We start from the raw sequence: 55193 nt of genomic DNA, 5'->3' as shown, positions 1-55193 counted from the left end.
AGCTGGCCCTGGGCGACAGTCGCAATGCGCCGGCCCGGCCGCATTTCGCCGAATACCTGGTGCAGGCCGGCTTCGTCGAAGACCGCGGCGATGCCTTTCGCAAGTGGCTGGGCGGCGGCAAGCTCGGCGACGTCAAGCAGCACTGGCCGACCCTGGCCGAGACCCTGGCGACCCTGAAGGGCGCCAAGGCATGGATCAGTCTGGCCCACCCGCTGGCCTATGGCTTCACCCGCACCAAGCTGCGCAAGCTGATCGGCGAATTCGTCACCGGCGGTGGCCACGCCATCGAGGTGGTCAATGGCGTGCAGCCGGCGGAGCAGGTCGGCACCCTGGCAATTCTGGCGCGGGAATTCGGTCTGATGGTCAGTGCGGGCAGCGATTTCCATGCGCCGGCCGACTGGTCGGAGCTGGGGATGTACCGCCCGTTGCCCGAAGATCTGCCGCCCCTCTGGGCGCGCTTCAGTCAACCGCTGTACCCTCAGAATCGGGAACCCCAATGAGCCAGTTCATCGAGATTCATCCGCAGAATCCCCAGTCGCGGCTGATTCGTCAGGCCGTGGAAATCATCCAGTCCGGCGGTGTCATCGCCTATCCCACCGATTCGTCCTATGCACTGGGCTGCCGTATCGGCGAGAAGAGCGCGGTGGAGCGTATCCGCCGCATCCGCCAGCTCGACGACAAGCACAACTTCACCCTGGTGTGCTGCGACCTCTCCGAGCTGGGCATCTATGCCAAGGTGGACACCAGCGCCTTCCGCCTGCTCAAGGCCTACACCCCCGGACCCTATACCTTCATTCTCAACGCCACTCGCGAGGTGCCGCGCATGCTGCTGCATCCCAAGCGGCGCACCATCGGCGTGCGGGTGCCCCACCATCCCATCACCCTGGCGCTGCTGGAGGCGCTGGGCGAGCCGCTGATGAGCGTGAGCCTGATTCTGCCGGGGGATGACGAGGCCCTGGGCGATGCCTGGGAGATCCGCGAGCGTCTCGAGCATTTCGTCGACCTGGTGATCGAGGGCGGTCCGGGTGGCCTGCAGCCCTCCACCGTGATCAGCCTGGCCGATGACGAGCCGGAAGTGATCCGCGTCGGTGCCGGCGATCCCACGCCCTTCATGATCGAAGCATGAGCGAAGCCCTGGACCCCCAGCTGCTCGAACCCGAGCAGCTGCGCCTGGCGCTGGTCTATGGCGAGGCCTTCACCGAACTGCCCCAGGACCTCTACATTCCGCCGGATGCGCTTGAGGTCTTTCTCGAAGCCTTCGAGGGGCCTCTCGACCTGCTGCTCTACCTGATCCGCAAACAGAACATTGACATCCTCGACATTCCGGTCGCCGAGATCACCCGGCAGTACATGAGCTACGTCGAGCTGATGAAGGCGGTGCAACTGGAGCTGGCCGCCGAATACCTGCTGATGGCCGCCATGCTGGCGGAGATCAAGTCGCGCATGCTGCTGCCGCGCGCCGAAGGCCTGGAGGCCGAAGAGGAAGACCCGCGCGCCGAACTGATCCGCCGGCTGCAGGAATACGAGCGCTTCAAGAAGGCCGCCGAGGACCTCGACGACCTGCCGCGGGACGGACGCAACTTCGTGGTGCCCAGCTTGCCGGCGCCCGAGGCGCGGGCGCGCAAGCTCCTGCCCGAGGTGGAGCTGGGCGAGTTGCTGCTGGCCATGGGCGAGGTCCTGCGCCGCGCCGACCTGTTCGAGAGTCACCAGGTGACCCGCGAGGTGCTGTCCACCCGCGAGCGCATGAGCCAGGTGCTGGAGCGCCTCAAGGATGGCGCCTTCGTGCCCTTCGTGGCGCTGTTCACCCTGGATGAAGGCCGGCTCGGGGTGGTGGTGACCTTCATGGCCATCCTCGAGCTGGTCAAGGAATCCCTGGTGGAGCTGGTGCAGAACGAGCCCTTCAGCCCCATCCATGTCCGCGCCCGGGTCAGAGACACTGATGCGGAAGAGGTCGCTCAGGCATAAGCCAGCGCTGCCGTCGCGGCCGCGCTCTTGCGCTTGCCGACCCGCAACCGGGCGCCTTCACCGGCCGCGGCCAGGGCCGCGGCTTCAGCCACGCTGGGACTGCCGGTGTGTTGCAAGGCGACCGCACTCGGCGCGGCGATGCCCTCCTGTTGCGCCAGCCGTTCGGCGGAGAAGCCCTGCAAGGGCAGTTGCCAGCGCTGGGCCAGGTGTTGCAGTGCGTTTTCCTCCACACGGCGGTCCACCGTCGCCAGCGCCGTGAGGGCGCTGGGGTCGCAGCCGGCCTCCTGCAGCACTGCCAGGGCCAGCGCGGTCAGCTCCTCCACCGAACAGCCCCGGCGGCAACCCAGGCCCAGGACCAGCGCCATCAGGCCTGAGGCGCCTGGCGATGGAACAGCCAGCTGCAGGCGAGTCCCAGGAGCAGCCAGAACGGCAGGTTGCTGGCCAGCACGGCGATCTGGAAGTGCCGTTGCAAGGCCTCCGGTGCCAGGCTCGCCTGAGCGACGGGTTGGGGCGCACCCAGCAGATGGGGAATGAGCAGCAGCCCGAGGGCGGCGATCTTGAAGCGGGGATGGCGAGTGAACGCCAGGAGCGCGAGCGCCGCGGCAGTGGCACCGGCAGTGCCCAGCCACCAGGCTTGACGCAGGGTGAGATCCGCCGCGGCCGTGCCGGGTAGCTCCGGCGGCAGGCCGAGGCTGGGCGCCAGGCAAAAGGTGGCATAGCCGGCCAGGCCCCACAGCAGGCCCTGGTGCAGGCGGGTCGGGCCCCTCAGGTTGAACAGGCCCGCCAGGATCAGGCCGAAGCCTACCGCCACTACCAGGTTGCCACCAAAGGTCGACAGGGTTCGCGGCCAGCCATCCGCCGGCCCCCAGGCTGCTTCTTCACCATGATCATGCTGTCCGGCCATGGCGGGCGCCTCGGTCTGGACCTCGTAGGTTTCCGCCTGGAGGATGAGCGGGGTCAGCCACAAGCTTTGCAGGACACTCAATAGCAGGGCAGCGAGCAGACCGGCCACGCCGGCACTGAAGGCAATACGCTGGAACATGGCGAACTCCTTTTAGTGGCAGGGGAAGCCTTCGCTATGGCGGGTATCGTGGGCGCCGTTGTGCAGCGCCTCGACATGGGAGAAACCGGCCAGAAGCACCAGGCCCAGGCCGAGCAGGCAGGCGAGCAGGGTGGCGGTCAGGCGCTGGGTGCGGGTACTGGTCTGGGGCAGGGCGGTGGTCGAGCGGGTAGCCGTCATGGCAGGGCCTCGGAGTCGAAGCGGCAGGGACGCGCCGAGGCAGCGAGCCGCAGGCGGCCGCCGTCCAGCACGACCGCCCACCGCGGGTTGCTTGAAAGCAGCAGGCCGGTCTCCGGACTCACGAGGGTTGCAGGCTGCAACTACCAGGATCGCCTTCCCCAGACTTGCCGGCCGGGTGGCATCGTGATCCTGCGCTCGTCTACCGTTGCGGGGGCAGTGCCGGACTCGGACCGGCTTCCCGTTTCACCGCGACCCATGGCGGAGTCGCGACACCTGAAGCAGCGGCGAGCAGACCACGCGCCTCGTCCGCCGGTCAAGTCTGGCCGATTGACACCCCGGCGGGGCACTCGTAGCCTGTCGCGTTCCGAGGTGCTCTTGTCGACAAGAGCTTGAAAGGGAACGCGGTGCGACACCGCGGCTGCCCCCGCAACTGTAAGCGGCGTTTTTAGCCTCTCCACTAGAGCCTGTTCATAATTTGCTGCGCGTCGGCCAAACTGCGTTGAAGCTGCTTTCGGAATGCTCATTTACCATTCGTAAACTCCGCTTCCTCAAGCATCTTCGCCTTGTTTGACTCTAGCTCGCGAAATTATGAACACGCTCTAAGGCCACTGCTCACGCGGGAAGGCCGGAGCCGGGCGCCGCGAGCCAGGAGACCTGCCTCGCCACGTTTCGAACACGCAACCGGGCGGGGTGATCCGGGCTGCCATTGGGGCCTCGCCGCGGCGCGAGCGCCTGGCATGCCTGCCCGTCTTCTTTCGCTTTCTCTCTAAGGGCAGCCCATGAAAACCCTGGCCAAGACCCCCGTCACCATCGTCACTGGCTTCCTCGGTTCCGGCAAGACCACCCTGCTGCGGCACATGCTCGACCACGCCGAAGGCCGCCGCATCGCGGTGATCGTCAACGAATTCGGCGAGCTGGGCATCGACGGAGAAATCCTGCGCCAGTGCAGCATCGGCTGTACCGAGGAAGAGGCCCAGGGCCGCGTCTTCGAACTGGCCAACGGCTGCCTGTGCTGCACCGTGCAGGAAGAATTCTTCCCGGTGATGAAGGAGTTGGTGGCCCGCCGCGGCGACATCGACCATATCCTCATCGAGACCAGTGGCCTGGCCCTGCCCAAGCCCCTGGTGCAGGCCTTCCAGTGGCCGGAGATCCGCAACGCCTGCACGGTGGATGCGGTGATCACCGTGGTCGACAGCCCCGCGGTGGCGGCCGGCACCTTCGCCGCCCATCCCGAGCAGGTGGACGTCCAGCGCCGCCAGGACCCCAACCTCGACCATGAATCGCCGCTCCACGAGTTGTTCGAAGACCAGCTCGCCAGCGCCGATCTGGTGATCCTCAACAAGGCCGACGGCCTGGATGCCGAGGCCCTGGCGCGGGTACGTGCCGAGGTCACCGAGGAGTTGCCGCCGGCGGTCAAGGTGGTGGAAGCCAGTCGCGGCGTGCTGCCGCTGTCGGTTCTGCTGGGGCTGCAGGCCGAATCCGAGGCCCATATCGACAGCCGTCCCACCCACCATGACCTCGAAGGTCATGAAGACCACGATCACGACGAATTCGACTCCTTCGGCGTCCAGCTGCCCGAGGTGGCCGAGGCGACCCTGCTGGCGGCCCTGGCCGAGGTGGTCAAGACCCATGGTGTGCTGCGGGTGAAGGGCTTCGCGGCCGTCGCCGGCAAGCCGCTGCGACTGCTGGTCCAGGGGGTCGGCACCCGCTTCGACAAGCACTTCGACCGCCCCTGGAAGACCGATGAGACTCGCAGCACCCAGCTGGTGCTGATCGGCCAGGAATTGGACCAGGCGGCCATCACCGCCCAGTTGCGCGCCGCGGTCGCCTGACGCCAGATGCATCTGCTGCGTACCCAGCCGGGCGGCTTTGTCCCCGACGACGGCATCGCTCACCTGGCGCAGACGCCCGGTGAGATCGTCGTACTTTGCAGTGGCGATTCGCACTTGGCGCTGCTGGCGGAGGCGACCCGTAGCCTGGACGAGGACTATCCGAGTCTGCGCCTGGCCAATCCCATGCAGTTGCAGAACCACGCCTCGGTGGACCTCTATGTCGAGGAGGTGCTGAGCCAGGCGCGAGTGGTGTTCATCTCCCTGCATGGCGGCCAGGGTTACTGGCGCTATGGCATGGAACGGCTGGCCGAGTTGGCCGCGCGGGGGCTGACCCTGATCACGGTACCCGGCTGCGATCGGCCCGATCCTGAGCTGATGGCCCTGGGTACGGTGGCCCCGGAGCTGGCCGAACGGCTGTGGCGCTATCTGCGCCAGGGAGGGCTGCGCAATGCCCAGGATTTCCTGCATTGCCTGGCGGCCGAATGCCTGGGTGCCCCGTACACCTACCAGCCGCCACGGGAATTGCCGCGGGTGGCGGTCTATCAGCCGGAAGGCCTGGGTCTGGACGGCTGGCGCCAGCACTGGCGACCGGATTGGCCGACCGCGGCGCTGCTGTTCTATCGCACCCATCTGCAGTCGGCCAACACCGCCTTCGTCGACGTCTTCTGCCAGCAGCTGGCCGCCGAAGGGCTGAATCCGTTGCCTATCGCCGTGGCCAGTCTCAAGGAGCCGGCCTGTCTGGAGGAGGTGGAGCGGCTGCTGGACGAGACCAACGCCGCGCTGATCCTCAATACCACCGGCTTCGCCCAGTCCAGTCCGGAGCGGCCGAATCTGACGCCGTTCCGTCGCCCGGTGCCGGTGCTCCAGGCCATCTGCGCCCAGGACAATCGCGAGCGCTGGCTGGAGAATCCCCAGGGTCTGGGGGCCCGCGACCTGGCCATGCATATCGCCCTGCCGGAATTGGACGGGCGCATCATTACCCGGCCGATCAGCTTCAAGGGCCTGGCCTGGCGCTGCGAGCGCAGCCAGAGCGACGTGGTCAACTACCAGGCCGATGGCGAACGCATGGCCTTCGTCGCCCGTCTGGCGCGTAATTGGATCGAACTGGCACGGCGTCCTGCGGCGGACAAGCGCATCGCCCTGATCCTGGCCAACTATCCGACCCGCGATGGCCGCATCGGCAATGGCGTGGGCCTGGATACCCCGGCGGCAGCGCTCGGGGTGCTGCAGGCCCTGCAGACGGCCGGCTATCCGGTGGCCAATCTGCCGGACAGCGGCACCGCCCTGATCGAGCGCCTGCTCGGTGGGGTGACCAACGACAGCGCCCTGCGCGATCTGCGCCCGGCGTTGCAGAGTCTGGCGCTGCAGGACTACCAGGCGTTGTTCGCCGGGTTGCCGCTCAGCCTGCAGCAGGCGGTGACCGAGCGCTGGGGCGGACCCGAGACCGATCCCATGCACCGTCGCGGTCGGCTCATGGTGGCCGGGGTGCGCTTCGGCCTGACCTTTGTCGGCATCCAGCCGGCACGTGGCTACGACGTCGATCCGGCGGCTGTCTACCACGATCCTGCGCTGGTGCCGCCCCATGGCTACCTGGCCTTCTATTTCTGGCTGCGCGAGGCCTATGGCGCCCAGGCCGTGGTGCATCTGGGCAAGCACGGCAATCTGGAGTGGCTGCCGGGCAAGGGCGTCGGGCTGTCGGCGGAGTGTTGGCCGGACGCCATTCTCGGACCGCTGCCCAACGTCTATCCCTTCATCGTCAACGACCCGGGCGAGGGCGCCCAGGCCAAGCGCCGCACCCAGGCGGTGATCATCGACCACCTGATGCCGCCGCTGACCCGAGCCGAGAGCTACGGGCCGCTGCGCGATCTGGAGCGCCTGGCCGACGAATACTATGACGCCAGCCTGCTGGATCTGCGGCGCGCCACCGAGTTGCGCGGCGAGATCCTGCAACTGGTGCGCGAGACCGCTCTGGATCGCGAGCTGGGGCTGGTGATCACCGACGATCCGGACAGCTGGCTGCCGCAACTGGACGCCTATCTCTGCGATCTCAAGGAATCCCAGATCCGCGACGGCCTGCATGTGTTCGGTGAATCCCCGACCGGGCAATTGCGTCGCGATACCCTGGTGGCGCTCTTGCGCATCCCCCGTGGCGATGCCCAGGGCGGCAATGCGAGTCTCTTGCGGGCGCTGGCCAAGGATCTGCAGCTGGAGTTCGATCCCCTGGCCGCCGACCTGGGCGAGCCCTGGCAAGGGGCGCGCCCGGCTTGCCTGGCGGCGCTGTCCGCCGAACCCTGGCGCACCCTGGGCGATACCCGGGAGCGCCTGGAATTGCTGGCCCTGGCGCTGGTCGCCGCGATGGTCGATGCCGAGCCCTTGCCGTTGGCGCTGGACGAATTGCCGGCGACCCGTCCGGTGCTGGAACACCTGGTCACCCAGGTGGCGCCGGCACTGGACGGCTGTGGCCCCGCTGAAATCGGCGGCCTCCTGGCGGCCCTGGACGGGCGCTTCGTGCCGGCCGGTCCCAGCGGCGCGCCCAGTCGCGGGCGGCTGGATGTCCTGCCCACCGGGCGCAACTTCTTTTCCGTGGACGTGCGCAACCTGCCGAGCATGACCGCCTGGCGGCTCGGTTGGCAGTCGGCCAATCTGCTGCTGGAGCGTCATCTGCAGGAGGAGGGCGACCACCTGCGCCAGCTGGGTCTTTCGGTCTGGGGCACGGCGACCATGAGGACCGGCGGCGACGACATTGCCCAGGCCATGGCGCTGTTGGGTGTGCGCCCGGTGTGGCAGACCGGCAGCGCCCGGGTCGAAGACTTCGAGATCCTGCCGCTGTCGCTGCTGGATCGTCCGCGGGTGGACGTCACCCTGCGCATCTCCGGTTTCTTTCGCGATGCCTTCGGCGGTCTGGTACGGCTGTTCGATGCCGCGGTCCAGGCGGTGGCCGCTCTGGACGAGCCGGACGATCTCAACCCCCTGGCCGCCCAGGTTCGCCGCGAGCGCGCTGCCCTGGAAGCGGCCGGTACCGCTGCTGACCTCGCCCGGCGTCAGGCCGGCTGGCGCATCTTCGGCGCTCAGCCCGGTGCCTACGGCGCCGGTGTTCAGGGCGCGGTGGAAGAACGCCAGTGGCAGGATCGCAGCGAACTGGCCACGGCCTACCTCAACTGGGGCGGCTACGCCTATGGCGCCGAGGATGAGGGTACCGTCGCCCGCGATGACTTCTCCCGCCGCCTCGGTCGGCTGCAGGCCGTACTGCAGAACCAGGACAACCGCGAGCACGACCTGCTCGATTCCAACGACTACTACCAGTTCCAGGGCGGCATGCTGGCCGCCGCCGAGACCCTGAGCGGCCAGCGGCGCGCCAGTTACTTCGGCGATCATGCCCAGGCCGATCTGCCGAAGATCCGCACCCTCAAGGAAGAGCTGGGCCGCGTGGTGCGCTCCCGGGCAGCCAATCCCAAGTGGATCGCCGGCATGAAGCGCCATGGCTACAAGGGGGCCTTCGAGATGGCCGCCACCGTGGACTACCTGTTCGGCTTCGGCGCCACCACCGAACTGGTGGAGGATCACCAGTACCGGCAACTGGCCGATGCCTATCTGCTCGACGCCGATACCCGTGACTTCGTCGAGCGCCACAACCCCGAGGCCCTGCGCGACATGACCGAGCGCATGCTGGAGGCCCAGCAGCGCGGTCTCTGGCAACAACCGGGCGACTACCGCGAAGCCCTCGAACAGCTGCTGATGGATATGGATGAAGCTTGAGATGACCGCCCCCGTCTTTCCCCTGGCCGCCGTGGTCGGCGCAGACAGCCTCAAGTTGGCGCTGTGCCTGAATGCCATCGATCCCCGTATCGGCGGTGTGCTGATCGAAGGTCCCCGGGGCATGGCCAAGTCGACCCTGGCCCGGGGCCTGGCCGATCTGCTCGGCGGCGGTCCCTTCGTCACCCTGCCTCTGGGCGCCAGCGAAGAGCGCATCGTCGGCACCCTGGATCTGGATGCGGCGCTGGGCGAAGGCCGGGCGCGCTTCGCGCCGGGCGTACTGGCGGCGGCCCATGGCGGCGTGCTCTATGTCGACGAGGTCAATCTGCTGCCGGATCACCTGGTCGACCTGCTGCTGGATGTGGCGGCCAGTGGGGTCAACCGGGTGGAGCGCGACGGCATCTCCCATGAGCACGCCGCGCGCTTTTTGCTGGTGGGCACCATGAATCCGGAGGAGGGCGAGTTGCGTCCGCAGTTGCTGGACAGGTTCGGCTTCGCCCTGGCGCTGGACAGCCGGCCGGCCCCCCGTGAGCGGGCGGAGATCCTGCGCCGACGCCTGGCCTTCGACAGCGATCCGCCAGCCTTCATTGCGCAGTGGGAAGCGGCGCAGGCGGAACTGCGTCAGCGCTGCGCCGTGGCCCGTACACGGCTGGCTGACATTCCTCTGGACGATGCCGCCCTAGAGGCCATCACGGCAGGCTGCCACCAGGCCGGTGTCGATGGCCTGCGCGCCGACCTGGTCTGGCTACGCGCGGCCCGCGCCCATGCGGCCTGGCGCGGCGCCACGGCGATCGAAAACGCCGATATCGCCGCCGTGGCCGAATTCGCCCTGCGCCATCGGCGCCGCGAACTGGCGGATGGTCCCTCATTAATACCACCCCTACAGGATGATTTGACTCCCACTACTCCGGAGCGAGAGCCTGGCGATCAACAGGAGCAGGGGGATGCCGAGACCGCGCAGGGCGAGGGCGATAGCTGGGGTGCCCTGGCGCCGGAGCCCACTGCAACGGGTCCCAGACGCCGATTGGGCGGGGCAAAAAAGCCCTAGGCATCCGATCATCCGGCACCCTGGATCGCGATGCCCGAAGCGGGACGGGCAAGGCCGCAGGCGGTCGCCAGGGCGCGCGTTCGCCGGGTACCGAGGGCCCTGTTGCCTGGGTGCCGACGCTGCTCCGCGGGCGTCCACGTTGCGCGGGTGATCTCCTGCGGCAACCGCGCCGGCAGCGTCCGGCCCAGCTCTGGCTGGTGATCCTCGATCACTCCGCGTCCACCCGCCGCCACGGTGCCCTGGCCCAGGCCAAGGGGCTGCTGGCCGACTGGTTCGAGCAGGCCTATCGCCAGCGGGTCAGGGTCGCGGTCCTGCAGACGGCGGGGGCGCGACCCGAATGGTCTTTCCAGGGCCAGCGTAGCGGTCAGGCCCTTCAGGCATGGCTGGAGCAGCTGGGCGCGGGAGGCGGAACGCCGTTGCTGGCGGGACTGGCCGAAGCTCAGGCCTGGTTGACGAGCCGTCGGCGGCAACACCCCGACGAGGAATGCCAGCTGCTGCTGGTTACCGATGGACGTCTGCGTGAGCTGGAGGGGGGGGGCCTACCGGACTGTCCCATCCGGGTGCTGGATATCGAATTGGGACCACTGCGCCTGGGACGGGCAGGGGAACTGGCTCGGCGCCTGGGTGCGGAATACCTTCACCTCGAGGAGGTACCGGTGGTCTAGCCACCGGTGCGGCGTAGGTCGGGTTGAGACGGTCCCATCGTCGAATCCTGACATCGAGGCACTCGAGCCTCGTTCTGTTGGGCTTCGCTGCGCTCAACCCAACCTACCAGAGAGCCTCAATGCCCGCCCTTCATCGCCTTGACCAGGGTATCCACGTTGTAGCGGAACATGGCGGCATAGGTGGGCGCCGGGCCGTCTGCCGGAGACAGGGCTTCGACGTACAGCTCGCCACCCGGCTGGGCACCGCTGGCCTTGGCGATCTGCTGTACCAGGCGCGGATCGTTGGAGTTCTCGAAGAAGTAGGTGGCGACATGCTCCTGCTTGATCTGGCGGATCAGCTTGGCGACGTCCTGGGCGGACGCCTCGGCTTCGGTCGATAGCCCCAGCGGCGAGATGAAGGTCAAGCCATAGGCGTCGGCGAAGTAGCCGAAGGCATCATGGGAGGTCAGTACCTTGCGTTTGGCCTTGGGTACCTGGCCGATCTGTTCGCGGGCATAGCGATCCAGGGCTTCCAGTTCGGCGATGTAGCGATCGCCGTTGGCCTTGAAGGTGGCCGCGTCCGCCGAATCCACCGCGGACAGCGCCTTCACCACGTTTCGGGTGTAGACGACCACGTTCAGCGGGTTGTTCCAGACATGGGGATCGATACCGCCATGGTCGTGATCATGGTCCGCGTGGCCGTGTTCATCCTCGTCTTCCGCCATCTCGCGGGTCTTGATCCCCTCACTGAGCACCACCGGCGGGCGCGCCTGGCCGGAGGCCTTGATCAGGCGGTCCATCCAGCCTTCCAGGTGCAGGCCGCTCATGAACACCACATCGGCCTGTTTCAGCGCCTGGGCATCGGTGGGCGTCGGTTCATAGGCATGGGGATCGCCATTGGGACCGACCAGGGAGGAGACCTGCACCTGATCGCCACCGACCTGTTTGACCACGTCGGCGATCACGGTAAAGGTGGCGACGGCCTTGACCGGTGCGGCCTGGGCCTGGCCGGCAGCGGCGAGCAGGAGGGCAGCGCCGAGGGAGAACAGGGATTTCATGGTGACTCCTTTCAGTGGGTGAGATGGGGGCGGGGGCGCAGTCGCCGGTAGAGACCCAGGCGACCGAACAGCAGGGACAGGAGGTAGCAGCCACCCGCAGTGAGGACGATGGCCGGACCCGAGGCGCAGCCAAGGTGGTAGGACAGCACCAGGCCGATCAGGCCGCTGAGGCTGGCGATCAGGCTGGCTACCGCCATCAGCCCGGGCAGGCTGTTGGCCCAGAAGCGCGCCGCGGTGGCCGGCAGCATCATCAGACCCACCGCCATGAGGGTGCCCAGCGCCTGGAAACCGGCGACCAGGTTGAGCACCACCAGCAGCAAAAACAGCAGGTGATAGAGCGAACCGCGACCACCCACGGCGCGCAGGAAGCCCGGATCGAAGCACTCCAGCGCCAGCGGCCGGTAGATCACCGCCAGCACCAGCAGCGACAGGGTGGCGATGCCGGCGACCAGGTAGAGCGCCGTGGCGTCGATGGCCAGTATGGTGCCGAACAGCACGTGCAGCAGGTCCACGCTGGAGCCGTGCAGTGACACGATCAGCACCCCGGCGGCCAGGGACATCAGATAGAAGCTGGCGAAGCTGGCATCCTCGCGCTGGCTGGTGAAGCGGCTGACCAGGCCGGCGAGACCGGCCACCAGCAGGCCGGCGAGCATCCCGCCGATGCCCATGGCCGGCAGCGACAGCCCGGCGACCATGAAGCCCAGGGCTGCGCCTGGCAGCACGGCATGACTCATGGCATCGCCCACCAGACTCATGCGCCTGAGCATCAGCAGGACACCCACCGGACCGGCGCCCAGTGCGAGGGCCAGGCAGGCCACCAGGGCGCGGCGCATGAAGCCGAATTCGACGAAGGGTTCGACGAGAAATTGATAGAGAGTCATGCGCGTTCACAGACCGCCGCGTTGGCGTCCCAGCGTTCGGCGAGATTGCGCGCGCGGGCCAGATGCTCGCTGACCAGCACCTGATCGGTGTCGCCCCAGGCGATGGCCTCCCGGGCCAGCAGCAGGGTCTCGGGAAAGTGCTGGCGAACCTGCTCCAGGTCGTGCAGCACGGCGATTACCGTGCGGCCCTGGCCATGCCAGCGGCGGACGACGGTCAGCAGGTCTGCGGTGGTGCGCGCATCGATGGCGGTGAAAGGCTCGTCCAGCAGCAGCACGGGAGCGTCCTGCAACAGCAGGCGGGCGAACAGTACCCGCTGGAATTGCCCAGACGAGAGAGCGCCGACCAGGCGGTCTTCCAGGCCTTCGAGACCCACCGCCTGCAGCGCCCTGGCCGCTTCCTCCCGGTGGGCGGCGGTCACCCCGCGCCAGAGGCCCAGGCCGCGCCAGGCGCCCAGCACCACGGTTTCCAGCACGCTGAGGGGAAAGCTGCGGTCGATCTCGGCGGCCTGGGGCAGGTAGCCCAGACGGCGTTGCGGCACCGCGCGGTTGACCCGGCCACTGACGGGTCTCAGGGTGCCGGCGATGGCCTTGAGCAGGGTGGACTTGCCGGCGCCGTTGGGGCCGACGATGGCGGTGAGGCTGCCGGTCCGGAAGCAGCCGCTGAGATGATGGATGGCCGGATGTCGCTGATAGGCCAGGGTCAGGTCCTGGAGTTCGATGGCCGCGCTCATGGCAGGGCGACCGCCCAGAACACGGCCAGCCACAGGGCGACCAGGGGAATGCTGGCGAGCAGCAGGCGGGCGGGTACGGAGAGCAGCAGCAGGGAAGCGCGCGGGGATGCCATGATCGAGCCTTGGATAACGTGCAAAAGTTATAACATAACAAATGCAGTAGCGTCATCAGGGCGCGCGGGATGAATCACGCCAGGCGAGCAGGGTCTGGTTTTGCCGCAAAGCGTTCCCTGCCCCATGCAAGAGGCAGGGAAGGGCACCACCCTGTCAGGCCGCCTGGGTCTCCGCCATCCGCTCTTCCAGCCGTTGCAGGAAGTTGAGCAGCAGAACCTCTTCCTCCTTCAGCCCCTTGCGCTTGCGCGGTTTGGGCAGGGTGCAGAGGTCACCGGCGAGGAAGGCATCCAGCACCCCGGGATGGATGTAGCACTTGCGGCAGACCGCCGGGGTATTGCCCAGGGTGCGGGAAACCGCCTTGACCATGTCCACCAGTTCCTTCTTGGCATCGGTCTGGGTCTCGCAGCGCAATTCGCGCAGGGCTTCCAGGGCAAGGGCGCTGCCCGCCCAGGTGCGATAGTCCTTGGCGGTGAAGTCGGCGCCGGTGAGTTCGTGCAGGTAGGCGTTGACGTCCGACGAGGTCACGGTATGGCGTTCGCCATCACCGTCCACATACTGGAAAAGGTGCTGGCCGGGCAGCTCCAGGCACTTCTTCACGGTGCGCGCCAGCCGCGGATCGCTGACCTTGATGTCGTGCTCCACCCCGCTCTTGCCGCGGAAGTGGAAGGCGATGGTGTTGCCATGCACCTCGGCGTGCCGGTTGCGCAGCGTGGTAAGGCCATAGGACTTGTTGCTCTTGGCATACTGGGCGTTGCCGACCCGGATCAGGGTCGCGTCGAGCAGGCTGATGACCGTGGCCATGACCTTTTCCCGACAGAGGCCGCGGCGGGCGAGATCCTCTTCTACCCGCTGCCGCAGCTTGGGCAGGGCCTGCCCAAAGGCCAGCATCCGCTCGTACTTGTCGGTATCGCGGATCTCGCGCCAGCGCGGGTGGTAGCGATACTGCTTGCGACCGCGGGCGTCGCGTCCGGTGGCCTGCAGATGGCCGTTGGCGTCCGGACAGATCCAGACGTCGGTATAGGCCGGCGGGATGGCCAGCTTGTTGATCCGCTCGACTTCCGCCTGGTCGCGGATGCGCTCGCCAGCGGGGGTGAAGTAGGCCCATTTGCCACGCAGCTTGCGCCGGCTCAGGCCCGGCTGGCTGTCGTCGACGTAGTTGAGGTCGGGCGGCAAGGGGGTGCAGAGGGCGGTACCGGTGTCGTCACGCTCATCGGCGGGGATGGGCAGGTCGGTCTGGGCGAGGCGTTGCATTACTTTCGAGGGTTTCGAGCGAGAGGTCATGACTGCACCGACGATTTCCTGGTCGAAACGGTGGACTCCAGGAAACAGGACCCGGTTCTCATGACAGCGCTCGAGCCGACCGACGCACAGTTGCGCGAAGCCTTGCTGGCCAAGGCACGGGCGCGCCGCCCAGGGACCACCTTCTGTCCTTCGGAAGTTGCGCGCGACCTTGCGGCGGACTGGCGACCACTGATGGAGCCCCTGCGCGAGGTGGCACGGGAGCTGGCTCGCGCAGGCCAACTACGGGTGACGCAGAAGGGCGAGGTCCTGGACACCGAAGCGCCCTGGCGCGGTCCGATCCGATTAAGCTTGGCTTAAGCGGCGTTTAAGTTTCGATTAATGGCCGATGGCTACTCTGGAACCCGTTCAGACAGCAACCAGAGGAATCACCATGAAAAAGCTTACCGCCCTCGCGACCGCCACCCTCTTGCTCACCGGTATGGGCGTTGCCCAGGCCCGCGATCTCGGCCCCGACGAAGCCCTCAAGCTGCGTGACAGCGGCAAGATCAAGAGCTTCGAGGTGCTCAACCAGTCCGCCATCGCCAAGCATCCGGGCTCGACCACCCACGAGACCGAACTGGAAGAAGAATACGGTCGCTACATCTATCAACTGGAACTGCGTGACCCCAAAGGTGTGAAATGGGATCTGGAACTCGACGCCACCACCGGCGAAGTCCTGAAAGATCAGCGCGACGACTGACCGTTGTCCTCGCCGGACTCTTGCTGCTCGGCAGCGTCTCGCCGCTGATCCAGGCCCGCGACCTGGATCAGGACGAAGCCCTTAAGCTGCGCAAGGAGGGGGTTATCCGCCCGCTGGAGACCCTCTTGCAGCGGGTCAACGAACGCTATCCCCAGGCTCGGCTGCTGGAAGCCGAACTGGAAGAAGAAGACGGTCAGTATCGCTACGAGATCGAAATCCTCGTCGGCGATGTCGTCCGCGAACTGGAAATTGGCGCGATGGATGGCGCCATCATGAAGGACGAGGTGGACGACTAGATGCGCCTGTTGCTGGTGGAAGACGATGTCGCCCTGGCCGACGAAATTTCGGCGTTCCTTGCCCGCCAGGGCTATGCCGTGGACTGGCTCGCCGATGGCCGCGACGCTGCCTGGCAGGGTGCTCAGGAGCCCTATGACCTCATCGTGCTCGATCTCGGCCTGCCGGGGCGGCCAGGGCTCGAGGTGCTCAGCGAGTGGCGCGCAAAGGCGCTGGCGACGCCGGTCCTGATTCTGACCGCCCGCGACAGCTGGGCGGAGCGCATCGACGGTCTCAAGGCCGGTGCCGACGACTACCTCACCAAACCCTTTCACCCCGAAGAGCTGGGCCTGCGCATCGCCGCCTTGCTGCGGCGGGTTCGCGGCGTGGCCAACCAGCCGCTCCTGCAGGCCGCCGGACTCGCGCTGGACGAGGCGCGCCAGTGCGTGGTGCGTGGCAGCGAAACCATCTCCCTGAGCGCCGCGGAATTCCGTCTGCTGCGCTGTTTCCTGCTGCATCCCGGGCAGATCCTCTCCAAGACGCGCCTGAACGACCACCTCTACGACGGCGAGAGCGAGCGCGACTCCAATGTCATCGAGGTTCACGTCAATCACCTGCGGCGCAAGCTGGGGCGCGAAGTCATCGAGACGCGGCGCGGCCAGGGCTATCGCCTGGGCGGTGTCGATTGAGGTCCATCCAGGCCCGCCTCAGGGTCGGGCTGGTGGCCATTCTGCTGGTGGCGGGCCTGGTGCTGGTCCTCGGGGGCGCCTGGCTGGTGGACCATGCCTTGCGCCGCTATCTGGAGACCGGGCTGCGCGGCGAGACGGAAAATCTGCTCGCCGCCCTGGTACGTGGGCCCCATGGCCTGCAACTGGACGAGGGCCGCCTGGGCAGCCTTTACACCCGCCCGCTGTCCGGTCGCTATTTCCTCATCGAGATCCCGGCGCTGGATATCCGCTGGCGCTCGCGCTCCCTGTGGGACGCGCAACTGGAAGCGCCGCCCAGGAGTGGCCTGAGCGAGACCCTGGCGGACGGCCCCAGCGGCCAGCGATTGCTCACCTACCGCGCTGACTACCAGCGCTATGGCCAGACGGTACGGGTCGTGGTGGCCGACGACTACAACCCGCTGTTGACCAACCTGACGCGCATCCTCGCGTTCGGTGCCCTGCTGGGGCTGGCGACCCTGCTGCTGGTCCTTCTGCTGCAACGGCTGATCGTGCGCCGGGCACTGCGCCCGCTGGACCAGGTGCGCGAGCAGATCGCCCAGCTGCATCAGGGGCGCCGTTCGACGCTGGACGCCGGCGTGCCCATCGAGCTTGCGCCGCTGGTGGAGGAGATGAACGCCTTGCTGCGCCATACCGAGGACGGCCTGAAGCGCGCGCGGCATGGCATCGGCAACCTGGGGCATGCGCTCAAGACGCCGCTGGCGGTGCTCACCAGCCTGGCCGAGCGTCCCGAGCTCCAGGCACTGCCCGAGCAGCGCGAGGTCTTGCGCGAGCAACTGGCGCGTATCCGCCAGCGGCTGGAGCGGGAGTTGCGCCGCGCCCGGCTAGCCGGCGAGGCCCTGCCAGGCGCTCATCTGGATGCCGCCGAACTGCGCGAGCTTTGCCGGCTGCTCAATCGCCTGCATGGCGAGCACCTGCGGTTCGACTGCCATCTGCCCGAAGGACTGCGCCTGCCCTGGGACCGGGAAGACCTGCTGGAGCTGTTCGGTACCCTGCTGGACAATGCCGGCAAGTGGGCGGATCGGCAGGTTCGGCTGGAGGTGGCGCAGCGGGAAGAGGGTTATCTGATCCGGATCGAGGACGACGGACCCGGCGTGCCGGAGGCGCAGCGCGAGGCCATCCTCGAGCGGGGTTCCCGGCTGGACGAGGCGGTGGCCGGTCATGGCCTGGGGCTGGGGATCGCCAAGGACATCGTCGAAGGTTGCGGTGGAACCCTCGCCCTTGAGACTTCCCGGCTGGGTGGGCTGGCGGTGGTCATCCGCCTTCCGGCGCCGGTGCGCACAGCGTCTACGAGGTGACTTCTCGGTCAAGTTCTGCAGCGCGATGCCGATAACGGCATCAGCTCTTGCGATCAAGGAGAACCTCGTGAGCCTCAAACTTAAAGTCACCTTACTGGCGGTCCTGCCCGTCTGCCTGTTCACGCTCGTGCTGGGTGGTCTGTCTTACTGGGTCTTGCACGAGCAGGCGCTCAAGGACGTCGCCGATGCCCGCGAGCGGCTGATGGTGCAGAGTCGCAACGGCCTGCAGAACACCGTGGAAGCGGCCATGACCGTGGTCAAGCCGCTGTACGACAAGGCCGCCGCGGGTGATACCGAGGCGCGCCAGGAGGCCATCCGCCTGCTGTCCGCCATCAGCTACGGCAAGGATGGCTATATCTTCGGCTACGATTCCAACGTGGTCCGCCTGTTCAAGGGCAACGACCCGGCCGGGATCGGCAAGAGCTTCAAGGACAATCGCGATCCCAGCGGCGTCTACCTTAACCAGGAACTGGTCCGGGTCGGCAAGGATGGCTCGCATTTCAGTCGCTACAGCTCTTCGCTGCCGGGCAACAAGGACGTGCTGGTGCCCAAGCTCGCCTATACCGACTACCTGCCCAAGTGGGATCTGGTGATCGGTTCCGCGGTGAACCTGGATGGCGTGGAGGCCGAGGTCGCCGCCGTGGCCGAACAGGTCGCCAAGCGTACCCAGGACCAGCTCTGGCTGATCTTCGGTACCTCCGGCGTGCTGCTGGTGGTGATCGGTATCGCCGCGCAACTCTTTGCCGCCCGGACCCTCAGGCCCCTGGCGCAGATTCGCGAGAACCTCGATGACATCGCCGCCGGCGAGGGCGATCTGACCCGCCGCCTGCCGGTCAACGGTCGCGACGAGATCGGTGAGCTCGCTGCTGCCTTCAATCGCTTCGTCGAACGCATCCAGGGCACCATTGCCCAGGTCGTCGACATCACCCACCAGTTCACCGGTCTGCTTGACGATGTGGCCCAGCAGGCCCAGCGCACCGATCGCGACATGCAGCGTCAGCGCAGCGAAACCGATCAGGTGGCGACCGCCATTAACCAGATGTCCGCCGCGGCACAGGAGGTGGCGAGCAGCGCCCTGCGGGCCTCCGAAGCCACCCGCCAGACCGAGGAGAAGGGCCGGCTGGCCCGGGAGACGGTGGCCACCAGCGTGGCGCGCATCCACGAGCTGGTCGAGGAGGTACGCCAGAGCAGCGTCTCCCTCGATGGCCTCAAGCAGGACGTCGGCGCCATCGTCGGCGTACTGGACGTGATCCGCGCCATTGCCGAACAGACCAATCTGTTGGCACTCAACGCCGCCATCGAAGCGGCCCGGGCCGGTGAGGCCGGTCGCGGCTTCGCCGTGGTCGCCGACGAAGTACGCGCGCTGGCCAGCCGGACGCAGCAGAGCACCCAGGAAATCCAGGGCATGATCGATCGTCTGCAGCAGGCCACTGGCCGTGCGGTGGGTGCCATGGAGCGCTCGGGAGGCATGGGCGAGGCCACTACGGCCCAGGCCGAGCAGGCGGGGACAGCCCTGGCTGCCATCAGCGAATTGATCGCCACCATCAATGCCATGAACACCCAGATCGCCAGTGCGGCGGAAGAGCAGACAGCGGTGGCGGAGGAGATCAATCGCAGCGTCCATACCATCGCCGGTGCCGTGGACAGCATGGCCCAGGGGGCTCAACAGGGTGCCCAGAGTACTGCCGGCATGGTCGGTCTGGGCGAGCGGCTGGACGGATTGGTTCGCCAGTTCCGTGTATGATCGCCGGCGCGTCGGGTTCTCCGGCGCGCCTCTTCAGGTCGAGTTGGGGGTGCTCACGGGAACCCCACGGCTTCCGAGGCTCTAAGCAAGGCCTGTCATCCTTGTTTGGAATCGCGAAAGCCAATGAAAAGTGCTCGGCTGGAAAACAAGACGTTCCTGATCCTGCTGGTGGTGGTCTCACTGGCCTTCGTCTGGATCCTCACCCCGTTCCTGGGGGCGGTGTTCTGGGGCGCCATCCTCGCCATCCTGTTCGCCCCGCTGCAGCGCTGGTTCGTCCGCCGCTTCAACAACAGGCGCAACCTCGGGGCGCTCTGCACCCTGTTCGTGATCCTGCTCATCGTCATCCTGCCGGTGGTGTTCATCGCCATTTCCCTGGTCCAGGAAGGCTCGCTGCTCTATCAGCAGATCAGCAGCGGTCAGCTCAACTTCGGCCAGTACTACCAGCAGGTCTGGGGCGCCTTGCCGGATTCGGTACGCAGCGTCCTGCAGCGCTTCGGTGCCGGTGACCTGGACGGCATCCGCCAGAAGCTCTCCGCCGGCGCCATGCAGGGCAGCCAGTGGGTCGCTACCCAGGCCTTCAGCTTCGGGCAGGGCACCTTCCAGTTCCTGATCGGCTTCGGCGTGATGCTCTACCTGCTGTTCTTCCTGCTGCGCGACGGTTCGCAGCTGGTGGCGCTGATCCGCAAGGCCATTCCGCTGAGCGACATGCACAAGCGCAGCCTGATGGCCAAGTTCACCGCCGTGGTGCGCGCCACGGTCAAGGGCAACATCATCGTGGCCGTGGTGCAGGGCGCCCTGGGTGGCTTCATCCTCGGTGTGCTGGGTGTGCAGGGTGCGGTGCTCTGGGGCACCCTGATGGCCTTCCTCTCGCTGCTGCCCGCGGTCGGCTCGGCACTGATCTGGGTGCCGGTGGCCATCTACTTCCTGGCCACCGGTGCGGTGATCAAGGGCGTGATCCTGATCGTCTTCGCCGTGGTGGTGATCGGCCTGGTGGACAACCTGCTGCGCCCCATCCTGGTCGGGAAGGACACCAAGATGCCCGACTACGTGGTGCTGATCTCCACCATCGGCGGCATGTCGCTGTTCGGCCTCAACGGCTTCGTCATCGGCCCGCTGATCGCCGCGCTGTTCATGTCGACCTGGGATCTGTTCAGCCACCGCGACGATATTTGATGAGCGACGTGCTCCAGGGGACTGGAGCACACGAACGGACAGGGCGCGTCAGCCTTGGTCGGGCTCCGAGGGATAGCGGGTCGCGACCAGACTTTCCTTGACCTTGCGCAGGTGCGGCTGGAAGTCCACGCCGCGCTTGAGCGTGACCCCGGTAGCCAGGATGTCCAGCACGGTGAGCTGGATGATCCGCGAGGTCATGGGCATGTAGATGTCGGTGTCTTCCGGCAGCGGAATGTCCAGGCTGTGGGTGCAGACCTTGGCCAGCGGGGTGTTGCTGGCGGTGAGGCCGAGCACCGAGGCGCCGTTGTCGCGGGCCAGCTTGGCCACGTCCACCAGTTCGCGGGTGCGGCCGGTGTAGGAGATGATCACGAAGAGATCGCCGGTCCTGGCGATGGAGGCGAGCATCCGCTGCATCAGCACGTCCGAATGCGCCGACACCGCCATGTTGAAGCGAAAGAACTTGTGCTGGGCGTCGAGGGCCACGGGCGCCGAGGCACCCAGGCCGAAGAAGTGGATCTGCCGCGCCTGGATCATCAGATCGACCGCCCGATCCACGGTGCGGGCGTCCAGGCGCTGGCGGGCGCTGTCCAGTGAGGCGATGGTGCTGCTGAAGATCTTTTCCGCGTAGGCCTCGGGTTCGTCGTTGGCTTCCACCGCCTGGCTGACATAGACCGCGCCACTGGCGATGCTTTGCGCCAGCTGGATCTTCATTTCCGGATAGCCGCTCACGCCCAGGGAACGGCAGAAGCGGTTGACGGTGGGCTCGCTGACCTGGGCCGCCTGGGCCAGGGCGGCGATGGTGTAGCGGGTGGCCTGCCGGGGATTCTGCAGAATGACCTCGGCGACCTTGCGTTCTGCGCGGTTGAGTTCGCCGATACGGGTCTGGATGGTTTGCAGCAGGGTGCTGGCACGATCCATGAGAACTCCTAGTGGTTGTTGTGCCTCTATCCTAAGGCTATAAAAGGTGTGGGCCGGGCTTACCCCTGCGCCGTATTTTTTAATATAAAGACTACGCGAATCGCCCCGGCTCCCCTATGATGGTGCTGGAATATCTCAAACTTTAAGTAAAAGAACGAATATTTATGGCTGGCGTCCGAGTTCTACCCTGTACCCTGGCAATCTTCGGCGCGTTGGGCGATCTGGCCCTGCGCAAACTTTTCCCTGCCCTGTATCAGCTGGATCGTGAAGGTCTGCTGCACGAGGATACCCGCATCATGGCGCTGGCGCGTGACCAGGGCGATGGGGTCAAGCAGCTGGAACACATCGAGGAGCGCCTGCGCCACTATGTGCCCAAGGCCGATTGGGACGAAGCGGTATGGACCCGGATGCGTGGTCGTCTCGGCTATCGCGCCATCGATTTCCGCAATCGCGAAGACTATACGGGACTTGCCGAGGATGTGGGTGAGACGTCGCCGCTTATCGCCTATTTTGCCACCCCGGCGCTGGTCTACAGCGCCATCTGCGAGAACCTCGCCGCCGTTGGCCTGTGCGAGCGCACCCGGGTAGTGATGGAAAAGCCCATCGGCTACGACCTGGAATCCTCCAAGGTGGTCAACGACGCGGTGGCGCGCTTCTTTCCCGAAGACCGCGTCTATCGCATCGACCACTACCTGGGCAAGGAAACCGTCCAGAACCTCATTGCCCTGCGTTTCGCCAACAGCCTGTTCGAGACCCAGTGGAACCAGAACTACATCTCCCACGTGGAGATCACCGTGGCCGAGAAGGTCGGCATCGAGGGTCGCTGGGGCTACTTCGACCAGGCCGGCCAGCTGCGCGACATGGTGCAGAACCACCTGCTGCAGCTGCTCTGCCTGACCGCCATGGATCCGCCGGCGGATCTTTCCGCCGACAGCATCCGCGACGAGAAGGTCAAGGTGCTCAAGGCGCTGGAGCCGATCTCCGCCGACCAGCTGGCCAGCCGTGTGGTCCTGGGTCAGTACACCGCCGGCTACAGCGATGGCAAGCCGGTACCGGGCTATCTGGAAGAGCCCAATTCCAACACCGAGAGCCGCACCGAGACCTTTGTCGCCATCCGCGCCGACATCCGCAACTGGCGCTGGTCCGGTGTGCCTTTCTATCTGCGCACCGGCAAGCGCATGCCGCAGAAGCTGTCGCAGATCGTCATCCATTTCAAGGAGCCACCGCACTACATCTTCGCCCCCGAGCAGCGCAGCTTGATCAGCAACCGCCTGATCATCCGCATCCAGCCGGACGAGGGCATCTCGCTGCAGGTGATGAGCAAGGATCAGGGCCTGCGCAAGGGCATGCAGCTGCGCAGCGGTCCGCTGCAGCTCAACTTCTCCGAGACCTTCAAGCACCTGCGCACGCCGGATGCCTATGAGCGACTGCTGCTGGAAGTCATGCAGGGCAACCAGTCGCTGTTCGTCCGCAAGGACGAGATCGAAGCGGCCTGGAAATGGTGCGACCAGCTGATGGATGGCTGGTCGAAGATGGGCGATTCGCCCAAGTCCTATGCCGCCGGCAGCTGGGGTCCGCTGACCTCCATCGCACTGATCGCACGAGACGGGAGATCCTGGTATGGCGACGTCTGATCTGGGGCAGGGCGTGACCCTGCGCGAACTGCCTGACCGCGACGCCCACGCCGCGGCGCTGGCCGAGACCGTTACCACCGCGCTGCGCGAGGCCCTGGCGGCTCGCGGCGAGGCGCTGCTGATCGTCTCCGGCGGTCGCAGCCCAGTGCCCTTTCTGGAGCGCCTGGCCCGGGCCGAGCTGGACTGGTCCAGGGTGCTGGTGACCCTGGCGGACGAGCGCTGGGTACCCGCTGACCATCCGGACAGCAATGCCGGCCTGCTGCGCAAGCACCTGTTCCAGGGGCCTGCCGCTGCGGCCGGCTTCGTTGACCTCTATAGCCCGGCCAGCTCCACGGAAGAGGGCATGGCCCTGACCGAAGCCCGGCTGCGCGACGCCCTGGCGACGCCCGATGTGCTGGTGCTGGGCATGGGTGACGACGCCCATACCGCCTCGCTGTTCCCCGGCAGTCCCGGCCTGGAAGAGGCCCTGGACCCGGCCAGCGAGCGCCTCAGCTTTCCCGGCGTGGCACCGTCCGCGCCCCAGACCCGCATTACCCTGAGCCGTGCCTACCTGAGCCGCGCACGGCAACAGATCCTTGCCATCCAGGGCGCAGGCAAGCGACAGGTGCTGGAAACCGCTCTGGCCGAGGGCGACGAGCTGGCTACTCCGATCAAGGCGTTCCTGCGCGAACCCCTGGTCGTCTTTTGGTGCCCCTGACGAGGAGTTGAGTTTTGGACATGCAGAACAAGATCGCGACCCTAGATGCCCTCTGCGCCCGTGCGCGGATCCTGCCGGTGATCGTGATCAACGATCCCGCTGACGTGCTGCCGTTCGCCGACGCCATGGCTGCGGGGGGGCTGACCGCCCTGGAAATCACCCTGAGATCGGCCCACGGGCTGAACGCGGTGCGCCTGCTGCGCCAGGAACGTCCCGAGCTGGATGTCGGTGTGGGCACCGTGCTGGACGTGCAGATGTTCGACGCCGCGGTCGAGGCCGGCGCCCAGTTCATCGTCACCCCGGGCACCACCGAGGAGATTCTCCAGGCCGGGGTATCGGCGCCTATCCCGCTGCTGCCCGGCATCGCCACGCCCTCGGAGATCATGCAGGCCTACCGCCTGGGTTATCGCCGCTTCAAGCTGTTTCCTGCCAACGTCTATGGCGGCGTGGATGCGCTCAAGGCCTTTGCCGGTCCCTTCGCCGAACTCAAGTTCTGCCCCACCGGCGGCGTCAACCCGGGCAACGTGAAGAACTACTTCCAGCAGCCCAACCTGCTGTGCGTCGGCGGCAGCTGGATGCTGCCCGGCGACGTGGTGAAGGCCAAGGACTGGACCCGCGTCGAGCAGCTGTGCCGCGAGGCCCTGGCCACACTGGATTGACACTGCGGCCATCCGTCACCCGCCAGGCTAGTGCGGTGTCTTTGAACTTCGCGCAAGAATTGGCGAGTGATTTTTTGGCTATGGCTAGGCGCCGGTACGAGTCATAGCAGGGCTATGGCGAGGAGTGGCAACGCCGCCATAGCCGAAAAAGCGCCGCCAAAATTGTGCAGTCAACTTCTGAGACACCACACTCGCTAGGCTGGCGCGAGCAGGGGCGCTATCATGCGCCCTGTCTTTTTCCTGGCGCCCGTTCCGCGGCGCCTTTGTCGTCCACTACACCGGGAGGTGCCTGATGACCCTCGACAAGAATCCCCCAAACGAAATCCTCGAAGAAAGCGCACCCGCGCCGGCTGGCGAAAAGCTGCAGAAGGTGCTGTCGCGCCTGGGCGTCGGTTCGCGTCGCGACGTCGAAGCCTGGATCGGCGAAGGCCGCATCAAGGTCAACGGCGTGGTCGCGCCCCTGGGCCTGCGCGTCATGCCCAAGGACGCCATCGCGGTGGACGGTCGCCTGCTCAAGCGCGACCAGGCCGAGGAAGTGGTACGCCGCGTGCTGATCTACAACAAGCCCGAAGGCGAGATCTGCACCCGTGACGATCCCGAAGGCCGGCCCACCGTCTTCGACCGCCTGCCCAAGCCCAAGCAGGGCCGCTGGATCAATGTCGGTCGCCTGGACATCAACACCACCGGCCTGCTGCTGTTCACCACCGATGGCGAACTGGCCAACCGGCTGATGCACCCCTCCTACCAGATGGATCGCGAGTACGCGGTACGGGTACGGGGCGAGGTGACCGAAGAGATGCTGCTGCGCCTGAAGAACGGGGTGATCCTCGAAGACGGCCCGGCGCGCTTCACCGACGTCCAGCAGGCGCCGGAGGGCGACGGCTTCAACCACTGGTTCCATTGCGTGGTGATGGAAGGCCGCAACCGCGAAGTCCGTCGGCTGTGGGAATCTCAGGGCCTGGTGGTGAGCCGGCTGAAGCGCGTACGTTTCGGTCCGGTGTTCATGACCAGCGATCTGCCGGTCGGGCGCTGGCGCGAGATGACCCAGGGGGAGATCGACATCCTCGCGGGCGAAGTCGGCCTGCCGCCGGTGGCGCTGCCGTCCATGGGCGGCAAGACCAAGGAAAAGCTCGAGCGTCAGCAGCGCAAGACCGCGCGGCCGATCGATGCCGGTCGGGGTTCGCGCAACAAGCTCAGCAAGACGGGCAAGACCGGCAAGCCCCAGGGGTCGGCCGTGGCCGAGCGTCCCAGCGAAATGGGCCGCAAGCCGGTCAGCAAGGGCCGTACCTCACCGGGCATTGCCCCGCGTCGTGGTCCGAGCGGCGGCGGTACCGGCAAGGGCGGTCGCCGCTAAGCAGAGAGGTCGCCTGGCCCCAGGCGACCGCTAGGCCAGGCTGCAGAATCGATTGCGGCCTTCGGCCTTGGCCTGATAGAGGGCGCGATCCGCGCGCAGCAGCAGGCAGCGCGGAGACTCGACGTCGCGCAGGGTCGCCAGGCCCAGGCTCAGGGTGACCGGCAATGGGATGGCCCCGGCGGTCTCCGACTGGGCCTCCACCGCCGCTCTCAGGCGTTCCGCCACGATATGCGCCGCGTCGTGGCCGGTGGCCGACAGCAGTACGCAGAATTCCTCGCCGCCAAAGCGAAAGACCATGTCCATGCTTCTCAGGTTGTTGCCGAGGGTGCGGGCGGTCTGGCGCAGCACGTCGTCGCCGACGCTATGGCCGAACCTGTCATTGATGCGCTTGAAGTGGTCCAGGTCCAGCATCAGCAGTGACAGCGGCTGCTGGGTCCGGCGGGCCAGTTCCAGTTCCCGCACCAGGGCGCGATCCAGGGCGCTGCGATTGCCGACACCGGTCAGGGCATCGCGCAGGGCGTTGTTCTGGGCTTCGCGAAACAGCAGGGCATTGCGCAGGGGAAACAGCAGGCTGCCGAGCAGGTATTCCAGCGCCCCGAGTTCGCTGTCCTGGAAGCGCTCCTGGCGGTAGAAGGTCAGGTCACCCAGGCGCAGGTCCCCTTGGCTCAGGTGATAGTGCACCTGATGACCCTGTTCTTCGCCCAGGCCGATGGCCACGTCTTCCGCGGCATGGCGGTAGGTGAGGCCGGGCAGGTCCACCAGGGTATCCACCTCCTGTCGGAAGAGTTGCAGGACCCGTTCGAGCTCCAGCGAGCTCTGCAGGACGCTGAGCAGGCGCTGACGCAGCGCGCCCAGCACCGCCGGATCGCTGTCGCGGGTGGTGGCTGCCAGGTTGGCGTTGCGCTGCTGGCGAGCGCGATCGAGATTGATGGTGTTGGACGAGGGCGGGACCATGCCTGTTCTCCTTGGCGGATAGTCCCTCTCCAGCGAGAAGCGTGCCAGTCTTACCGTAGCAGTAAAATCAATGACTTAGGCGTATGGTGGCGATTGGCCGTCTGTAAGTTGACGCCTGAAGGCCAGGCGAGTCGCTTTCGCGACCCGCTCGTGACGACTTTCCGACGCGCGCCCTACACCTTGAGCACCAGCTTGCCGAAGTTCTCGCCGGAGAACAGCTTCATCAGGGTCTCGGGGAAGGTATCCAGGCCTTCCACCACGTGCTCGCGGGATTTGAGCTGTCCGTCGGCCAGCCAGATCGCCAGCTGCTTTTGCGCCTCAGCATAGCGAGCCGCGTGGTCGAGCACGATGAAGCCTTCCATGCGCGCGCGATTGCTGAGCAGCGCCAGGTAGTTCTGCGGGCCCTGCACCTTGTCGCTGTTGTACTGACTGATGGCGCCGCAGAGCACCACCCGTGCGCGGAAATTGATCTGCGCCAGCACCGCGTCGAGGGTCGGACCGCCGACGTTGTCGAAATAGACGTCGATGCCGTTGGGGCACTCGCGCTGCAGGGCGGCCGCGAGGTCCGGTTCGGCCTTGTAGTCGATGGCGGCGTCGAAGCCGAGCTCCTCGATCAGATAGCGGCATTTCTCCGCGCCACCCGCGATGCCCACCACATGGCAGGCCTTGAGCTTGCCGATCTGGCCGACCATGCTGCCCACCGCGCCGGCGGCGCCGGAGACCACGATGGTCTGGCCGGCCTTGGGCTCGCCGACCTCCAGCAGGCCGAAGTAGGCGGTCAGGCCGGTCATGCCAAGCACGGAAAGGTACTGCGGCAGGCTGGCCTTGCTGGGGTCCACCTTGTAGAAGCCCTGGGGCTCGCCCAGGTAATAGTCCTGGATGCCGAGCATGCCATTGACGGTATCGCCCACCTTGAAGTCCGGGTGGTTGGACGCCACCACCTCGCCGACGCCCAGGGCGCGAATGACCTCGCCGATGCCGATGGGCTTGATATAGGACTTGCCCTCGTTCATCCAGCCGCGCATGGCCGGGTCGAGGGAAAGGTAGAGATTCTTGATCAGCACCTGACCGGCGCCGGGTTCACCGATCGGCTGCTCGACGCGCTCGAAGGTGTCGGCGGTGGGTTCGCCGGATGGGCGCTTGGCGAGCAGGAATTGGCGATTGGTACGGGACATGGTGTTCTCCTGACGGGAAGGATCCAGTTCCGACCCGTCAGGAGGGGCGCGGGTTCTAACGGCGGCGTGCAGTCAGTAGCAAACTGGCCAAAAGACCGGCGACCAGGCCCCAGAAGGCCGAGCCGATCCCGCCCAGGGTCAGGCCCGAGGCGGTGACCAGAAAGGTGATGAGTGCCGGTTCGCGCTGGCCGGGGTCGGCGAGGGCGCCGTGCAGGCCGTTCATGATGGAGCCGAGCAGCGCCAGGGCGGCTACCGAGATCACCAGTTCGCCTGGCAGCGAGGCGAACAGCGCTGCCAGGGTGGCGCCGAACAGCCCGGCGATGCCATAGAAGAGTCCGCACCAGACCGCCGCGGTATAGCGCTTGCTGGCGTCTTCATGGGCCTGGGGACCGGTGCAGATCGCCGCGCTGATGGCCGCCAGGTTGATGCCATGGGAGCCGAAGGGTGCCAGCAGCAGCGAGGCGAGGCCGGTGGTGGCGATCAGCGGCGAGGCCGGGACCGCGTAGCCATCGGTGCGCAGCACGGCGATACCGGGCATGTTCTGCGAAGCCATGGCCACCACGAACAGCGGGATGGCGATGCCGATAGTGGCGGCCAGGGAAAAGGTCGGGGTGGTCCACACCGGCACCGCCAACTCCAGCCGCAGGCTGTGGAAGTCCAGCAGGCCCAGTCCGGCGGCCAGCAGCAGGCCAGCCACCAGGGCGACCAGTACGCAATAGCGCGGCCACAGCCGCTTGGCCACCAGATAGGCCAGGGCCATGCCCAGCACCAGGGCACTCTGGTGCTGGGCCGCGGTGCAGATCTCGATGCCGATGCGAAAGAGGATGCCGGCCAGCAGAGCGGCGGCCAGCGCCGGCGGGACCCGGCGCAGCAGGCGGTCGACGCTGCCGGTGAGGCCGCAGAGGGCGAGCAGTACGGCGCAGAGGACAAAGGCGCCGATGGCGTCGCTGTAGGGCACCGACGGCAGGCTGGTGACCAGCAGCGCGGCGCCCGGGGTCGACCAGGCGATGACGATGGGGGTGCTGTATTTCAGCGACAGGCCGATGGTGGTCAGCGCCATGCCGATGGACAGTGCCCAGATCCAGGAGGAGATCTGTCCACTGCTCAGGCCGGCATTCTGGCCGGCCTGGAACATCAGCACCAGGGAACTGGTGTAGCCCACCAGCATGGCGACGAAGCCGGCGACCACGGCGGCGGGCGAGGTATCGGCCAGCGGGGAAAGGCGTTGCGGAGCCGCGTGCATCGAAAAACCTCAGTGATGGCCGAACAGGATGGGATAGAGGGACAGCACCAGCAGCAGGGCCATGCTCCAGTTGAACAGCCGCAGCCGTGCCGGGCTGCTGAGCAGACGGCGCAGGCCCATGCCGAACAGCGTCCAGAGGCTGACGCTGGGCAGGTTGATCAGGGCGAAGAGCAGGGCGACCACCAGCAGGTTGGCGGTGAAGTTCTCGGCCGGAATATAGGCGGTGACCGCGCCGATGGCCATCACCCAGGCCTTGGGGTTCACCCACTGGAAGGCCGCCGCCTGGAAGAAGCCAAAGGGTTTGCCGCTGCCCGACTCCCGCGGTGTGGGGGCTGAAGCGGTGGCCAGCTTCCAGGCCAGATACAGCAGGTAGACGCCGCCAATGACCCGCAAGGCGATCTGCAGCGACGGATAGAGCACGAACAGCTGACCCAGGCCGAGGCCGGTGCAGATGACCAGCAGCATGTGGCCCAGGCTGATGCCGAACATGTGCGGCAGGGTCCGCCGAAAGCCGAAATTCACTCCCGACGCCAGCAGCATCATGTTGTTGGGGCCGGGCGTGGCGGAGGAGACGAAGGCGAAGAGCATGAAGGCGGAGAGCAGTTCGACGGTCATGAGGGGCATCCCTGGGCTTTGCGCCAGCTTAGCCAGGCCGCTCGGGCCAGTATCCGTACACCGAGGCCGCGAACCAGCGGTACAGTTTTCAGGAGTCGATCGAAGGGCTCGAACTGTCCTGGCTTTCGGTTTCGCTCTCCTGGCGGCCGGCCAGGGCCTGATTGAACGCCAGCCAGCCCTCGGCCGCGTCCGCTCCCGCCGACGCCAGCGCCGCCTGCACCAGGCGCATCTGCTCACGCCTCAGGGTCTGCTCCAGGGCGGCGCCACCCCGGGTCAGGGATAGCCGTCGCTTGCGCTTGTCTGCGGCATCCGTCTCCATGGCCACCAGTTGCATCTCCAGCAACTGCCGCAGCGGAATGTTCAACGCCTGCTTGCTGACGTTGAGCACCTCCAGCAGCGCCTTGTTGCTCAGGCCCGGCTCGCGCGCGATGAAGAACAGGATGCGCTGGTGGACCCGGCTCAGGCCGCGCCGCGCCAGCATGTCGTCGGCCTTGGCGGTGAACGCCTGGTACCCGAAGAAGAAGGTCTCCATGACCAGGCGCTGCTGGGAGGTCTGATTTAGGTCAAGCATATTGACTTGTCTTTCCGGAGTGGATTAGGGTCGGTCAAGTAGTTTGACTCATTACCAGGCCACGGGCCACAGGAGGGCAGATGGCATTTTCCGAACGGGTGACCCGACTCAAGAGCAGCCTGATCCGCGACATCCTGGCAGCGGCGCAGCGCCCGGAAGTGATGTCCTTCGCCGGAGGGCTGCCGGCCGAGCGCTGTCTGCCAGCGGTGGACTGGAGCACGATGCCGGCCGGCCTGGGTCAGTACGGCATGAGCGAGGGCGAGCCGGCGCTGCGCGAGGCCATCGCCGCCCAGGCCCGCGCCTATGGCCTGGACTGCACGGCGGACCAGGTGCTGGTGACCACGGGTTCGCAGCAGGCCCTGGATCTGATCGCCAAGCTCTATCTCGACGTCGGCACCCCGGTGCTGGTGGAGGGCCCCACCTACCTGGCGGCGCTGCAGAGCTTCCAGTTCTTTGGCGCCGAGTGCCTGGAGGTCAGCCTGACGCCGGAGGGCCTGGATCTGGAGGCCTTGCGCCTGCGCCTGGAAGAGCAACGCCCGGCCTTCGCCTATCTGATCCCGACCTTCCAGAATCCTTCCGGGGTGCGCTATTCCGCAGCCAACCGTGCGGCGGTGGCAGCCTTGCTGGACGAGTACGGCGTGACCCTGGTCGAGGACGAGCCCTATCGCGAACTCAGCTACGACGGCGCGCCGGCGCGACCGCTGTGCGGTCAACTCAGGCGCAGCGCCTGGATTCACACCGGCAGCCTGTCCAAGACGCTGCTGCCCGGCCTGCGCGTGGGCTACCTGATCGCCTCGCCTGAATTGCTCAAGCCCCTGCGGGCGCTCAAGCAGGCGGCCGATCTGCACACCTGCCGCATGAGCCAGTGGCAGGTGCTGCAATGGCTCGGTAGTGAGCGCTATGCCCGGCACCTGGAGGAGGTAAGGACCTTCTACCGTGAGCGTCGCGATGGCTTCGCGCGGGCGCTAACGCGACATTTCAGCGACATCGCCGACTGGCAGATTCCCCAGGGTGGACTGTTCTTCTGGTTACGGCTGAAAACGCTCCTGGATACCCGTACGCTGCTGGACGCCGCCCTGGCGCAGGACGTTGCCTTCATGCCGGGCGAGCCATTCTTCGCCGAGCCGGATCGTCACCGCGGTCTGCTGCGGCTCAATTTCAGCCATGTGCTGCCCGAACGGCTGGATACGGGCCTTGCGCGCCTGGCCAGCGTGATCCGGGAAGCCACCCCCCATGACAAGGAGCTGTGAGATGTATCAGGTCTATGGCGATCGTCGTTCCGGCAACTGCTACAAGGTGGTGCTGATGCTGCACCTGCTCGGCCTGGAGTATCGCTGGCACGAGGTCGATATCCTCGCCGGCGAGACGCAGAGCGAAGCCTTTTTGGCGAAGAATCCCAATGGCAAGATTCCGGTGCTGGAGCTGGAAGACGGCACCTGCCTGTGGGAATCCAATGCCATCCTCAACTTCCTCGCCGACGGCACGCGCTTCCTGCCCAGCGAGCCGCGGCTGCGGACCCAGGTGCTGCAGTGGCAATTCTTCGAGCAGTACAGTCACGAACCCTATGTGGCGGTGGCACGCTTCATCCAGCTCTACCAGGGGCTGCCGGCAGAGCGCCGTGAGGAGTACGAGGTCTGCCTGGTGCGCGGCTACAAGGCCTTGCGGGTGATGGAGCAGCAGTTACAGCGCACGCCCTTCCTGGTCGGCGAGGACTACTCGATCGCCGATATCGCGCTCTATGCCTACACCCACGTCGCCCACGAAGGCGGCTTCAGCCTGGACGACTATCCGGCCATCGAGGCCTGGCTGGCGCGGGTAGCGGCGCAGCCGGGGCATATCGCCATCGGCTGAAACGCGAGCGGGGAGCCAAGGCTCCCCGCGGGACGCCCGGACGTGATCAGCGAGCGCTGACCACGAATTGCCAGTACTGGTTGAGGCGGCGCTCGCCACCGTTGGCGGTCAGCAGCACGGAGGACGGCGGCTTGGACTGCAGCTCCGGCAGGGATTTCATCAGCGTCAGCCAGTTGCTGTAGTAGGTCTGCAGGCAGCGGCGGGCGGTGCCGTTGTTCTGCAGGGAGGTGAGGGCCTTCTGGTAGGCCGGCTCGATCTGCAACAGTGCCTGGACGACACAGCTGTCGGTATCGGAGAAGCGGGCCGTATCGCCGATGCGGGTTCCGGCGATCACCGCCTTGTTCGCGCAGCTCTTGAAGGCGACCATGCTGGCCTGCTCGAACTGCAGGGCATCCTGGTCCATGGCGTAAACGGGTGCGTTGCAGACAGCGGCTGCAACGAGGGCTAAGGCGTAAGCGTGGCGTTTCATGGTGGCGTCCCTGGCTACGTCATACAACGTGATGGCATCAATGCACAGCGGCAGACTGCACCGCCGGACAAATGTTCAGCGCGAAAGGCGGCAAAGCGCCATCAGGTGAATTCCACCAGACCGACGGTAGTGAGACCTATGAACAGGGCGGTCAGGGCGACCATGGCGAACGCCAGGAGATAATCTTCCATCAGGGCTTTCCCTACTACGATGACGGCAGTAGGACCGATGGCAATTGGCCAGGTTCGTGCGGAAGCGCAGAGCGCGCAAGCGGGCCGACGAAAGGTCATCGGACCGAGGGGAGGGCGACGACGCCCGATGGGCGCCGTCGCCTAGACATCACTCTTCCAGGCGGTTCTTGTCGAGTTGCTTGGCCAGGCCGGCGCCCAGATCGGCACCCGTTACCGGTGCAGCATTCGGGTCCGACATGGTGCGGGTCGCGAGCTGTTCGACCGCCTTGGCCTGCATCGGCGGCAGCTTGACGCTGGCCAGGCCGTCGCCGCCGTCCACGGCGGGGCTGGGCTGTTCCACGAACTCCCAGTCTTGACCCTGGTTCCAGGGACCGCGCATATCGCCTTCGCCTTGCGACATGTTGTAGTAGACGCTGGCGAATTCCGGCCGCGGTGGCATCTTGCCCTGGGGGAAGTTGGGCTGGATGGAGTGCAGCGCGTTCTCGAAGGACTTCTGGTGCGCGATCTCGCGGGTCATCAGAAAGCTCAGGGTGTCCTTGATGCCGGCATCGTCGGTGACGTTGATCAGGCGCTCGTAGACGATCTTGGCCCGGGCCTCGGCGGCGATGTTGGATCGCAGGTCGATGGTCGGCTCGCCGACGGTATCGATGTAGGCCGCGGTCCAGGGCACTCCGCCCGAGTTGATCAGTTGCGGGCCGCCACCGTAGAGGATCTGGGTGAGGTGGGAGTCATTGCCGGCACCTGTCAGGGAGCGGTACATGTCCGCCTCTTCCTGGGTCTTTTCTGCCAGGTCGCCCTTGGCGCCCTTGTTCAGCATGGCGATCATCGAACCGATGATTTCCAGGTGGCTGAGTTCTTCGGTGGCGATGTCGAACAGCATGTCCTTGCGGCCCGGGTCGAGCTCGGCTATCGCCTGGGTGAAGTAGCGCATGGCGGCGGCGAGTTCGCCTTGGGGACCGCCGAATTGCTCCAGCATCAGGTTGGCGAGACCGGGATTGGGTTCGGACACGCGCACGGTGTATTGCAGTCGCTTGTTATGGACGAACATGTAACCTCCAGGGGCTAGTCACGGTATAACTCGGGCGTTTCAGCGCTTCGCGGTCAGATCGGGGTCGGCGGAGCGTTCCAGGAAGGCGCGGGTGGTGGCGGGCAGGTCTTCCAGCAGCCAGGCCGCCATGGCCTTCTCCTGTTCGAGGATGCGTTCGCAGGCCTGCTGCGTTTCGCTGTCTCCGATCTCGGCAGCGGCCGCGATCAGCGTGGTGTAGGTAGCGATTTCGATGTTCTCGAAGACATAGCCGGCGATGGCCCCCTTGATGACCTCATCGCTCATGGGTGCGCCGCCGATGGCCTGGCCCAGCGCCATCAACTTGCCGCCCATGTCCTTGAGGGTCGAGGGGCTGCTGCCGTGACGGCTCAGGCAGCCTTCGATCACCTGCCGCTGTTCCTGGGTCTCGCGGATGTGCTGCTCGATACGCTGGCGCAACTGCGGATAGTGCTCGAGGCGCGCGGCCTGGGCGGAGAGCATCTTCTCGGCCTGTTCCTCCATGGCATGGGCATCGCGCAGCCAATCGATGAGGTTGTCTTGCTTGGAAGCGGTCATGAAAAACTCCTGCTCGTGGAGAGTGGCGACAACGGGCTGCAGCGCCCCGCCAGATTGCGTTCTGTCTGGTTATTAGTGGTCCCGGCCTAGCCAGAGATTCGGGTGGCGACGGCCTTTCGGATCGATGGGAAAGCCCTTGGCTTTTTGTTTTACAAGCCCAGCGGTAGGGGGTTGTCTGGCAGGTCGAGTTGTTGGACAGGCACCTGCCTGCTGTACAACTCTTGTATTAGCCAAATAACGTCTTTAGTCATATCTTTGCCGTTCACCCCCTTTGAGAAACCGTTCATTCCGTACTTGCCGAAGCCACGAACATCTGTGGCAGGATTCGGGGAATGCATGGGAAGGAGTCAGCATGAAAGGGCCTGAGGAACAGTCGCCAGGCGTACGCCCGGCCAGGCCACCAGAGGCACGCTGGCCGGATCCGAATGCGCCGGGGTTGGAGGCGGAGCAGATCATCGCGCAACTGCGGGCGGCGGCCGCCGAGGCCGACTGGGCCTGGTACCAGCGCCGTGGCCACTGGTCATGCATGGCCACCGGCAATGGCGCCAGTGGCTGGCCGGAGTTGCTAGAGGACGAGGAGCTGGCGCAGCTGTCCGCCGAAGCGGGGCTCAGCTGCCATCCCACCGGTAGTGGCCCGACCCCGCTGGGCTGGTTGCTGGCCCGTCCCGATGGCCATACCGATTTCGCCGCCCTGGCCCTGAGATTCGGCTTCGTGCTGCAGCGCCTGCAGTTGCAGCGGGCCCAGGCCATCCAGCAGGTGCTCTACGACATCACCTACCTGGCCAGTTCGACCCTGGATCGCCAGCTGTTCATGCAGCGCACGCACGAACTGCTGGTCTCGCTGATCGATGCCGAAAATTTTTTCCTGGCGCTGCAGGATGCCGATTCGGACCAGATCCACTATCCCTATTATTTCGACCAGCGCGACGAGAGTCCCCCCGAGCCCGGGTCCTTCGAGCTGCTGGATCGCGAGCGGCCCTGCCTGACCGCCTATGTGCTCATGCACGGGACACCGCTGCTGCTGCCCAAGGAAGCCATTGAAGCGGCGCAGGTATCAGGGCCCTACTATTGCCAGGGCTCGGTCCCCGAGTTCTGGATGGGCATCCCGCTCAAGGATGGCGCCGACCGTACCTTCGGGGTACTCAGCCTGCAGGTCTATGATCGCGAACGCCGCTACGGGCCCGAGGACCAGGCGCTGTTCCAGGTCATCGCCCGCGACGTGGCCATGGCCCTGGATCGCATCCTCCGGCGCGAATCCCTGGAGGCCACCGTGGGCCAGCGCACCCAGGAGTTGTCGGAGGTTAACGCCCGGCTGCGCGAGCAGATCGCCGAGCGCGAACGCGCCGAGCAGTTGCAGGCGGCGCTGTTCCGCATCGCCGAGCTGTCCAGCGCCAGCACCGACATGCCGGAATTGCTGGGGGGGCTGCACCGCGTCGTCGGCGAGTTGCTCTATGCCCACAACTTCTACATCGCCCTCTACGACGACGCCTCGGGCGAGGTGAGCTTTCCCTATTTCGCCGATGAGCGCCGTACCGCGGCCCCCGTCGCCCGGCGCGGCAGCCGCGGCTATACCGAATACACCATCCGCCAACGGCGACCCTGCATCATTGATCAGCACAAGGCCCGACTGCTCATCGAGCGCGGTGAGATCACCCCGGTCGAGGGCACCCCGGAAGCCTGTTCCTGGCTGGGCATCCCGCTCTATGACGGCAAGCAGGTGCGCGGCGTGCTGGCGGTGCAGAGCTATCGCGAAGACGTGCGTTACAGCCAGCGCGACCAGGAGCTGCTGACCTTCGTCTCGCGCCACATCGATACGGCCTTGTCCCGGCGCAGCGCTGCGGAAGCCATCCAGCAGTCGCGCCAGGCCCTGGAGGTCAGGGTGCAGGAGCGCACCCGGGCCCTGGATGCGGCCAATGCCCGACTGCTGTACGAGAACAATCACGATGCCCTGACCCGGCTGCCCAATCGCAGCTTCTTGCAGCAGCGCCTGGGCGAACTCTGGACGGCGCTGGAGCGCGACGGCGCCGGCCTGGCGGTGATGTTTCTCGACCTGGACAGGTTCAAGCGCATCAACGACCAGTTCGGCCATCCCTTCGGCGATCTGCTGCTGGTGGCGGCGGGGGAGCGGCTATCCGGCTGCCTCCGGGAGACCGACCTGCTGGCGCGGCTGGGGGGTGACGAATTCGCCATCCTGGTGCCCGGTGGCGGCCTGGAGTCGCCGGTGGCCATCGCCCAGCGCATCATCGACGCCTTCGATCGCCCGCTGGTGATCGACGACCACAGTCTGTTCGCCTCCTGCAGCATCGGCATCGTGGTGGCCGATCCCAGTCTGCATCGCCAGCCGGATGACCTGCTGCGCGATGCCGACACGGCCATGTACCGGGTCAAGCAAGGCGGCCGCGACAACTTCGCGGTGTTCAACCAGGAACTGCGCCAGGTGGTGTCCGACCAGGTGGTGCGCGAAGGTGCGCTGCGCAAGGCGCTGAAGAACGGCAACGAGCTGGAGCCCTTCTTCCAGCCGATCATCGAGGTCGGCACCGGCCGCGTGGCGGCGCTGGAGGCGCTGATCCGCTGGCGACAGCCCGACGGCAGCGTGCTGGTGCCGGGGGCCTTTCTCCCCGAGCTGGAAGGCCTGCGCCTGATCGGGCGGCTGGATACCTACATGCTGACGCGCATCGCCGCCACCCTGGCCGAGCCCGCCCAGGCCCACTGGCCGGTGGTGCACGTCAATTGCTCCAGCTACAGCATCGTGCAGCCGGAATTCGCCGACGAGGTGCTGAGCATCCTCGCCGCGTACGGCGTGGCGCCGTCACGGATCTGCCTGGAATTGACCGAAGGGGCCCTGGTCGCCGAGCCCGAGCGTGCCAAGGCGGCCATGGAGGCCCTGGATCGCCACGGGGTCTCGGTGGTGCTGGACGATTTTGGCGCGGGCTTCTCGTCGCTGGGCTATGTCCACGAATACCGCTTTCGCGGCCTCAAGATCGACAAATCCTTTGTGCTGCGCCTGGGCGACAGCACGCGCAGTGTCGCCATCGTCCGCGCCATCGTGCGCATGGCCGAGTCGCTGGGCCTGGATGTGGTCGCCGAGGGCGTCGAGGACGACCAGGCACTGCAACTGCTCAAGGACATGGGCGCCCGCCATGCTCAGGGCTATCTGTTCGCCCGGCCGCTGGACCTGCAGGTGACCCGGCAGCTGCTGGGCAGGGCCGCCGGCTAGAAGGTGACGCCGGCCACCAGGATCAGGTTGGTGTAGGGCTGGCACTCGCCGGTGCGGATCTGCACCCGCGCCTGGCGACACAGCGTCTTCATCTCGTCATGGGAAACCAGGCGGCGGCTGCCCAGGGCGCCGTCGGCGTTGAGACGCTCCAGTTCGGCCAGGGCCGGGGGCTGGACCTCGAGGGTTTCCTCGGCGAGCAGGTGACTTTCCACCTGCATCTCGCTGAGCAGCGCCTGCAGCACGCTGAGAAAATCCGGGATGCCTGGGGTCACGGCCAGATCGACCAGGGGCGTGCCCGGCGGCACCGGCATGCCGGCGTCACCGATGACCACCAGGTCGCCGTGGCCGAGACTGGCGACGGCCTGGGACAGGGCGATGTTGAGCAGAGCGGTCTTCTTCACCGGGCGAGCTCCTGGCGAGTGGGGATGGAGGGCTGGGCGCCCGGACGGGTGACGGCGATGGCGGCGGCCTGCTGGCCGAGGGCGATGGCCGCCGAGACGCTCAGGCCCTCCGCCAGGCCGGCGGCGAAGCCACCCAGGAAGGTGTCTCCGGCGGCCGTGGTGTCCACCGCCTTGACCGGCGTGGCCGGGTGGTGCTGGCAGCCGTCGGCGGAGACCTGCAGCAGGCCCTGGCCGCCCAGGGTCAGCAGCACCTGCCGGGCGCCGGCGGCGACCAGCTGGCGCGCAGCAGCTTCGGCCTGTTCCAGCGTGTCCACCGGCAGGCCGGTCAGCAGGCTGGCCTCGCTTTCGTTGGGCACCAGGTAGTCGATATGGGCGTACCACTCGGCCGGCAGCGGTCCGGTGGCCGGCGCCGGATTGAGGATCACCGTCTTGCCCAGCGCATGGGCGCGGGCGAGGGCGGCGCCCACGGTAGCCAGCGGGACCTCCAGCTGGGCGATCACCAGCTTGGCCTGGTCCAGCACGGATTCCTGGGCCTGTAGATGGGCGGCGGACAGTTCGCCGTTGCCCCCGGCGACGATGACGATGGCATTCTGGCCCTGGTCGTCCACCAGGATGGAGGCGATGCCGGTGGGCACCTCGGCCGCCACCGAGACGCCCTGGCAGTCGATGCCCTCTTGGAGCAGGCTGCGGGTGAGGAAGTCGCCATAGGGATCGGCGCCGACGCAGCCGATCATGGCGACCCGGGCGCCCAGGCGCGCGGCCGCCACGGCCTGGTTGGCGCCCTTGCCGCCGGGTGCGGTGGTGAAGGTATGGCCGGCGAGAGTCTCGCCTCCCTTGGGCAGGCGCGGGGTGCGCACCACCAGGTCCATGTTCAGGCTGCCGATGACGACGACGTCAGGGTGCATGGGAGGTCTCCAGAGCAGAGGGCGCCGCGGTGGATTCGCGCAGCACCAGCCGGGGTACGGCGATGTCGTGGGTGGAAGGGCTGCCGACCGTCTCGCGGCGCGCCAGCAGCAGCTGGGCGGCGCGTTCGCCGAGGTCACGGATCGACTGGCCGATGGTGGTCAGGGCCGGGTAGAGATAGCGGCTGAGTTCGATGTCGTCGAAGCCCACTACGGACAGCTGGCCGGGGACGCTCAGGCCCCGTTCGGCAGCGGCCCGCAGCACGCCCAGGGCGATGGTGTCGTTGCCGGCGAAGATCGCGGTCGGACGTTCCGTCCGGGCCAGCAATTCGCGGGCCGCGGCATGACCGGCGGCGGCGGTGAAGGGGCAGCGCTGGATGGTGCCAGGGGCGATACCGGCCTCCGCCAGGGCTTCTTGGTAGCCGGTGATTCGTTCGCTGGCGACGGGAGAGTCGGCCGGGCCGCCGATGCAGGCGATGCGCCGATGACCGAGTTCCAGCAGATGGCGGGTGGCGAGCAGGCCACCCTGGTGGTGATCGATGCGGATATGCGCGGCCTGGACGCCATCTAGCGGGCGGTCGGCCAGCACCAGCGGGATGCGCAGGCCGGCGAGGGCGCGGGCGAATCGCGGATCGCCGTCCACGGTGGCGACCACCAGACCGTCGATCCGGCGCTCCTTGAGCACCCGCAGATAGCGCAGCTGCTTGTCGGCGTCGTCATCGGAATTGCAGAGGATGACGCTGTAGCCCTGGCGTTCGCAGTGATCCTCGATCCCCCGCGCCAGCTCGGCGAAGTAGGGGTTGACCGCATTGGGCACCAGCACGCCGAAGGTGCCGGTGGCGCGACTGCGCAGGGAGCGCGCCACGCCGCTGGGCACGTAGCCTAGTTCGGCGATGGCCGCCTCGACCTTTTCCCGCACGCTCGGACTGACCGGGCGGCTGTTGTTCACCACATGGGAGACGGTGGTGTAGGAGATGCCGGCGCGGGCGGCGACATCTTTGATGGTCGCCATCAGCCCTTGCTCTTGGCGCGCTGGCTGCGGTAAGTGTCGAGGATCACGGCGACCACGATGACCGCGCCGGTGATGATGCGCTTGGTCGGCTCGCTGGCGCCGATTTGGGCCAGGCCCGCGGCCAGCACCGAGATAATCAGTACGCCGAAGAAGGTGCTGATGACCGAGCCGCGACCGCCCATGAGGCTGGTCCCACCGATCACCACGGCGGCGATCACCTGCAGCTCCAGGCCGACGCCGGCATTGGGATCGGCGGCTTCCAGGCGGGAGATCTGGAACAGCGCGGCGAGGCCCGCCAGCAGGCCCATGAGGGCGAAGACGATGACCTTGTAGGGCTTGGGATTGATCCCGGCCAGGCGCACCGCTTCCTCGTTGGTGCCGATGGCGATCAGGTAGCGCCCGAGCACCGAGCGGGTCAGCAGCAGCTGGGCGACCACGATCACCAGCAGGGCGATCACGAAGGAGGGCGAGATACCGAAGGCGAAGGGTGTCGACAGCCAGGCATAGGCATCGCCGATGTAGGCGGTGCGCGAATCGGTCAGCTGGTAGGCGGCGCCCCGGGCCATCTCCAGCACGCCCAGGGAGACGATGAAGGAGGGGATGCGCCAGGCTACGGTCACGCTGCCGGTGAGGGTGCCGGTCAGGGCGGCGCAGAGCATGCCCAGGGCCGCGGCGGGCAGGATGCCCCAGCCCCATTCCAGGGTGGCGACGCTGACCACGGCGGCGGCCAGGGCCACTACCGAACCCACCGAGAGGTCGATGCCGCCGATGATAAGGATGAAGGTCATCCCGGTCGCCAGCACCATCAGATCGGGGATCTGGTTGGCCAGGGTGGTGAAGGTGGCATAGGAGAGAAAGTGACTGCTCATCAGGGAGAACAGCACGATCATGGCCAGCAGGGCAGCGGCCAGGCCGACGTAGGTGCCCAGGCCCAGGCCGAAGGCGCGCCGGGAGGAGGTGACGGGAAGACTGCTCATCGAATGGCTTCCTGAGAAAGGGGTTGCGGCGGGACAGGTTCTTCCAGCAGAGCTTCGCGGGAGCGATAGCCGGCGAAGGCGGCGGCCAGCAGCCGCTCCTGATCCCAGTCATGGCGTTCGAAGGTGGCTTCCAGGCGGCCGGCGGAGATCACGCCGATGCGATCGCAGATCAGCATCAGCTCGCGCAGATCGCTGGAGACCACGACCAGGGCCTTGCCCTGGCGGGTGAGTTCGGCCAGCAGGCCATAGATCTCGAACTTGGCGCCGACGTCGATGCCGCGCGTGGGTTCGTCGAACAGCAGCACCTGGCAGTCGCGTTCGAGCCAGCGGCCGATGACCACCTTCTGCTGGTTGCCCCCGGAAAGTTCGCCCACGGGCTGGCTGCCGTCGTTGCAGCGGATGCGCATGCCCTTGATATGACGCTCGGCCAGGGCGGCTTCACGGGCGCCGCTGACCAGGCCCTGCTGAGCAACCTTGGCCATGTTGCCCAGGGCCAGGTTGGCGCTGATCGGCTGGCTGAGCAGCAGGCCTTCGCCCTTGCGGTCCTCGGTAATCAGGGCGATGCCCTGGCGTACCACTTTGGCCGGCGAGGCCAGGTCGACCGGTTTGCCGGCCAGGTGCACCGCGCCGGAGTCGGCGCGATCGGCACCGAAGATCAGCCGCAGCAATTCGGTCCGTCCGGCGCCGATCAGTCCGGAGATGCCATAGATCTCCCCGGCGCGGACGTCGAAGGAGACGTCCTGGACCTTGTCGGCGCGCGACAGGCCCTTGACCTCCAGCAGCGGCGGCCCGAACCGGCGCTCGCCCATGTCCAGGTGCTCGCCGAGATCGCGGCCGACCATGAGGCTGACGATCTGTTCGGTGGCGTACTCCGCCATGGGCGCATCGGCCACGAGGCGGCCATCGCGCAGCACCACCAGTTGCTGGGCGATACGCTTGAGTTCTTCCAGGCGATGGGAGATGTAGACCAGGGCCACGCCCCGGGCACGCAACCGCTCGATCTGCTCGAACAGCAATTCCACCTCGCGCGAGGTGAGCATGGCGGTGGGCTCGTCGAGGATCAGCACCCGGCAATCGCCGATCAGGTTGCGGGCGATTTCCACCATCTGCTGGTGACCCACGCCCAGTTCGGCGATGGGGGTATCCGGGTCGATGGACTCCAGGCCGACCTGGGCCATGGCCAGCCGCGCCTGTTCGCGCAGCTGGCGGCGGTCGATCCAGCCCAGCCGCCGGGGCAGGCGGTCGAGAAAGAGATTTTCCGCCACGGTGAGGGTGGGCAGCAGATTGAGCTCCTGCATGACCATCCGCACCCCCTGGGCTTCCGCCTCGCGGCGGCTGCCCGGGGCAAAGGGTCGGCCGAGAAAGCTCAGCTCGCCGGTGGTGGGTTGCACCAGGCCACAGAGGATCTTGGACAGGGTGCTCTTGCCGGCGCCGTTTTCTCCGGTAAGCGCCAGCACCTGGCCGGCGCGCAATTCCAGGTCCACGCCGCCGAGTACCGGCTGTGCATAGGTCTTGCCGATGCCACGGGCGCTGAGGATGACCTCGGACGACATGGGGGCTCTCCTCGGATCAGGGCTGGGTGACGAGTTCGACCGGGGTCTCGATCACGCCGTCCTTGGCACCGGTGGGCTCGCCCTTGACCAGCTTGAGCGCGGCTTCGATCCCGAACACGGCCTGCTTGGCGGCGAACTGGTCGGCGGTGGCGAGGACCCGACCGTCCTTGAGCATCGGGTGGATGGCCTTGATGTTGTCGTAGCCGACGATCTGCACCTGGCCTTTCTTGCCGGCCGCGCGCACGGCGGAGACGGCGCCCAGCGCCATGCTGTCGTTGCCGGCCAGCAGGGCCTTCAGGTCGGGGTATTCGTTGAGCATGGCCGCGGCGACGGCGTTGCCCTTGTCGATTTCCCAGTTGCCGGACTGCACGCCGACGATCTTCATGCCGGCCGCTTCCATGGCGTCCTTGAAGCCTGCGGTGCGCTGCTGGGCGTTGGTGGTGGTGGAGACGCCCTCGATGATGCCGACCTGGTCACCCTGCTTGAGCTGCTTGGCCAGGTACTCGCCCACCAGGCGCGCGCCCTTGCGGTTGTCGGGACCGACGAAGGGGATGTCCAGGGACTTGGACTTGAGCACCTCGGGATCCAGGCGATTGTCGATGTTGACCACCTTGATGCCGGCGTCGCTGGCCTTCTTCAGTACCGGAACTAGCGCCTTAGAGTCGGCCGGAGCGATGACCAGGGCGTCGACCTTGGACACGATCATCTGCTCGACGATACGGATCTGGCTGGAGGTGTCGGTCTCGTCCTTGATCCCGTTGGAGATCAGGTCGAAATCGGCGGAATGGTCTTTCTGGTAGGTCTTGGCGCCGTCTTCCATGGTCAGGAAGAATTCGTTGGCCAGGGACTTCATGACCAGCGCGACCTTGGGCTTTTCGGCGGCCGTGGCATGACTGGCGGCGAGCGGCAGGATCAGCGAAGCGGAGGTGAGAGCGATAGCCGCCAGCAGGCGGGCAGGGCGAAAGGCCAGCATAGGGGAATCTCCGAATTCTTATGGTTCTTGTGGTCGCGCAAACGTTTGCGCGAAAGCGAGAATGTCCGCTTCGTTGGTAGCTGTCAACGGAAGTCACTACATGAATCGATTCAGCGCCAGGGGACGGCAGGTTGGCCCCGGCCCTGTAGCCCCCGGTATACTGTGCAATCGTGTTCAACCAGGCGCCCGGCGCCCGAGAGTCTCTGCCATGTCCTTTTCCGAATCCGCCCTGAAATCCCTCATCCGCGCCGTGCCCGATTTTCCCAAGCCGGGGGTGATCTTTCGGGACATCACGCCGCTGTTCCAGTCGCCAGAAGGCCTGCGCGCCGTCATGGCGGAGTTGCTGGAGCGCTATCGTTCGGCGTCCTTCACTCATGTCGGGGCGCTGGATGCCCGCGGATTCCTCATCGGTCCGATCCTGGCCTATGAACTGGGCAAGCCGCTGGTGCTGTTCCGCAAGCAGGGCAAGCTGCCGGCCGAGTTGCTGACCGAGGTCTACAGCACCGAATACGGCGACTCCGTGATCGAGGTGCACAAGGACAGCGTCGGCGCCGGTGATTCGGTGCTGCTGGTCGACGACCTCATCGCCACCGGCGGCACCCTGGTCGCCGCCGGCAACCTGATTCGCCGCCTGGGCGCCGAGGTCCACGAGGCCGCCGCCATCGTCGACCTGCCCGAACTGGGCGGTTCCCAGCGCCTGGAAACCGCCGGCATCCCCACCTTCGCCCTGACGAGCTTTGCGCTGTCCGAGTATTGAGTGGCCCCTCGATCGCGGCCATGGCGGTCCGCCAAGGCGGCCGCTCCTACGGGCGCACCGGATACCTGTAGGAGCGGCCCATGGCCGCGATAACGGCGTCGAACCTGACCTCAGCGTTCTGCCGACACCTCCCGAGGTGCCTGTTCGCGGACAAGGCTGCGCCGTTGTCCACCCTACGGCGGTGGGCCTTTGCAGGAAGGGTCGCATCGGCAGATCGCCCTGGCCGTAGCAGGTCACTCAAGTCGTAGGTTGGGTTGAGAGCAGCGAAGCTCAACCGATGTTGCCTCCTCGGCGCCTACCTCGTTGGGCTTCGACGACGGAGCCGTCTCAAGACAACCCGCGATCTAGCGCAACCTTGGCAGCCTCTCGTCAAAGCTCGGCCGTCGGCCCTTTCGGCTCCAGCGGATACAGATCCACCTCGTCCGCCAGCTTGGGCAACTCGTCGAGGAAGGCGAGGGTGTGTGGCTGGTTGAAGTGGTCGTCCTGGGCGGCGACCGAGGCCCAGCGGGCCTGGATCACCCAGAGGTCGCCATCCTCGCTGCCCTGGAACACCCGGTAGTCCAGGCAGCCTGCGTCGGTTACCGCCACGGCGGCGAGATCGAGCAGATGGGCGCCCAGCGCCTGGGAGCGTTCGGGCTGGGCCCTGAGCAGGGTGAGGCTGTGGACATCCGGCATGGCGTGCAGGGCTCCTAGAGGTTCGAGACTTCGACCCTCCAGGGCGGCGGACGTCGCAGTCGACTCAGCGATTGATCAGGCTGAGGAATTCGGCGCGGGTGGCGTCGCTGGCGCGGAACTGGCCGAGCATCACCGAGGTGACCATGGAGGAATTCTGCTTTTCCACGCCGCGCATCATCATGCACATGTGCTGCGCCTCGATGACCACCGCGACCCCGGCGGCACCGGTGACCTGTTCGATGGCCTCGGCGATCTGCCGGGTCATGTTTTCCTGGATCTGCAGCCGACGGGCGAACATGTCGACGATACGCGCCACCTTGGACAGGCCGAGCACCTTGCCCTTGGGCATGTAGGCGACATGGGCCTTGCCGATGAAGGGCAGCATGTGGTGCTCGCACAGGGAGTACAGCTCGATGTTCTTGACCAGCACCATCTCGCTGTTGTCGGAAGTGAAGAGCGCCTCGCCCACCACCTCTTCCAGCGTCTGGTTGTAGCCACGGCAGAGGTACTGCATGGCCTTGGCCGCGCGCTTGGGCGTGTCCACCAGCCCCTCCCGGCCGATGTCTTCGCCGAGTCCGGTCAGGATCGAGGAGTAGTGCTGTTCGAGAGACATTTGGGTTCCTGTTTGTCGATAAGGAGGTTGGCGCTCGGATGAGACGTCACCCGAGTCGCGGAGTCACTCGTCGCGACCTTCGAGCATGGTGCGCTTGAGCAAGACATAAAGCGAGCCGGTACCGCCGTGGCGGGGCAGGCAGGAGGTGAAGCCCAGCACCTGGGGGTGCTGGCGCAGCCAGGTGTTGACGTGGCTCTTGATCAGCGGACGGCGCCCGTCCAGGCGCGCGGCCTTGCCATGGGTGATGCGCACGCAGCGGATTTCCAGGCGGGTCGCCTCGGCGAGAAAGTCCCAGAGGGTTTCCCGGGCCTTCTCCACGGTCATGCCGTGCAGGTCCAGGCTGCCCTCGAAGGGGATCTGGCCGCCCTTGAGGCGGCGCAGCTGGGTGTCCTGGACACCGTCGCGGCCCCAGTAGAGCTCGTCCTCGGCGCCCACATCGATGACGAAGGCATCGCTCAGGCCATCGACCCGGATAGCGGTCGTGGTCCTGGTCGCATCGGCACGGCGCTGGGCGACTTGGCCTAGGTCGGCGCGCGGTTTGCCGGTGTCGGCGCGATCCTGCTTGAGCGGACGGATCCCGCGGGTGAAGTCGGCGAAAGAGGCATCGTCGTCGTGCATGGCGTTCTCCGGTGTAGGACGTCATTCTACCGGCGGGTCAGGCCTCGTGCAGCAATCGGCTCACCGCGGCCAGCGCGTCCCTTTGCCGCTCGGGCCAGTCGCCGGCGATTTCCAGCACCGGCTGGCCATGGGCCTGCAGCCAGTCGCGACAGTGGGCGAAGAAGGCCAGCCGCTCGGCCAGCTCCGGCTGGCAGCGCTGACCGTCGTCCTGCCAGGCGACGTCGCGGGGGTCGAGCAGCAGGTGCAGATCGTAGTGGCGGGCCAGCAGCGCCGGCTCCAGCCAGGCGGGTGCGGCGCCGAACAGCAGCCGACTCCACAGCAGATTGCTCAGCAGATGGGTGTCCAGCAGCAGCAGGGGCGGCGCGGCGGCGCGCGCCTGGTCTTCCCGGCGCACTTGCTCGCGGGCGATGAGCTCCACATCCGCCAGGGTGGTGTCGGTACCGTGCCGCTCGCAGTATTCGCGGACGTACTCGTCGACCCGCATACCGCCGAACCTGTCGCTCAGCACCTGCGTCAGCCAGGACTTGCCACTCGATTCGGGGCCGGTCAGTACCACCACCTTCATGGTGCGGTCGCCAGGGCGCGGCGCCAGTCGAGCCAGCCATAGGCCGCCAGGCCGACAAAGACCGCATAGAGGATCGCGGTGGGGTAGAGGCCCTTGTAATAGAAGAGGCCCACATAGATGACGTCCAGCACGAACCAGAGCACCCAGCACTGCAGGCGCTTCTGCGCCATCCAGAACTGGGCGACCAGACTGAAGCCGGTGAGCGCGGCGTCCAGCCAGGGCAGGGCGGCGTCGGTATGGGTACCCATGAGATAGCCGAGGGCCAGGCTGCCCAGGGCGCCGACGGCCAGACCGGCCAGCAGGGGTTTCGCCGCCAGCGAAGTGACCTCGCGGCCCTGGTGCTGCTGGCCGCCCCTGAGCCATTGCCACCAGCCATAGAGTTGCAGCACCGCATAGATGCACTGCAGCAGCATGTCGGAATAGAGCTTCACGTCCAAGAAGATCCAGGCGTAGAGCACCACCATCACCAGGCCGATGGGCCAGGCCCAGATGTTCTGGCGCACCGTCAGCCAGACGGCGATCACCCCGAGAACGGCGGCCAGCAGCTCCACCGGCGACATGCCCAGCAGGGTGGTGAGCGACTCCAGAAACGACATGCTTCACATCCGGAAAGATTGAATTCGTCATTGTACGGCACCTAATGGCCGTCTATCGGTCTCTTCAACCGGTCTCGCTCTGGTAAGGTGCCGGGCGCTGACTTCAGCACATGCTGTCTTGGGTACCGCGAAGGGCCATGCCCTGCGGAGCGTCACGGTTCGAACCCCGTTGCCGCCGGAGCCTGCAGCTCCGGCTACCTGCAAATGTTTCACTTGGATGGAGTAATACCATGGACCTATGGAGTGCCTTGCAGGCGCTGATTCTGGGGATCGTCGAGGGCATCACCGAGTTTCTGCCGGTTTCCAGTACTGGCCACCAGATCGTGGTGGCCGACCTGATCGGCTTTCGCGGCGACACCGTCATCGCCTTCAACATCGTGATTCAGCTGGCGGCCATCCTGGCCGTGGTCTGGGAGTACCGTTTCAAGGTCTTCGAGATCGTCACCGATCTGCCGCGCAAATCCTATGCGCAGCGTTTCACCGGCAACCTGATCGTCGCCTTCCTGCCCGCCGCGGTGCTGGGGGTGATCCTGGGTGACCTGATCCACGAATACCTGTTCAACCCCATCACCGTGGCCTTCGCCCTGGTGATCGGTGGCGTGATCATGATCTGGGCGGAAAAGCGCAAGCATCGCATTCGCGTGGAAGAGGTGGACGACATGCGCTGGCATGACGCCCTCAAGGTCGGCTGCGCCCAGTGCCTGGCGATGATCCCGGGCACCTCGCGTTCCGGTTCCACCATCATCGGCGGCCTGCTGTTCGGCCTGTCGCGCAAGGCGGCCACCGAGTTCTCCTTCTTCCTGGCCATGCCGACCATGGTGGGTGCGACGGTCTACTCGGTCTACAAATATCGCCATATGTTCGTCCCCAGCGATGCGCTGATCTTCGCGGTCGGCTTCGTCACCTCCTTCATCTTCGCCATGTTGGCGGTCAAGGCCCTGCTGAAGTTCATTGGTAACCACAGCTATGTGGTCTTTGGCTGGTACCGCATCCTGTTCGGCATGCTGATCCTGGCCACCTGGCAATTCGGCTGGATCGACTGGCACGCGGCCAAGGCGGCCGGGTGAAACCCGAGAAGGAACAGCAGAGCCGGCGCAAGCCGGCTCGTGCGTCTGGGCAGAATGCTTCCCCCAAGGCCGCCAAACGGGCCGCGCCGCTGACGCCCTATCAGCAGCGCGCCGCCATCGCCCGCCAGGACATGCTGGCGCTGCTGCAGATCGCGGTCTTCATCCTGCCCCTGGTGGGCATGTTGTCGCTGGCCATCGGCTGCGGGGTGCTCTGGCCGATGCCGCTCTATCTGGTGGCCAGCGTGACCACCTACCTGCTCTACAAGCACGACAAGCAGCGCGCCCGCGACAAGGGCTGGCGCGTGCCGGAGCGCATGCTGCACCTGGGCGAATTGCTCGGCGGCTGGCCGGGCGCCCTGATCGCCCAGCAGCGCTTTCGCCACAAGACCGTCAAGCTGAGCTTTCGGCTGGTGTTCTTCGCCATCGTCGCCCTGCACCAGCTGCTCTGGCTGGATGTGCTCTGCGGCGGCTTTCTACACCGTCACCTGCCGCTCTGAGGTCGGACAGGCGGCAGCGGGGCAGGTGATGGGCTAGGCTTGGCGGGCGAAAGCCCCCGTTGCCCAGGAGCCCCCCGTTGCGAACCCCTCTGTCGATCCTCACGCCCCTTTTCCTGTTCCTGACCCTGGCCGCCTGTAGCCAGGGTCGCGAGACCTCCCTGCCCACGGCCCCCGAGGCCGGTTCCGGTTACCGCCCCGGGCTGACGGCCAGCGCAGCCACCCGGCAGATGGCGGCCGCGGCCAATCCCCTGGCCGCCGAGGCCGGCCGGGAGATCCTGCGCCAGGGCGGCTCGGCCATCGATGCCGCCATCGCCATGCAGGCGGTCCTGACCCTGGTCGAGCCGCAATCTTCCGGGATTGGCGGCGGCGCCTTCCTGCTCTATTGGGACGGCCGCAAGGTCCAGGCCTACGACGGTCGCGAGACCGCGCCAGCCGGGGCCACGGAAAGGCTCTTCCTGCACCCGGATGGCAGCCCCATGGCCTTCGCGGAGGCACGGATCGGCGGTCGTTCGGTCGGGGTGCCCGGGGTGCTGCGCGCGCTGGAGCTGGCGCATCGCGACCACGGCAAGCTGGCCTGGCAGGTGCTGTTCGAGCCGGCCATCCGCCTGGCCCGGGAGGGTTTCCCGTTGTCGCCGCGGCTGCATAACCAGCTGCTCCACGACCCCTTCCTCAAGCAGTCACCGGGTATGGCCGGGCTCTACCTGGATGCCCAGGGCCAGGTGAAGCCGGTGGGCACCCGGCTGCGCAACCCGGAATTGGCCGATACCCTGGCGCTGATCGCCCGGGACGGCGCCGGGGCGCTCTATCGCGGCGACCTGGCCCAGGCCATCGCCAAGGCCGTGCAGGAGAGCCCCAATCCCGGCAGCCTGAGTCTTCAGGACCTGGCCGGTTATCGCGCCAAGGCGCGTACGCCGCTGTGCACCGACTACCAGCGCTGGCGCGTCTGCGGCATGCCACCGCCCGCCGGCGGCATCACCGTGGCCCAGACCCTGGGCATTCTCCAGGCCCTGGAGGCCCGTGATCCGGCCTGGGCCCTGGCGCCATTGCGGCCAGTACCGACTGCGCTGCCGGCGGGCCAGGAGCCGCGTCCCGAAGCCGTGCATTTGATCGCCGAGGCTGAGCGCCTGGCCTATGCCGATCGCGCCCAGTACGTGGCCGATCCGGAGCTGGTGCCGGTCAACGTCAAGGGTCTGCTCGATCCCGGGTATCTGGCCAGTCGTGCGCAGCAGGTCGGGGAGCGCAGCCTGGGCAAGGCCGCGCCGGGGGTTCCGCCCGGCCCGACCCTGGCCTGGGCACCGGATCGCTCGCCGCTGCGCATCTCCACCTCCCAGGTGGTGGCGGCGGATGCCTGGGGTGGCGCCCTGTCAATGACCACCACGGTGGAGAGCTACTTCGGCTCCCACCTGATGGTGAAGGGCTTCATGCTCAACAATCAGCTGACGGACTTTTCCTTCGTGCCACGGGAGAAGGGCCTGGCGGTGGCCAACCGGGTGGAGCCGGGCAAGCGACCGCGCTCGACCATGTCGCCGACGCTGGTGTTCGATCGCCAGAGTGGCGAGCTGCTGGCGGCCCTGGGCTCGCCGGGCGGCTCGCAGATCGCTGGCTATGTGGTCAAGACCCTGGTCGGCTTGCTGGACTGGCAGCTGGATCCCCAGGCGGCCGCGGGCCTGCCCAATTTCGGCAGCCGTAACGGCCCCACCGAACTGGAGCGCGGCGAGACCACGCCGGCCCTGCGCCAGGCGCTGGAGCAACGTGGGCACCAGGTGCGCGAAGACGAGATGACCAGTGGCATCCAGGTCATCCGCCGGGTGGGCTCAGGTTGGCAGGGAGGTGCCGATCCGCGGCGGGAGGGCGCGGCGCTGGGGGATTAGGTAGGCGTCTGATAGCGATAGCTCCTCACCCCAACCCTCTCCCTGGGGGAGAGGGGGGTTGTCTGGACGGGGTGGGGAGGTCAGGAGCAGGGATGGCCCGCCAGTGGGCCATCCCGGTGGGGTCAGGCCGGCTGGTCGAGTTGCAGCACGCGGGTGGTGCGCTCGCGCACTTCGCGCAGCAGTTCAGGCTCTTCCGCCAGCTTGTGACCGAAGGCCGGGAACATGGCGCGCAGCTTGGCCTGCCAGTCTTCGCTCTGGAAGCGGCTGGGGAAGCAGCGCTCGACCAGGGTCAGCATGATGGACACCGAGGTGGAGGCACCCGGGGAAGCGCCCAGCAGCGCGGCGATGGTGCCGTCGCCGGAGGCGACGATCTCGGTGCCGAATTGCAGCACGCCGCCTTTCTGCGGGTCCTTCTTGATGATCTGCACCCGCTGGCCGGCCACTTCCAGGCGCCAGTCCTGCTTGCGCACGGCCGGGTAGAAGGCCCGCAGTTCCTCGACGCGCTGGTCGAAGGATTGCAGCACCTGGCCGACCAGGTAGCGGGTCAGCGGCATGTTGTCCCGCGCCACGGCGAGCATGGGGCCGATGTTGCCCGACTTGATCGACTTGGGCAGGTCGAGGAAGGAGCCGCGCTTGAGGAACTTGGTGGTGAAGCCGGCGAAGGGTCCGAACAGCAGGGACTTCTTGCCATCCACCACCCGGGTGTCCAGGTGCGGGACCGACATCGGCGGCGAGTTGACGCCGGCCAGGCCGTAGACCTTGGCCTGGTGCCGTTCGACGATGTGCGGATCGTCGCAGCGCAGCCATTGGCCGCTCACCGGGAAGCCACCGTAGCCGGCGCCCTCGGGGATGCCGGACTTCTGCAGCAGCGGCAGGGCCGCGCCACCGGCGCCGAGGAAGACGAACTTGGCGATCAGGGTGCGGGTGGCACCGGAACGGCTGTCCTCGATGGTCAGGCGCCAGCGCTGGTCGGCCTCGCGGGTCAGGTCCACCACCTTCTGGTTGTAGCGGACCTGGGTGCCGGGACGGGTCTGCAGGTGACCCAGCAGGCTCATGGTCAGGGCGCCGAAGTTGACGTCGGTACCGCCGGCCACATGGGTCGCGGCCACGGCTTCGGTGGCCGGCCGGCCTTCCATCACCAGGGGCATCCACTCGCGCAGCTTGGCGTGATCCTCGGAATACTCCATGCCGTCGAAGCAGGCGTGGTCCTTGAGGGCCTCGTAGCGCTTGCGCAGGAAGGCCATGTCCTTGGCGCCATGGACGAAGGACATGTGTGGCACCGGGCTGATGAAGGCGCGCGGCGAGCCGAAATGGCCTTCCTCGACCAGGTAGGACCAGAACTGCTTGGAGGCCTCGAACATCCCGTTGATGCTGAGGGCCTTGGTGATGTCGATGCTGCCGTCCGCCTTTTCCGGCGTGTAGTTCAGCTCGCAGAGGGCCGCATGGCCGGTTCCGGCGTTGTTCCAGGGGTTGGAACTCTCCGCCGCGCCTACGTCGAGCAATTCGAGCACCTCGACGGTGCTCGTGGGCTCCAGTTCCTTGAGCATGACCGCCAGGGTCGCGCTCATGATTCCCGCGCCGACGAAAACGAAATCCGACTCTTCGTTACCACTGTGCATTCATCGTACTCCTGAGACAGTGTCTCGCTTTACACCTGAGGGAGAGCGGGCGTCGGAGCCCGCTCTCGAGTTGGGCAACCCCGGGCCGACCGCGAACGGCCGGGCAGGGGCGAGCAACCGGTAGGGCATGGCAGTCAGTTGCGACAGCGGCCGTCCGGCAATGTTCTGATTTATTGAGTGGGGAGCAAGGGTCCTGGCGGACCGGCGGAGGCCGGTACCAGGCGGGAAGATCAGGATGCGACAGGGAACCCGTCGAGCGTGCCGGAAGGGGGCGCTACGTGTTACGAGACGTGGCAGGAGACCCCTGGTCTCCCGGCGCAAACGATAGGTGATGATCGCGGCGATCCTGGTCGAGTACCCGTTTCGGTGCGAAATGATACCTAGGGTAACTGCTTAGGGCACCATCTATTTTGTTCGTGTAGTGGGTGGCGCGACCCACTACACGAGCCCGGGGTCAGCCGCTGATGCCCTGGCTGCGCAGGTAGTCGTCGTAGCTGCCGCTGAAATCCACCACCCCGGCCTCGCTCATGTCGAGGATGCGGGTGGCCAGCGAGGAGACGAATTCGCGGTCATGGCTGACGAAGATCAGGGTGCCCGGATAGTTTTCCAGCGCCAGGTTCAGCGCTTCGATGGATTCCATGTCCAGGTGGTTGGTGGGTTCGTCCATCACCAGCACGTTGGGCTTCTTCAGGATCAGCTTGCCGAACAGCATGCGACCCTGCTCGCCACCGGAGATGACCTTGACCGACTTCTGGATGTCGTCGCTGGAGAACAGCATGCGACCCAGGGTGCCGCGCACCAGCTGTTCGCCGCCCTGGGTCCACTGGCCCATCCAGTCGAACAGGGTGACGTCGTCGGCGAAGTCCTCGGCGTGATCCTGGGCGAAGTAGCCCACGTCCGCGCTGTCGGTCCACTTCACCTCGCCGCTCTGCGGCGCCATCTCGCCCACCAGGGTGCGCAGCAGGGTGGTCTTGCCGATCCCGTTGGGGCCGATGATGGCGACCCGCTCGCCGGCCTCGATCTGCAGGCCGAGGCGCTTGAACAGCGGGGTACCGTCGAAGCCCTGGGTGACGTTTTCCAGGGTCACCGCCTGGCGGTGCAGCTTCTTGTATTGCTCGAAGCGGATGAAGGGGCTGACGCGGCTGGAGGGCTTGACCTCGTCCAGCTGGATCTTGTCGATCTGGCGCGCCCGGCTGGTGGCCTGCTTGGCCTTGGAGGCGTTGGCCGAGAAGCGGCTGACGAACTGCTGCAGTTCGGCGATCTGGGCCTTCTTCTTGGCGTTGTCCGACAGCAGGCGCTCGCGGGCCTGGGTGGCCGCGGTCATGTACTCGTCGTAGTTGCCGGGGAACAGGCGCAGTTCGCCGTAATCCAGGTCGGCCATGTGGGTGCAGACGCTGTTCAGGAAGTGGCGATCGTGGGAAATGATGATCATGGTGCTGTTGCGGGCGACCAGGATGCCTTCCAGCCAGCGGATGGTGTTGATGTCCAGGTGGTTGGTCGGTTCGTCGAGCAGCAGCAATTCCGGATCGGAGAAGAGCGCCTGGGCCAGCAGCACCCGCAGCTTCCAGCCCGGGGCGACGGCGCTCATGGGGCCGAAGTGCTGATCCTGGGGGATGCCGAGGCCCAGCAGCAGTTCGCCGGCACGGGCTTCGGCGGTGTAGCCGTCGAATTCGGCGAACTGCACCTCCAGTTCGGCCACGGCCATGCCGTCGTCTTCGCTCATTTCCGGCAGGGAATAGATGCGGTCGCGCTCGGCCTTGACCTTGGCCAGTTCGGCGTGGCCCATGATCACGGTGTCGATGACCGTGCAGTCTTCGTAGGCGAACTGGTCCTGGCGCAGCTTGCCCAGGCGCACATTGGGTTCGAGCATCACCTGGCCGCCGGTGGGCTCCAGGTCACCGCCAAGAATCTTCATGAAGGTGGACTTGCCGCAGCCGTTGGCGCCGATCAGGCCGTAGCGATGGCCGTTGCCGAATTTGACGGATACGTTCTCGAACAGCGGCTTGGCGCCAAACTGCATGGTGATGTTAGCGGTGGAGATCAAGGGGGTTACCTGTTGGGGTTTCAGACCGGAGCTCGCCTGCAGCCCGAGCCGGCGGGCGGCTTGGGCAGGGCGTTTCGATCGGATGGGCAGAGCCCCAGCGGGCAGGGTCGAGGGGTCGCGACGATGCGCGGCGGCCTGGCTGGGCTGCGGTAAAGGCGGGCGGCGCCCGACATGCCGCCTATTGTGTCATAGCTGCGAGGACCTTTGTACGGGGCAGGCGGCGGCCGGGTGTCGCTGGACTAGCGGGCGGTCGGACCGGGGGTGCCAGGCCGGGGTACCACCTTCCAGACCGCTTCGGTCAGCTGGTCCAGCGTCCAGGGCTTGTGCAGGAAGGGCACCCCGGACGGAATGTCATTTCTCAGGCCGGCATAGCCGGACATCAGCACGAAGGGGACCGCGGGCCAGCGCTCGCTGACGATCCTGGCCAACTGGACGCCATCGATCACGCCCGGCATCCGCACGTTGGACACCACCACATTGACCTGCTGCCAGTGCAGCTCCAGAAACTGCAGGGCGGCATCGGCGGTGCCGAAGGTTTCCACATGGAAGCCTTCCTGCTTGAGGACCTCGCGGACCAGGGCCTGGAGCAGCAGTTCGTCCTCGGCCACGACGGCGAGCAGGTTCGGGGTGCTGGCGGAGCGGGTCGGCGTATCCATAGGCAGGCAGTCCGGAGTGGGGGAATCCCTGAAGTCTAGTCAGCCTCGGGCCAGGCTGCTGGCCATTGGCCCGGATCAGCACTCATCTTTTTAGGCATTGGCCTCTCCGTCCAGGCAGCTGATTCGTGCGAAGGCTCTGGCAAGGGGTCGACGCCGCTTGGCGGTCGGGCGACGTGCGGTAAGCGTCCG

55 protein-coding genes, 1 pseudogene and 2 riboswitches (1 of these 58 only partly in view) are annotated in these 55193 nt (G+C 66.6%); of the genes and pseudogenes, 26 read left to right on the top strand and 30 right to left on the bottom strand.

What is annotated here, in order from left to right; all coding sequences use genetic code 11:
* The 3 genes in view from EC839_RS03710 to EC839_RS03700 are tightly spaced (each overlapping or abutting the next) and all read left to right on the top strand, a layout consistent with a single transcriptional unit that may run on beyond the window.
* Positions 1-500, top strand: partial view of a PHP domain-containing protein gene (locus EC839_RS03710; protein ID WP_007158483.1) — the 3' portion only. Its footprint begins 373 nt before the window's first position; the window shows 500 of its 873 coding nt (coding positions 374-873); its start codon lies off the left edge, out of view; the stop codon is at positions 498-500.
* The gene (locus EC839_RS03705) at positions 497-1126 is read left to right on the top strand and encodes an L-threonylcarbamoyladenylate synthase (protein WP_007158482.1); all 630 of its coding nucleotides are present in this window, start codon (positions 497-499) and stop codon (positions 1124-1126) included. Before EC839_RS03710 ends, EC839_RS03705 begins: the two co-directional genes overlap by 4 nt.
* The gene (locus EC839_RS03700) at positions 1123-1965 is read left to right on the top strand and encodes a ScpA family protein (protein WP_007158481.1); all 843 of its coding nucleotides are present in this window, start codon (positions 1123-1125) and stop codon (positions 1963-1965) included. Before EC839_RS03705 ends, EC839_RS03700 begins: the two co-directional genes overlap by 4 nt.
* Here EC839_RS03700 and EC839_RS03695 read toward each other — a convergent pair.
* The 3 genes from EC839_RS03695 to EC839_RS03685 are packed head-to-tail and all read right to left on the bottom strand — an operon-like array spanning position 1956 to position 3205.
* On the bottom strand, positions 1956-2330 hold the full coding sequence (locus tag EC839_RS03695; RefSeq protein WP_007158480.1) for a cobalamin biosynthesis protein: 375 nt from the start codon (positions 2328-2330) through the stop codon (positions 1956-1958). The genes EC839_RS03700 and EC839_RS03695 overlap by 10 nt on opposite strands.
* Positions 2330-3007 carry a CbtA family protein gene (locus EC839_RS03690; protein ID WP_007158479.1) on the bottom strand — a complete coding sequence of 226 codons (678 nt, stop codon included), beginning with the start codon at positions 3005-3007 and terminating at the stop codon, positions 2330-2332. Before EC839_RS03690 ends, EC839_RS03695 begins: the two co-directional genes overlap by 1 nt.
* A gap of 12 nt (positions 3008-3019) precedes the next feature.
* Positions 3020-3205, bottom strand: a complete 186-nt coding sequence (locus tag EC839_RS03685; protein ID WP_007158478.1) for a CbtB domain-containing protein — start codon at positions 3203-3205, stop codon at positions 3020-3022.
* Between the two features lie 85 nt (positions 3206-3290).
* Positions 3291-3497, bottom strand: a riboswitch (cobalamin riboswitch).
* 58 nt (positions 3498-3555) lie between these two features.
* Positions 3556-3882: riboswitch (cobalamin riboswitch) on the top strand.
* Between the two features lie 102 nt (positions 3883-3984).
* Here EC839_RS03685 and cobW point away from each other — a divergent pair.
* The 4 genes from cobW to EC839_RS03665 are packed head-to-tail and all read left to right on the top strand — an operon-like array spanning position 3985 to position 10503.
* Positions 3985-5037: a cobalamin biosynthesis protein CobW gene (gene cobW / locus EC839_RS03680; protein WP_007158477.1), complete on the top strand. Its 1053-nt coding sequence runs from the start codon at positions 3985-3987 to the stop codon at positions 5035-5037.
* A gap of 6 nt (positions 5038-5043) precedes the next feature.
* Entirely contained in the window at positions 5044-8793 is a 3750-nt protein-coding gene (gene cobN / locus EC839_RS03675; protein WP_007158476.1) for a cobaltochelatase subunit CobN, read from the top strand.
* 1 nt (position 8794) lies between these two features.
* A complete protein-coding gene (locus EC839_RS03670) occupies positions 8795-9838 on the top strand; it encodes an ATP-binding protein (RefSeq protein ID WP_007158475.1) in 1044 nt (347 codons plus the stop codon).
* Positions 9839-9858: 20 nt separating this feature from the next.
* On the top strand, positions 9859-10503 hold the full coding sequence (locus tag EC839_RS03665; protein WP_165904653.1) for a VWA domain-containing protein: 645 nt from the start codon (positions 9859-9861) through the stop codon (positions 10501-10503).
* 116 nt (positions 10504-10619) lie between these two features.
* On the opposite strand, the gene EC839_RS03660 is transcribed toward EC839_RS03665, so the two are convergent.
* From EC839_RS03660 to EC839_RS03645, 4 genes are all read right to left on the bottom strand, one after another.
* Positions 10620-11540, bottom strand: coding sequence for a metal ABC transporter substrate-binding protein (locus tag EC839_RS03660; protein WP_132832201.1), 921 nt, complete (start codon positions 11538-11540; stop codon positions 10620-10622).
* 11 nt (positions 11541-11551) lie between these two features.
* Positions 11552-12421, bottom strand: a complete 870-nt coding sequence (locus tag EC839_RS03655) for a metal ABC transporter permease (RefSeq protein ID WP_007158472.1) — start codon at positions 12419-12421, stop codon at positions 11552-11554.
* Positions 12418-13152 (bottom strand): zinc ABC transporter ATP-binding protein AztA, encoded by a 735-nt coding sequence (aztA, locus tag EC839_RS03650; protein WP_007158471.1) that lies wholly within the window; start codon positions 13150-13152, stop codon positions 12418-12420. Before aztA ends, EC839_RS03655 begins: the two co-directional genes overlap by 4 nt.
* Positions 13153-13419: 267 nt before the next feature.
* Positions 13420-14517 (bottom strand): DNA topoisomerase IB, encoded by a 1098-nt coding sequence (locus EC839_RS03645; RefSeq protein WP_007158469.1) that lies wholly within the window; start codon positions 14515-14517, stop codon positions 13420-13422.
* A 90-nt stretch (positions 14518-14607) separates the two neighbouring features.
* Here EC839_RS03645 and EC839_RS03640 point away from each other — a divergent pair, with 90 nt between their 5' ends.
* The 8 genes and pseudogenes from EC839_RS03640 (at position 14608) to EC839_RS03610 (ending at position 20460) form a co-directional block, all read left to right on the top strand.
* Positions 14608-14865 carry a DUF3253 domain-containing protein gene (locus tag EC839_RS03640; protein ID WP_007158468.1) on the top strand — a complete coding sequence of 86 codons (258 nt, stop codon included), beginning with the start codon at positions 14608-14610 and terminating at the stop codon, positions 14863-14865.
* Between the two features lie 73 nt (positions 14866-14938).
* On the top strand, positions 14939-15247 hold the full coding sequence (locus EC839_RS03635; protein ID WP_132832200.1) for a PepSY domain-containing protein: 309 nt from the start codon (positions 14939-14941) through the stop codon (positions 15245-15247).
* Between the two features lie 20 nt (positions 15248-15267).
* Positions 15268-15543 carry a PepSY domain-containing protein gene (locus EC839_RS03630; protein WP_007158466.1) on the top strand — a complete coding sequence of 92 codons (276 nt, stop codon included), beginning with the start codon at positions 15268-15270 and terminating at the stop codon, positions 15541-15543.
* Entirely contained in the window at positions 15544-16209 is a 666-nt protein-coding gene (locus EC839_RS03625) for a response regulator transcription factor (RefSeq protein WP_007158465.1), read from the top strand.
* A complete protein-coding gene (locus tag EC839_RS03620) occupies positions 16206-17543 on the top strand; it encodes a sensor histidine kinase (protein WP_007158464.1) in 1338 nt (445 codons plus the stop codon). Before EC839_RS03625 ends, EC839_RS03620 begins: the two co-directional genes overlap by 4 nt.
* Positions 17544-17568: 25 nt before the next feature.
* A pseudogene (locus EC839_RS24845) lies at positions 17569-18429 on the top strand (cache domain-containing protein); the annotation flags it as partial.
* A gap of 102 nt (positions 18430-18531) precedes the next feature.
* Positions 18532-19287 (top strand): methyl-accepting chemotaxis protein, encoded by a 756-nt coding sequence (locus tag EC839_RS24840; protein ID WP_371099739.1) that lies wholly within the window; start codon positions 18532-18534, stop codon positions 19285-19287.
* Positions 19288-19410: 123 nt separating this feature from the next.
* The gene (locus tag EC839_RS03610; RefSeq protein ID WP_007158462.1) at positions 19411-20460 is read left to right on the top strand and encodes an AI-2E family transporter; all 1050 of its coding nucleotides are present in this window, start codon (positions 19411-19413) and stop codon (positions 20458-20460) included.
* 48 nt (positions 20461-20508) lie between these two features.
* Here EC839_RS03610 and EC839_RS03605 read toward each other — a convergent pair whose 3' ends face one another.
* The gene (locus EC839_RS03605) at positions 20509-21378 is read right to left on the bottom strand and encodes a MurR/RpiR family transcriptional regulator (protein WP_007158461.1); all 870 of its coding nucleotides are present in this window, start codon (positions 21376-21378) and stop codon (positions 20509-20511) included.
* Positions 21379-21542: 164 nt separating this feature from the next.
* Between EC839_RS03605 and zwf the strand changes: the two genes are divergently transcribed.
* From zwf to rluB, 4 genes are all read left to right on the top strand, one after another.
* Positions 21543-23012, top strand: coding sequence for a glucose-6-phosphate dehydrogenase (zwf, locus tag EC839_RS03600; RefSeq protein WP_132832199.1), 1470 nt, complete (start codon positions 21543-21545; stop codon positions 23010-23012).
* A complete protein-coding gene (pgl, locus tag EC839_RS03595) occupies positions 22999-23709 on the top strand; it encodes a 6-phosphogluconolactonase (protein ID WP_007158459.1) in 711 nt (236 codons plus the stop codon). Before zwf ends, pgl begins: the two co-directional genes overlap by 14 nt.
* 20 nt (positions 23710-23729) lie before the next feature.
* Positions 23730-24368, top strand: coding sequence for a bifunctional 4-hydroxy-2-oxoglutarate aldolase/2-dehydro-3-deoxy-phosphogluconate aldolase (locus EC839_RS03590; RefSeq protein WP_051119426.1), 639 nt, complete (start codon positions 23730-23732; stop codon positions 24366-24368).
* Positions 24369-24660: 292 nt separating this feature from the next.
* Positions 24661-25722 carry a 23S rRNA pseudouridine(2605) synthase RluB gene (gene rluB / locus EC839_RS03585; protein ID WP_007158457.1) on the top strand — a complete coding sequence of 354 codons (1062 nt, stop codon included), beginning with the start codon at positions 24661-24663 and terminating at the stop codon, positions 25720-25722.
* A gap of 30 nt (positions 25723-25752) precedes the next feature.
* On the opposite strand, the gene EC839_RS03580 is transcribed toward rluB, so the two are convergent.
* The 5 genes from EC839_RS03580 to EC839_RS03560 all read right to left on the bottom strand — a co-directional run bounded on the left by EC839_RS03580 (position 25753) and on the right by EC839_RS03560 (position 30280).
* Entirely contained in the window at positions 25753-26676 is a 924-nt protein-coding gene (locus EC839_RS03580; protein WP_007158456.1) for a GGDEF domain-containing protein, read from the bottom strand.
* Positions 26677-26849: 173 nt separating this feature from the next.
* Complete coding sequence (locus EC839_RS03575) at positions 26850-27851, bottom strand: NADP-dependent oxidoreductase (RefSeq protein ID WP_007158455.1); 1002 nt, start codon at positions 27849-27851, stop codon at positions 26850-26852.
* A gap of 55 nt (positions 27852-27906) precedes the next feature.
* Positions 27907-29094 carry a benzoate/H(+) symporter BenE family transporter gene (locus EC839_RS03570; protein WP_007158454.1) on the bottom strand — a complete coding sequence of 396 codons (1188 nt, stop codon included), beginning with the start codon at positions 29092-29094 and terminating at the stop codon, positions 27907-27909.
* 9 nt (positions 29095-29103) lie between these two features.
* Positions 29104-29709, bottom strand: coding sequence for a LysE family translocator (locus tag EC839_RS03565; RefSeq protein WP_007158453.1), 606 nt, complete (start codon positions 29707-29709; stop codon positions 29104-29106).
* Positions 29710-29797: 88 nt separating this feature from the next.
* Complete coding sequence (locus EC839_RS03560; RefSeq protein ID WP_007158452.1) at positions 29798-30280, bottom strand: MarR family winged helix-turn-helix transcriptional regulator; 483 nt, start codon at positions 30278-30280, stop codon at positions 29798-29800.
* Positions 30281-30360: 80 nt separating this feature from the next.
* Between EC839_RS03560 and EC839_RS03555 the strand changes: the two genes are divergently transcribed.
* Complete coding sequence (locus tag EC839_RS03555; protein WP_007158451.1) at positions 30361-31530, top strand: PLP-dependent aminotransferase family protein; 1170 nt, start codon at positions 30361-30363, stop codon at positions 31528-31530.
* A gap of 1 nt (position 31531) precedes the next feature.
* Complete coding sequence (locus EC839_RS03550; protein ID WP_007158450.1) at positions 31532-32131, top strand: glutathione S-transferase family protein; 600 nt, start codon at positions 31532-31534, stop codon at positions 32129-32131.
* Positions 32132-32177: 46 nt separating this feature from the next.
* Here the strand turns inward: EC839_RS03550 and EC839_RS03545 are convergent, their stop codons facing one another.
* The 3 genes from EC839_RS03545 to EC839_RS03535 all read right to left on the bottom strand — a co-directional run bounded on the left by EC839_RS03545 (position 32178) and on the right by EC839_RS03535 (position 34391).
* Positions 32178-32600: a hypothetical protein gene (locus EC839_RS03545; RefSeq protein ID WP_039975161.1), complete on the bottom strand. Its 423-nt coding sequence runs from the start codon at positions 32598-32600 to the stop codon at positions 32178-32180.
* Between the two features lie 339 nt (positions 32601-32939).
* The gene (locus EC839_RS03540) at positions 32940-33839 is read right to left on the bottom strand and encodes a manganese catalase family protein (RefSeq protein WP_007158448.1); all 900 of its coding nucleotides are present in this window, start codon (positions 33837-33839) and stop codon (positions 32940-32942) included.
* Between the two features lie 39 nt (positions 33840-33878).
* Positions 33879-34391 (bottom strand): ferritin-like domain-containing protein, encoded by a 513-nt coding sequence (locus EC839_RS03535; RefSeq protein WP_007158447.1) that lies wholly within the window; start codon positions 34389-34391, stop codon positions 33879-33881.
* A 352-nt stretch (positions 34392-34743) separates the two neighbouring features.
* Between EC839_RS03535 and EC839_RS03530 the strand changes: the two genes are divergently transcribed.
* Positions 34744-37608, top strand: coding sequence for an EAL domain-containing protein (locus EC839_RS03530; RefSeq protein WP_165904650.1), 2865 nt, complete (start codon positions 34744-34746; stop codon positions 37606-37608).
* On the opposite strand, the gene rbsD is transcribed toward EC839_RS03530, so the two are convergent.
* From rbsD to EC839_RS03500, 6 genes are read right to left on the bottom strand one after another with little or no spacing between them, the layout of a single operon-like run.
* Entirely contained in the window at positions 37605-38009 is a 405-nt protein-coding gene (rbsD, locus tag EC839_RS03525) for a D-ribose pyranase (protein ID WP_007158445.1), read from the bottom strand. The two genes, EC839_RS03530 and rbsD, sit on opposite strands and share 4 nt — an antisense overlap.
* Positions 38006-38914: a ribokinase gene (gene rbsK, locus EC839_RS03520; protein WP_007158444.1), complete on the bottom strand. Its 909-nt coding sequence runs from the start codon at positions 38912-38914 to the stop codon at positions 38006-38008. The genes rbsD and rbsK overlap by 4 nt, the downstream gene beginning before the upstream one ends.
* Complete coding sequence (locus EC839_RS03515) at positions 38904-39923, bottom strand: LacI family DNA-binding transcriptional regulator (protein ID WP_132832198.1); 1020 nt, start codon at positions 39921-39923, stop codon at positions 38904-38906. The genes rbsK and EC839_RS03515 overlap by 11 nt, the downstream gene beginning before the upstream one ends.
* Positions 39923-40900, bottom strand: a complete 978-nt coding sequence (locus tag EC839_RS03510) for an ABC transporter permease (protein ID WP_007158442.1) — start codon at positions 40898-40900, stop codon at positions 39923-39925. Before EC839_RS03510 ends, EC839_RS03515 begins: the two co-directional genes overlap by 1 nt.
* The gene (locus EC839_RS03505; protein ID WP_007158441.1) at positions 40897-42453 is read right to left on the bottom strand and encodes a sugar ABC transporter ATP-binding protein; all 1557 of its coding nucleotides are present in this window, start codon (positions 42451-42453) and stop codon (positions 40897-40899) included. Before EC839_RS03505 ends, EC839_RS03510 begins: the two co-directional genes overlap by 4 nt.
* A 16-nt stretch (positions 42454-42469) precedes the next feature.
* Entirely contained in the window at positions 42470-43426 is a 957-nt protein-coding gene (locus EC839_RS03500) for a sugar ABC transporter substrate-binding protein (RefSeq protein ID WP_007158440.1), read from the bottom strand.
* 208 nt (positions 43427-43634) lie between these two features.
* On the opposite strand from EC839_RS03500, the gene EC839_RS03495 reads away from it, so the two are divergent.
* Positions 43635-44183: an adenine phosphoribosyltransferase gene (locus EC839_RS03495; protein WP_007158439.1), complete on the top strand. Its 549-nt coding sequence runs from the start codon at positions 43635-43637 to the stop codon at positions 44181-44183.
* 369 nt (positions 44184-44552) lie between these two features.
* On the opposite strand, the gene EC839_RS03490 is transcribed toward EC839_RS03495, so the two are convergent.
* From EC839_RS03490 to pnuC, 5 genes are all read right to left on the bottom strand, one after another.
* Positions 44553-44858 carry a putative quinol monooxygenase gene (locus EC839_RS03490; RefSeq protein ID WP_007158438.1) on the bottom strand — a complete coding sequence of 102 codons (306 nt, stop codon included), beginning with the start codon at positions 44856-44858 and terminating at the stop codon, positions 44553-44555.
* Between the two features lie 64 nt (positions 44859-44922).
* Positions 44923-45471: a GTP cyclohydrolase I FolE gene (gene folE / locus EC839_RS03485; RefSeq protein WP_027599472.1), complete on the bottom strand. Its 549-nt coding sequence runs from the start codon at positions 45469-45471 to the stop codon at positions 44923-44925.
* A gap of 63 nt (positions 45472-45534) precedes the next feature.
* Entirely contained in the window at positions 45535-46089 is a 555-nt protein-coding gene (locus EC839_RS03480) for a Smr/MutS family protein (RefSeq protein ID WP_007158436.1), read from the bottom strand.
* Between the two features lie 37 nt (positions 46090-46126).
* Positions 46127-46654 carry an AAA family ATPase gene (locus EC839_RS03475; protein WP_007158435.1) on the bottom strand — a complete coding sequence of 176 codons (528 nt, stop codon included), beginning with the start codon at positions 46652-46654 and terminating at the stop codon, positions 46127-46129.
* On the bottom strand, positions 46651-47214 hold the full coding sequence (gene pnuC / locus EC839_RS03470; protein WP_027599469.1) for a nicotinamide riboside transporter PnuC: 564 nt from the start codon (positions 47212-47214) through the stop codon (positions 46651-46653). Before pnuC ends, EC839_RS03475 begins: the two co-directional genes overlap by 4 nt.
* A 266-nt stretch (positions 47215-47480) precedes the next feature.
* Here pnuC and EC839_RS03465 point away from each other — a divergent pair, with 266 nt between their 5' ends.
* From EC839_RS03465 to EC839_RS03455, 3 genes are read left to right on the top strand one after another with little or no spacing between them, the layout of a single operon-like run.
* The gene (locus EC839_RS03465; protein ID WP_007158433.1) at positions 47481-48317 is read left to right on the top strand and encodes an undecaprenyl-diphosphate phosphatase; all 837 of its coding nucleotides are present in this window, start codon (positions 47481-47483) and stop codon (positions 48315-48317) included.
* Complete coding sequence (locus EC839_RS03460; protein WP_007158432.1) at positions 48314-48814, top strand: DUF1294 domain-containing protein; 501 nt, start codon at positions 48314-48316, stop codon at positions 48812-48814. The genes EC839_RS03465 and EC839_RS03460 overlap by 4 nt, the downstream gene beginning before the upstream one ends.
* Before the next feature lie 59 nt (positions 48815-48873).
* Positions 48874-50685, top strand: coding sequence for a gamma-glutamyltransferase family protein (locus EC839_RS03455; protein ID WP_051119416.1), 1812 nt, complete (start codon positions 48874-48876; stop codon positions 50683-50685).
* A 122-nt stretch (positions 50686-50807) separates the two neighbouring features.
* On the opposite strand, the gene mqo is transcribed toward EC839_RS03455, so the two are convergent.
* The 3 genes from mqo to EC839_RS03440 all read right to left on the bottom strand — a co-directional run bounded on the left by mqo (position 50808) and on the right by EC839_RS03440 (position 55004).
* Entirely contained in the window at positions 50808-52304 is a 1497-nt protein-coding gene (mqo, locus tag EC839_RS03450) for a malate dehydrogenase (quinone) (protein WP_007158430.1), read from the bottom strand.
* Positions 52305-52758: 454 nt separating this feature from the next.
* Positions 52759-54348, bottom strand: a complete 1590-nt coding sequence (locus EC839_RS03445) for an ABC-F family ATPase (protein ID WP_007158429.1) — start codon at positions 54346-54348, stop codon at positions 52759-52761.
* Positions 54349-54587: 239 nt separating this feature from the next.
* Complete coding sequence (locus EC839_RS03440) at positions 54588-55004, bottom strand: response regulator (protein ID WP_007158428.1); 417 nt, start codon at positions 55002-55004, stop codon at positions 54588-54590.
* Between the last annotated feature and the right edge of the window lie 189 nt (positions 55005-55193).

Origin of the sequence: Pseudomonas sp. JUb52 (genome assembly GCF_004341115.1) — a bacterium.
GTDB lineage: Bacteria > Pseudomonadota > Gammaproteobacteria > Pseudomonadales > Pseudomonadaceae > Chryseomonas > Chryseomonas oryzihabitans.
The sequence above is the reverse complement of the archived record's forward strand: the minus strand, read 5'-3'. Positions and strand labels throughout refer to the sequence as shown.

Bases quoted from the DNA above. Each gene is read 5' to 3' on its own strand.
- EC839_RS03705 (WP_007158482.1), top strand. From the start codon at position 497: ATGAGCCAGTTCATCGAGATTCATCCGCAGAATCCCCAGTCGCGGCTG.
- EC839_RS03700 (WP_007158481.1), top strand. From the start codon at position 1,123: ATGAGCGAAGCCCTGGACCCCCAGCTGCTCGAACCCGAGCAGCTGCGC.
- EC839_RS03695 (WP_007158480.1), bottom strand. From the start codon at position 2,330: ATGGCGCTGGTCCTGGGCCTGGGTTGCCGCCGGGGCTGTTCGGTGGAG.
- EC839_RS03690 (WP_007158479.1), bottom strand. From the start codon at position 3,007: ATGTTCCAGCGTATTGCCTTCAGTGCCGGCGTGGCCGGTCTGCTCGCT.
- EC839_RS03685 (WP_007158478.1), bottom strand. From the start codon at position 3,205: ATGACGGCTACCCGCTCGACCACCGCCCTGCCCCAGACCAGTACCCGC.
- cobW (WP_007158477.1), top strand. From the start codon at position 3,985: ATGAAAACCCTGGCCAAGACCCCCGTCACCATCGTCACTGGCTTCCTC.
- cobN (WP_007158476.1), top strand. From the start codon at position 5,044: ATGCATCTGCTGCGTACCCAGCCGGGCGGCTTTGTCCCCGACGACGGC.
- EC839_RS03670 (WP_007158475.1), top strand. From the start codon at position 8,795: ATGACCGCCCCCGTCTTTCCCCTGGCCGCCGTGGTCGGCGCAGACAGC.
- EC839_RS03660 (WP_132832201.1), bottom strand. From the start codon at position 11,540: ATGAAATCCCTGTTCTCCCTCGGCGCTGCCCTCCTGCTCGCCGCTGCC.
- EC839_RS03655 (WP_007158472.1), bottom strand. From the start codon at position 12,421: ATGACTCTCTATCAATTTCTCGTCGAACCCTTCGTCGAATTCGGCTTC.
- aztA (WP_007158471.1), bottom strand. From the start codon at position 13,152: ATGAGCGCGGCCATCGAACTCCAGGACCTGACCCTGGCCTATCAGCGA.
- EC839_RS03645 (WP_007158469.1), bottom strand. From the start codon at position 14,517: ATGCAACGCCTCGCCCAGACCGACCTGCCCATCCCCGCCGATGAGCGT.
- EC839_RS03640 (WP_007158468.1), top strand. From the start codon at position 14,608: ATGACAGCGCTCGAGCCGACCGACGCACAGTTGCGCGAAGCCTTGCTG.
- EC839_RS03635 (WP_132832200.1), top strand. From the start codon at position 14,939: ATGAAAAAGCTTACCGCCCTCGCGACCGCCACCCTCTTGCTCACCGGT.
- EC839_RS03625 (WP_007158465.1), top strand. From the start codon at position 15,544: ATGCGCCTGTTGCTGGTGGAAGACGATGTCGCCCTGGCCGACGAAATT.
- EC839_RS24840 (WP_371099739.1), top strand. From the start codon at position 18,532: ATGCAGCGTCAGCGCAGCGAAACCGATCAGGTGGCGACCGCCATTAAC.
- EC839_RS03610 (WP_007158462.1), top strand. From the start codon at position 19,411: ATGAAAAGTGCTCGGCTGGAAAACAAGACGTTCCTGATCCTGCTGGTG.
- EC839_RS03605 (WP_007158461.1), bottom strand. From the start codon at position 21,378: ATGGATCGTGCCAGCACCCTGCTGCAAACCATCCAGACCCGTATCGGC.
- zwf (WP_132832199.1), top strand. From the start codon at position 21,543: ATGGCTGGCGTCCGAGTTCTACCCTGTACCCTGGCAATCTTCGGCGCG.
- pgl (WP_007158459.1), top strand. From the start codon at position 22,999: ATGGCGACGTCTGATCTGGGGCAGGGCGTGACCCTGCGCGAACTGCCT.
- EC839_RS03590 (WP_051119426.1), top strand. From the start codon at position 23,730: ATGCAGAACAAGATCGCGACCCTAGATGCCCTCTGCGCCCGTGCGCGG.
- rluB (WP_007158457.1), top strand. From the start codon at position 24,661: ATGACCCTCGACAAGAATCCCCCAAACGAAATCCTCGAAGAAAGCGCA.
- EC839_RS03580 (WP_007158456.1), bottom strand. From the start codon at position 26,676: ATGGTCCCGCCCTCGTCCAACACCATCAATCTCGATCGCGCTCGCCAG.
- EC839_RS03575 (WP_007158455.1), bottom strand. From the start codon at position 27,851: ATGTCCCGTACCAATCGCCAATTCCTGCTCGCCAAGCGCCCATCCGGC.
- EC839_RS03570 (WP_007158454.1), bottom strand. From the start codon at position 29,094: ATGCACGCGGCTCCGCAACGCCTTTCCCCGCTGGCCGATACCTCGCCC.
- EC839_RS03565 (WP_007158453.1), bottom strand. From the start codon at position 29,709: ATGACCGTCGAACTGCTCTCCGCCTTCATGCTCTTCGCCTTCGTCTCC.
- EC839_RS03560 (WP_007158452.1), bottom strand. From the start codon at position 30,280: ATGCTTGACCTAAATCAGACCTCCCAGCAGCGCCTGGTCATGGAGACC.
- EC839_RS03555 (WP_007158451.1), top strand. From the start codon at position 30,361: ATGGCATTTTCCGAACGGGTGACCCGACTCAAGAGCAGCCTGATCCGC.
- EC839_RS03550 (WP_007158450.1), top strand. From the start codon at position 31,532: ATGTATCAGGTCTATGGCGATCGTCGTTCCGGCAACTGCTACAAGGTG.
- EC839_RS03545 (WP_039975161.1), bottom strand. From the start codon at position 32,600: ATGAAACGCCACGCTTACGCCTTAGCCCTCGTTGCAGCCGCTGTCTGC.
- EC839_RS03540 (WP_007158448.1), bottom strand. From the start codon at position 33,839: ATGTTCGTCCATAACAAGCGACTGCAATACACCGTGCGCGTGTCCGAA.
- EC839_RS03535 (WP_007158447.1), bottom strand. From the start codon at position 34,391: ATGACCGCTTCCAAGCAAGACAACCTCATCGATTGGCTGCGCGATGCC.
- EC839_RS03530 (WP_165904650.1), top strand. From the start codon at position 34,744: ATGAAAGGGCCTGAGGAACAGTCGCCAGGCGTACGCCCGGCCAGGCCA.
- rbsK (WP_007158444.1), bottom strand. From the start codon at position 38,914: ATGCACCCTGACGTCGTCGTCATCGGCAGCCTGAACATGGACCTGGTG.
- EC839_RS03515 (WP_132832198.1), bottom strand. From the start codon at position 39,923: ATGGCGACCATCAAAGATGTCGCCGCCCGCGCCGGCATCTCCTACACC.
- EC839_RS03510 (WP_007158442.1), bottom strand. From the start codon at position 40,900: ATGAGCAGTCTTCCCGTCACCTCCTCCCGGCGCGCCTTCGGCCTGGGC.
- EC839_RS03505 (WP_007158441.1), bottom strand. From the start codon at position 42,453: ATGTCGTCCGAGGTCATCCTCAGCGCCCGTGGCATCGGCAAGACCTAT.
- EC839_RS03500 (WP_007158440.1), bottom strand. From the start codon at position 43,426: ATGCTGGCCTTTCGCCCTGCCCGCCTGCTGGCGGCTATCGCTCTCACC.
- EC839_RS03495 (WP_007158439.1), top strand. From the start codon at position 43,635: ATGTCCTTTTCCGAATCCGCCCTGAAATCCCTCATCCGCGCCGTGCCC.
- EC839_RS03490 (WP_007158438.1), bottom strand. From the start codon at position 44,858: ATGCCGGATGTCCACAGCCTCACCCTGCTCAGGGCCCAGCCCGAACGC.
- folE (WP_027599472.1), bottom strand. From the start codon at position 45,471: ATGTCTCTCGAACAGCACTACTCCTCGATCCTGACCGGACTCGGCGAA.
- EC839_RS03480 (WP_007158436.1), bottom strand. From the start codon at position 46,089: ATGCACGACGACGATGCCTCTTTCGCCGACTTCACCCGCGGGATCCGT.
- EC839_RS03475 (WP_007158435.1), bottom strand. From the start codon at position 46,654: ATGAAGGTGGTGGTACTGACCGGCCCCGAATCGAGTGGCAAGTCCTGG.
- pnuC (WP_027599469.1), bottom strand. From the start codon at position 47,214: ATGTCGCCGGTGGAGCTGCTGGCCGCCGTTCTCGGGGTGATCGCCGTC.
- EC839_RS03465 (WP_007158433.1), top strand. From the start codon at position 47,481: ATGGACCTATGGAGTGCCTTGCAGGCGCTGATTCTGGGGATCGTCGAG.
- mqo (WP_007158430.1), bottom strand. From the start codon at position 52,304: ATGCACAGTGGTAACGAAGAGTCGGATTTCGTTTTCGTCGGCGCGGGA.
- EC839_RS03440 (WP_007158428.1), bottom strand. From the start codon at position 55,004: ATGGATACGCCGACCCGCTCCGCCAGCACCCCGAACCTGCTCGCCGTC.